The sequence below is a fragment of the Stappia albiluteola genome (assembly GCF_014050225.1).
In the GTDB taxonomy this organism is placed as follows: Bacteria; Pseudomonadota; Alphaproteobacteria; order Rhizobiales; family Stappiaceae; genus Hongsoonwoonella; species Hongsoonwoonella albiluteola.
In genome coordinates this window covers 7,501-65,171 of record NZ_JACFXV010000048.1, presented here as the reverse complement: position 1 = coordinate 65,171, position 57,671 = coordinate 7,501, and the positions used below count along the sequence as shown (strand labels likewise).

45 protein-coding genes (2 of these 45 only partly in view) are annotated in these 57,671 nt (G+C 64.0%); 16 read left to right on the top strand and 29 right to left on the bottom strand.

Annotated features, from left to right (window positions below; genetic code table 11):
* On the bottom strand, positions 1 to 618 hold the start of the coding sequence (locus H2509_RS08500) for an ABC transporter substrate-binding protein (protein WP_182164294.1). The gene continues 1,119 nt to the left of window position 1, outside the view; 618 of the gene's 1,737 nt are visible here — the first part of the coding sequence; its start codon is at positions 616 to 618; its stop codon lies beyond the left edge, outside the window.
* A gap of 246 nt (positions 619 to 864) precedes the next feature.
* Between H2509_RS08500 and H2509_RS08495 the strand changes: the two genes are divergently transcribed.
* The 3 genes from H2509_RS08495 (at position 865) to H2509_RS08485 (ending at position 4,615) form a co-directional block, all read left to right on the top strand.
* On the top strand, positions 865 to 1,650 hold the full coding sequence (locus H2509_RS08495; protein ID WP_182164292.1) for a DeoR/GlpR family DNA-binding transcription regulator: 786 nt from the start codon (positions 865 to 867) through the stop codon (positions 1,648 to 1,650).
* Positions 1,647 to 3,191, top strand: a complete 1,545-nt coding sequence (gene glpD / locus H2509_RS08490; RefSeq protein WP_182164290.1) for a glycerol-3-phosphate dehydrogenase — start codon at positions 1,647 to 1,649, stop codon at positions 3,189 to 3,191. Before H2509_RS08495 ends, glpD begins: the two co-directional genes overlap by 4 nt.
* A gap of 623 nt (positions 3,192 to 3,814) precedes the next feature.
* Complete coding sequence (locus H2509_RS08485) at positions 3,815 to 4,615, top strand: methyltransferase domain-containing protein (protein WP_328805023.1); 801 nt, start codon at positions 3,815 to 3,817, stop codon at positions 4,613 to 4,615.
* A 21-nt stretch (positions 4,616 to 4,636) separates the two neighbouring features.
* Here H2509_RS08485 and H2509_RS08480 read toward each other — a convergent pair whose 3' ends face one another.
* From H2509_RS08480 to H2509_RS08455, 6 genes are all read right to left on the bottom strand, one after another.
* A complete protein-coding gene (locus H2509_RS08480; protein WP_182164286.1) occupies positions 4,637 to 7,225 on the bottom strand; it encodes a hybrid sensor histidine kinase/response regulator in 2,589 nt (862 codons plus the stop codon).
* A gap of 53 nt (positions 7,226 to 7,278) precedes the next feature.
* The gene (locus tag H2509_RS08475) at positions 7,279 to 9,465 is read right to left on the bottom strand and encodes a GGDEF/EAL domain-containing response regulator (RefSeq protein ID WP_182164284.1); all 2,187 of its coding nucleotides are present in this window, start codon (positions 9,463 to 9,465) and stop codon (positions 7,279 to 7,281) included.
* A 683-nt stretch (positions 9,466 to 10,148) separates the two neighbouring features.
* On the bottom strand, positions 10,149 to 11,609 hold the full coding sequence (locus H2509_RS08470) for a methyl-accepting chemotaxis protein (RefSeq protein WP_182164282.1): 1,461 nt from the start codon (positions 11,607 to 11,609) through the stop codon (positions 10,149 to 10,151).
* A complete protein-coding gene (locus tag H2509_RS08465) occupies positions 11,596 to 11,913 on the bottom strand; it encodes a hypothetical protein (RefSeq protein WP_182164280.1) in 318 nt (105 codons plus the stop codon). The genes H2509_RS08470 and H2509_RS08465 overlap by 14 nt, the downstream gene beginning before the upstream one ends.
* Positions 11,914 to 12,357: 444 nt before the next feature.
* A complete protein-coding gene (locus H2509_RS08460; RefSeq protein WP_182164278.1) occupies positions 12,358 to 14,454 on the bottom strand; it encodes a 2Fe-2S iron-sulfur cluster-binding protein in 2,097 nt (698 codons plus the stop codon).
* Between the two features lie 111 nt (positions 14,455 to 14,565).
* Entirely contained in the window at positions 14,566 to 15,174 is a 609-nt protein-coding gene (locus H2509_RS08455; RefSeq protein ID WP_328805044.1) for a glutathione S-transferase family protein, read from the bottom strand.
* A gap of 189 nt (positions 15,175 to 15,363) precedes the next feature.
* Between H2509_RS08455 and H2509_RS08450 the strand changes: the two genes are divergently transcribed.
* Positions 15,364 to 16,281, top strand: coding sequence for a LysR family transcriptional regulator (locus tag H2509_RS08450; protein ID WP_182164274.1), 918 nt, complete (start codon positions 15,364 to 15,366; stop codon positions 16,279 to 16,281).
* 16 nt (positions 16,282 to 16,297) lie between these two features.
* Here H2509_RS08450 and H2509_RS08445 read toward each other — a convergent pair whose 3' ends face one another.
* The 10 genes from H2509_RS08445 to H2509_RS08400 form a co-directional block, all read right to left on the bottom strand.
* A complete protein-coding gene (locus H2509_RS08445; RefSeq protein ID WP_209001874.1) occupies positions 16,298 to 17,242 on the bottom strand; it encodes a crotonase/enoyl-CoA hydratase family protein in 945 nt (314 codons plus the stop codon).
* Positions 17,243 to 17,872: 630 nt separating this feature from the next.
* The gene (locus H2509_RS08440; protein ID WP_182164270.1) at positions 17,873 to 20,566 is read right to left on the bottom strand and encodes a nitrate reductase; all 2,694 of its coding nucleotides are present in this window, start codon (positions 20,564 to 20,566) and stop codon (positions 17,873 to 17,875) included.
* A gap of 30 nt (positions 20,567 to 20,596) precedes the next feature.
* Complete coding sequence (gene nirD / locus H2509_RS08435; protein ID WP_182164268.1) at positions 20,597 to 20,941, bottom strand: nitrite reductase small subunit NirD; 345 nt, start codon at positions 20,939 to 20,941, stop codon at positions 20,597 to 20,599.
* Positions 20,938 to 23,385 carry a nitrite reductase large subunit NirB gene (nirB, locus tag H2509_RS08430; RefSeq protein WP_182164266.1) on the bottom strand — a complete coding sequence of 816 codons (2,448 nt, stop codon included), beginning with the start codon at positions 23,383 to 23,385 and terminating at the stop codon, positions 20,938 to 20,940. The genes nirD and nirB overlap by 4 nt, the downstream gene beginning before the upstream one ends.
* A gap of 11 nt (positions 23,386 to 23,396) precedes the next feature.
* Positions 23,397 to 23,819 carry a globin family protein gene (locus tag H2509_RS08425; RefSeq protein WP_182164264.1) on the bottom strand — a complete coding sequence of 141 codons (423 nt, stop codon included), beginning with the start codon at positions 23,817 to 23,819 and terminating at the stop codon, positions 23,397 to 23,399.
* A gap of 9 nt (positions 23,820 to 23,828) precedes the next feature.
* The gene (locus H2509_RS08420) at positions 23,829 to 25,583 is read right to left on the bottom strand and encodes an ABC transporter ATP-binding protein (protein ID WP_182164262.1); all 1,755 of its coding nucleotides are present in this window, start codon (positions 25,581 to 25,583) and stop codon (positions 23,829 to 23,831) included.
* A 10-nt stretch (positions 25,584 to 25,593) separates the two neighbouring features.
* Positions 25,594 to 26,682 (bottom strand): ABC transporter permease, encoded by a 1,089-nt coding sequence (locus H2509_RS08415; protein ID WP_182164260.1) that lies wholly within the window; start codon positions 26,680 to 26,682, stop codon positions 25,594 to 25,596.
* 76 nt (positions 26,683 to 26,758) lie between these two features.
* Positions 26,759 to 28,162 carry a CmpA/NrtA family ABC transporter substrate-binding protein gene (locus H2509_RS08410; RefSeq protein WP_182164258.1) on the bottom strand — a complete coding sequence of 468 codons (1,404 nt, stop codon included), beginning with the start codon at positions 28,160 to 28,162 and terminating at the stop codon, positions 26,759 to 26,761.
* Between the two features lie 328 nt (positions 28,163 to 28,490).
* Positions 28,491 to 29,672, bottom strand: a complete 1,182-nt coding sequence (locus tag H2509_RS08405; protein ID WP_182164256.1) for a CmpA/NrtA family ABC transporter substrate-binding protein — start codon at positions 29,670 to 29,672, stop codon at positions 28,491 to 28,493.
* The gene (locus H2509_RS08400; RefSeq protein WP_182164254.1) at positions 29,669 to 30,265 is read right to left on the bottom strand and encodes an ANTAR domain-containing response regulator; all 597 of its coding nucleotides are present in this window, start codon (positions 30,263 to 30,265) and stop codon (positions 29,669 to 29,671) included. The genes H2509_RS08405 and H2509_RS08400 overlap by 4 nt, the downstream gene beginning before the upstream one ends.
* Positions 30,266 to 30,360: 95 nt before the next feature.
* Between H2509_RS08400 and H2509_RS08395 the strand changes: the two genes are divergently transcribed.
* From H2509_RS08395 to H2509_RS08375, 4 genes are all read left to right on the top strand, one after another.
* On the top strand, positions 30,361 to 30,567 hold the full coding sequence (locus tag H2509_RS08395; protein ID WP_182164252.1) for a hypothetical protein: 207 nt from the start codon (positions 30,361 to 30,363) through the stop codon (positions 30,565 to 30,567).
* 264 nt (positions 30,568 to 30,831) lie between these two features.
* Complete coding sequence (locus H2509_RS08390; protein ID WP_182164250.1) at positions 30,832 to 31,224, top strand: hypothetical protein; 393 nt, start codon at positions 30,832 to 30,834, stop codon at positions 31,222 to 31,224.
* Between the two features lie 510 nt (positions 31,225 to 31,734).
* Complete coding sequence (locus H2509_RS08380; RefSeq protein WP_182164246.1) at positions 31,735 to 32,556, top strand: sugar transferase; 822 nt, start codon at positions 31,735 to 31,737, stop codon at positions 32,554 to 32,556.
* A 30-nt stretch (positions 32,557 to 32,586) separates the two neighbouring features.
* Positions 32,587 to 34,107 carry a metallophosphoesterase gene (locus tag H2509_RS08375; protein WP_182164244.1) on the top strand — a complete coding sequence of 507 codons (1,521 nt, stop codon included), beginning with the start codon at positions 32,587 to 32,589 and terminating at the stop codon, positions 34,105 to 34,107.
* A 37-nt stretch (positions 34,108 to 34,144) separates the two neighbouring features.
* On the opposite strand, the gene H2509_RS08370 is transcribed toward H2509_RS08375, so the two are convergent.
* Positions 34,145 to 34,747: a transglutaminase-like cysteine peptidase gene (locus tag H2509_RS08370; RefSeq protein ID WP_182164242.1), complete on the bottom strand. Its 603-nt coding sequence runs from the start codon at positions 34,745 to 34,747 to the stop codon at positions 34,145 to 34,147.
* A gap of 382 nt (positions 34,748 to 35,129) precedes the next feature.
* On the opposite strand from H2509_RS08370, the gene H2509_RS21180 reads away from it, so the two are divergent.
* Entirely contained in the window at positions 35,130 to 37,268 is a 2,139-nt protein-coding gene (locus tag H2509_RS21180; protein ID WP_182164240.1) for a GumC family protein, read from the top strand.
* Between the two features lie 39 nt (positions 37,269 to 37,307).
* The gene (locus tag H2509_RS08360; RefSeq protein ID WP_182164238.1) at positions 37,308 to 38,882 is read left to right on the top strand and encodes an O-antigen ligase family protein; all 1,575 of its coding nucleotides are present in this window, start codon (positions 37,308 to 37,310) and stop codon (positions 38,880 to 38,882) included.
* On the opposite strand, the gene H2509_RS08355 is transcribed toward H2509_RS08360, so the two are convergent.
* On the bottom strand, positions 38,791 to 39,684 hold the full coding sequence (locus H2509_RS08355; RefSeq protein WP_182164236.1) for a glycosyltransferase: 894 nt from the start codon (positions 39,682 to 39,684) through the stop codon (positions 38,791 to 38,793). The two genes, H2509_RS08360 and H2509_RS08355, sit on opposite strands and share 92 nt — an antisense overlap.
* Positions 39,685 to 39,819: 135 nt before the next feature.
* Between H2509_RS08355 and H2509_RS08350 the strand changes: the two genes are divergently transcribed.
* Genes H2509_RS08350 through H2509_RS08340 form a run of 3 tightly spaced genes read left to right on the top strand, consistent with a single transcriptional unit; the run spans position 39,820 to position 43,680 of the window.
* Complete coding sequence (locus H2509_RS08350) at positions 39,820 to 41,160, top strand: lipopolysaccharide biosynthesis protein (protein WP_182164234.1); 1,341 nt, start codon at positions 39,820 to 39,822, stop codon at positions 41,158 to 41,160.
* Positions 41,153 to 42,589 carry an O-antigen ligase family protein gene (locus H2509_RS08345; RefSeq protein ID WP_182164232.1) on the top strand — a complete coding sequence of 479 codons (1,437 nt, stop codon included), beginning with the start codon at positions 41,153 to 41,155 and terminating at the stop codon, positions 42,587 to 42,589. Before H2509_RS08350 ends, H2509_RS08345 begins: the two co-directional genes overlap by 8 nt.
* On the top strand, positions 42,586 to 43,680 hold the full coding sequence (locus H2509_RS08340) for a glycosyltransferase (RefSeq protein ID WP_182164230.1): 1,095 nt from the start codon (positions 42,586 to 42,588) through the stop codon (positions 43,678 to 43,680). The genes H2509_RS08345 and H2509_RS08340 overlap by 4 nt, the downstream gene beginning before the upstream one ends.
* 12 nt (positions 43,681 to 43,692) lie before the next feature.
* On the opposite strand, the gene H2509_RS08335 is transcribed toward H2509_RS08340, so the two are convergent.
* From H2509_RS08335 to H2509_RS08325, 3 genes are all read right to left on the bottom strand, one after another.
* Complete coding sequence (locus tag H2509_RS08335; RefSeq protein WP_182164228.1) at positions 43,693 to 44,631, bottom strand: homocysteine S-methyltransferase family protein; 939 nt, start codon at positions 44,629 to 44,631, stop codon at positions 43,693 to 43,695.
* 92 nt (positions 44,632 to 44,723) lie between these two features.
* Entirely contained in the window at positions 44,724 to 46,682 is a 1,959-nt protein-coding gene (locus H2509_RS08330) for a CHASE2 domain-containing protein (protein WP_182164226.1), read from the bottom strand.
* Positions 46,679 to 47,290 carry a FecR family protein gene (locus tag H2509_RS08325; RefSeq protein WP_182164224.1) on the bottom strand — a complete coding sequence of 204 codons (612 nt, stop codon included), beginning with the start codon at positions 47,288 to 47,290 and terminating at the stop codon, positions 46,679 to 46,681. Before H2509_RS08325 ends, H2509_RS08330 begins: the two co-directional genes overlap by 4 nt.
* 133 nt (positions 47,291 to 47,423) lie before the next feature.
* On the opposite strand from H2509_RS08325, the gene H2509_RS08320 reads away from it, so the two are divergent.
* Positions 47,424 to 48,131, top strand: coding sequence for a Crp/Fnr family transcriptional regulator (locus tag H2509_RS08320; protein WP_182164222.1), 708 nt, complete (start codon positions 47,424 to 47,426; stop codon positions 48,129 to 48,131).
* Positions 48,132 to 48,639: 508 nt separating this feature from the next.
* Here the strand turns inward: H2509_RS08320 and H2509_RS08315 are convergent.
* From H2509_RS08315 to H2509_RS08285, 7 genes are all read right to left on the bottom strand, one after another.
* Positions 48,640 to 49,773, bottom strand: a complete 1,134-nt coding sequence (locus H2509_RS08315) for a Gfo/Idh/MocA family protein (RefSeq protein WP_182164220.1) — start codon at positions 49,771 to 49,773, stop codon at positions 48,640 to 48,642.
* An 11-nt stretch (positions 49,774 to 49,784) separates the two neighbouring features.
* Positions 49,785 to 50,555 carry a sugar phosphate isomerase/epimerase family protein gene (locus H2509_RS08310; RefSeq protein ID WP_235974817.1) on the bottom strand — a complete coding sequence of 257 codons (771 nt, stop codon included), beginning with the start codon at positions 50,553 to 50,555 and terminating at the stop codon, positions 49,785 to 49,787.
* Positions 50,556 to 50,586: 31 nt separating this feature from the next.
* A complete protein-coding gene (locus tag H2509_RS08305) occupies positions 50,587 to 51,666 on the bottom strand; it encodes an ABC transporter ATP-binding protein (RefSeq protein ID WP_182164218.1) in 1,080 nt (359 codons plus the stop codon).
* Positions 51,667 to 51,671: 5 nt separating this feature from the next.
* Positions 51,672 to 52,556, bottom strand: coding sequence for a carbohydrate ABC transporter permease (locus H2509_RS08300; protein ID WP_182164216.1), 885 nt, complete (start codon positions 52,554 to 52,556; stop codon positions 51,672 to 51,674).
* Entirely contained in the window at positions 52,553 to 53,473 is a 921-nt protein-coding gene (locus tag H2509_RS08295; RefSeq protein WP_182164214.1) for a carbohydrate ABC transporter permease, read from the bottom strand. The genes H2509_RS08300 and H2509_RS08295 overlap by 4 nt, the downstream gene beginning before the upstream one ends.
* Before the next feature lie 71 nt (positions 53,474 to 53,544).
* Positions 53,545 to 54,786, bottom strand: coding sequence for an ABC transporter substrate-binding protein (locus H2509_RS08290; protein WP_182164212.1), 1,242 nt, complete (start codon positions 54,784 to 54,786; stop codon positions 53,545 to 53,547).
* A gap of 266 nt (positions 54,787 to 55,052) precedes the next feature.
* Positions 55,053 to 56,093 carry a LacI family DNA-binding transcriptional regulator gene (locus tag H2509_RS08285; protein ID WP_182164210.1) on the bottom strand — a complete coding sequence of 347 codons (1,041 nt, stop codon included), beginning with the start codon at positions 56,091 to 56,093 and terminating at the stop codon, positions 55,053 to 55,055.
* 261 nt (positions 56,094 to 56,354) lie between these two features.
* Between H2509_RS08285 and H2509_RS08280 the strand changes: the two genes are divergently transcribed.
* Together H2509_RS08280 and H2509_RS08275 are read left to right on the top strand one after the other, a co-directional pair.
* Positions 56,355 to 57,413, top strand: a complete 1,059-nt coding sequence (locus H2509_RS08280) for a sugar phosphate isomerase/epimerase family protein (RefSeq protein ID WP_182164208.1) — start codon at positions 56,355 to 56,357, stop codon at positions 57,411 to 57,413.
* 2 nt (positions 57,414 to 57,415) lie between these two features.
* A protein-coding gene (locus H2509_RS08275) for a Gfo/Idh/MocA family protein (RefSeq protein ID WP_182164206.1) crosses the window boundary here: on the top strand, positions 57,416 to 57,671 show its 5' end (the start). Its footprint extends 923 nt past the window's final position; only the first 256 of its 1,179 coding nucleotides appear in the window; its start codon is at positions 57,416 to 57,418; its stop codon lies beyond the right edge, outside the window.

Here is a 57,671-nt window from a genome sequence, read left to right as displayed (position 1 = left end):
CTTCTCCTTGAAGGCGGTCTTCAGGTCTTCGCGGTCGAACCAGTCCTTGCGGAACCAGTAGAGGTTCGCGAACTGCTGGTCGGGCAGCTGGTAGAGCTTGCCGTCCGGGCCGGTCGTGAAGGACTTGCCGATGAAATCGTCGATGTCCAGGCCCGGGTTGGTGACGTCCTTGCCATCGCCCGCCATGAAGTCGGACAGGTTGACGGCCAGCTGCAGGCGGGAATGGGTGCCGATCAGGTCGGAGTCGTTGATATAGGCGTCGTACAGATTGCGGTTGGTCTGCATCTGCGTCTGGACGGCCTGCACCACTTCGCCTTCGCCAAGAAGCTGGTGGTTCACCTTGATGCCGGTGATTTCCTCGAAGGCCTTCGTCAGGGTCTTCGATTCATATTCGTGAGTGGGGATCGTTTCCGAAAGGACGTTGATCTCCATGCCGCGGAACGGTTCGGCTGCATTGACGAACCATTCCATCTCCTTGAGCTGCTCTTCCTGAGACAGCGCGGATGGCTGGAATTCGGTTTCGACCCATCTTCTCGCCTCTTCCATGCCGGCGAAAGCCGGCGCGGAAAGCGCGATCAGAGTCGTGGCTGCCACGGCAGCCATCAATTTCTGACGCATCGGTATTCCTCCCTAGTGAAACCGCAGGGCGACTATCAAACGAAAAAAAATGAACGTCAATACGAAAAATTTCTTGCGAAAATTCCCCAAAGACCTCAAGTTTCGGCAAAGAAAGGGCGTTTATTTTGCGCTGCGAAATGAAACGAAAGTAATCAGAAACGCAGCGATACGAAACGCCGAAGACGAAAACAAAACCAGAAAAGACGACGCCTGCCAGCGAAGCGCGGCCGGCAATAAGAGCAGCCCATGGAACCGGTTTCTCCCCGGCAGGCCGATATTCTCGATCTTGCGCGACGGGTCGGTCGTGTGGAGGTCGACAAGCTCGCCGCCGGATTCGACGTGACGCCGCAGACGATCAGGAAGGATCTCAACGATCTTTGCGATCGCGGTTTGCTGCAGCGCGTTCACGGCGGCGCCGTCAGTTCGTCGAGCGTTTCGAACTGGGCCTACGATTCTCGCCGGAACCTTGCCGAGGACGAGAAGCGGCGCATCGGCGCGGCGACCGCGGCACTAATTCCGGACAACAGTTCCATCATGCTGAACATCGGCACGACGACGGAGCAGGTTGCTTTGGCGCTGCGTCAGCATGATGGGGTGATGGCAATCACCAACAACATCAACGTCGCCAACATCCTGCGAGAAGCCCCGGGTGTGGAGGTGATCATTGCCGGCGGCGTCGTTCGCTCGTCGGATGGCGGCGTCGTCGGCGAGGCGACCGTCGATTTCATTCGCCAGTTCAAGGTCGATTACGCGGTCATCGGCGCATCGGCGATCGATGCCGACGGGACGCTTTTCGACTACGACTTCAGGGAAGTGCGCGTGGCGCGGGAAATCCTGGCTCATGCGCGCTTCACGATTCTTGCGGCCGACAAGATGAAATTCGAGCGCAATGCGCCGGTTCGGATCGGCCATCTATCGGAAATCCGGTTCTTTGTAACGGACGCACCACCGCCCGAGCCGATCCTGGCGATCTGCCGGGAACACGGCGTGCAGGTGGTCGTTTCCGGCGAAATCGAGGAGAGTGAATCTTGACGGCGCAATCGTCTTCGGCCGATTACGATCTGCTGATCATCGGCGGCGGCATCAACGGGGCGGGGATCGCCCGCGATGCCGTGGGACGCGGCTATTCGGTCTGCCTGGCCGAGATGAAGGACCTGGCGAGCGGCACTTCCTCGTGGTCGACGAAGCTCATCCATGGCGGGCTGCGCTATCTGGAGCACTACGAGTTTCGCCTCGTGCGCGAGGCGCTGACCGAGCGCGAGATCCTGTGGGCCAACGCGCCGCATATCATCCGTCCGCTGCGCTTCGTGCTGCCGCATCACAAGGGATTGCGGCCGCGCTGGCTGCTGCGCCTCGGCCTGTTCATCTACGATCACCTCGGCGGCCGCAAGCGCCTGCCGGCGACCCGCACTCTCAATCTGCGCACCGATCCGGCAGGAAAGCCCCTGAAGCCCGGCTTCGTGACGGGTTTCGAATATTCCGACTGCTGGGTGGACGATGCGCGCCTGGTGGCGCTGAACGCGCGCGACGCCGCCGACCGGGGAGCGGAGATCAACACCCGGGTCAGGGTCGTGTCGGCGCGGCGCGAGGACGGAATCTGGAAAGCCGAACTGAAAAACGAAAGGACGGGCGAGCTTCGCGAAGTCAGCGCCCGCATGATCATCAATGCCGCCGGCCCCTGGGTCGATCACGTGCTCAATGCCGCGCTCGGCAAGAACAAGGCCGCCAATGTACGGCTGGTAAAGGGGAGCCACATTGTGCTGCGGCGGCTCTTCGAACACGACCGCGCCTATATCTTCCAGAATGCCGACGGTCGCATCATCTTCGCCATTCCCTACGAGCGGGACTTCACGCTCGTGGGAACGACGGACGAGGATTTCAGCGGCGACCCGGCCGGTGCCGCGATTTCCCAGGCCGAGACCGACTACCTCATCGGCGCGGCGAGCGAATATTTCGAACGGCCGCTGAAGCACGAAGACATCGTCTGGACCTATTCGGGCGTCCGTCCCCTCTATGACGACGGGGCATCGAAGGCGCAGGAGGCGACGCGCGACTATGTGCTGAAGGTGGAGGGCGGCAAGGCGGGCGAGGGCGCGCCGGTGCTCAATATCTTCGGCGGCAAGATCACGACCTATCGCCGTCTTGCCTTGTCCGTCCTGGAGAAGATCGAGGCGGAGCTGGGTGCGCGCAAGCCGTCCTGGACGAGAAAAGCCCCGCTTCCGGGCGGCGATTTCGCTGTCGACGAGGTGCCCGCCCAGATCGAGATGCTGCGGCAGGCCCATCCCTTTCTTGCCATGCGCCATGCCGAGCGCCTCGTGCGTCTTTACGGGACGAAATGGCGGCAGGTCCTGGGGAGCGCGACGCGGGAGGCCGATCTCGGGCGGCGCTTCGGCTCCGACCTCTATGAGATCGAGTTGAAATACCTGATGGAGAACGAATGGGCGCGCACGGCCGAAGACGTCCTTTGGCGGCGCACCAAGCTTGGCCTCGAACTGAAGCCCGAGGAAGCGGCCGAGCTTGACCGGTTCATGGCCGAAGTGCTTGGCGGCAATGTGCCGTCGTCAGCAGGCTAATGGTCCTTTTGATTCCGACATCCGCTCAGGCGGCAGCTGCCAAGGGAGGCAAATGTCGGAATCGGACCGCTGGTCTTTCAATCCCGTGGGCTTTCAACTAGGGTCAGGACCCATTCATTTGGCTGAAATGGTCGGAGCGGATTTGTGCGGATACGAGGAGCAAGCCCACAGGAAGGCTGAAGCCTTGCAAGGGTTTGCGACAAAGTAGTCCGTGCGGATCCGCCCGATCCAAAGGACGATCGAGCCGACTTCGACCTGTCGCGTCAAAGCCCTCGACCGGGGGAATAACCCCGCTCTTCGAGCTTTTCCTTCCATCTCTCGTCATCTCGAACGCCATTCCAGTCAAATTAATGAGTCCTGACCCTAGAGCATATCCCGCCAAATCTGAATCCGACTTGGCGACAAGGATATGCTCAAAGCATTGATCCTGGAGCGACTTCTTGTCACGAAAGCGCTCCAGGTTCTGCGCTCTGCAACACGGAAGCCGAAAGCCGCAGATGACCGAAGTCGACGAAGACGCCATAGAGCATATCTCGCCAAATCCGATTCGGATTTGGCGACAAGGATATGCTCAAGACATTGATCCTGGAGCGATTTCTTGTCACGAAAGCGATCCCGCTTTCGTGGAAAGCGCTCTAGCGGAGGCCTATAACCGCGGCCTCGATCTGGAAAAGGCAGGCGACAGGGAAGGCGCTGCGGCCGCCTACCGCGAAGTGTTGCGGCTCGACCCGGAGGACCGCGGCGGGGCTTCGGTGCGCCTGGCAAGCCTTGGTCTCGGCGAGGCACCGGCGAAGGCGCCGGACGCCTATGTAGCGGCGCTCTTCGACCAGCATGCCGAGGTGTTCGAGACGATCCTCGTCGACCAGCTCGGCTATTGCGTGCCGATGATGATCCCGGATCTTCTGGCGCGCCACGGCGCCGGCCCCTTCGCGCGGCTCCTCGATCTCGGCTGCGGCACCGGCCTTTCGGGCGACGTCCTGTGCGAGGAGGCGGACGAACTCGTCGGCGTCGACATCTCCGAGAACATGATTGAGATGGCGCATGAAAAGGAAGTCTATGACAGCCTCTACGTCGCGGAAGGAGAACGCTTTCTTGCCGAGACGGAGGAAGCGTCGTTCGACCTGATCGTCGCGACGGATGTGCTGCCCTATGCGGGCGCGCTGGAGGGCCTGTTCACGGGACTTTCCGCGAAGACGGTTTCAGGCGGATTTCTCGCCTTTTCCACGGAGACGCTCGCCGACGAAACGCTTGCCGGCCGGGATTACATGGTGGGCCCCAGGCAACGTTTCGCGCATGCGGAGCGCTATATCCGTCGGCTTCTCGACGAGAACGGTTTCGATTGCCTCGAAATGTCGCCGATCGTGGTGCGCTACGACGAAGGCGAGGCCATCGACGGGCATCTGGTGCTTGCCCGCAAACGCTGATCCCCGGCCCGCCCGAGGGGCTCAGTGGCCGTGGCCGCCTTCCTCGTTGCGGCCGCTGGAAGCGCCGTTGGCAGCCTGGCGGCTGACATAGCCGCTGAGAGCCGAGCGAGCCCGGTCGAGTTCCAGCGAAAGCGTATCGATATGGCGCTGGCCATGGGTAAGCATTTCCCGGCCGCCGATCGATTGCCACGACGAGCAGAGCTTGAAGATCTCGCGGGCGCCGATATTGGCGGCGGCAGAGCGGAGCGCATGCGCATGCTCGCGGAAGCGAGCCGTGTCGGCATTCTCCACGGCGTGCGTCAGTTCGTTCAGAATGTCGGTCGCATCGGTCAGGAAATCGCCAACGAGCGATGCGACGAACTCCGTCCCGCCAAGGCGTTCCAGCTCGGCCAGGGTTTCCATGTCGACAGCGGTCGAGCGGGCCTCGGCCTTGAACCGCGGGTGGCTGGCGATATGGGTGACCTGCCTGACGGTTTCCTGCGCGGTGTTGCCGGCCGCGCCGGCACCGTGAACGGTGTCGAGGATCTTCAGCAGGCGCGCAGGTTCGATCGGCTTGGTGACGCAGGCATCGGCGCCCGCCTCCATGCAGCGTTTGGCCGCTTCCGGCGTGGCGTCGGCGGTCAGCGCGACGATCGGCAACCGTTTCTGGTCGCCTGTCGTGGAGAAGCGGTAGAGCTTCATCGCGTCCAGCCCGTTCATGACGGGCATGTTCACGTCCATGATGGCTATGTCGAAGCCGCCGTCGGCGAGGGCATCGAGCGCCTGCTCGCCATCGTCGACGATATGGCACTCGTGGCCGCCGCGTTCCAGGATCTTGGCGATGACACGCTGATTGGTGCGATTGTCCTCGGCGACGAGTACGCGCAGGCTCCGGCCGCTCGGCACGAAGGTCGACAGGCGTTCCTCGTCGCGTTCGACCGCGAGGTCCGTCGCGCCGGCCGCGCGCAGCGCCGCGATGTAATGATCGGTCTCCGCATCGGGCGAGAGAACCGCGCTGTAGAGCCTGCGGATCTCGCTCGAATCCTCCAGGTCTTCCGCGTTCCGCGACAGGAGAACAAGCGTCGGGATAATCGTCTGCCCCGGATTTTGCAGAGCATGGGCAAGCACATCCGGCTTGCCGGCCGCGACGTCCTGATCGACGAAGACGACCGCACGGCGGGAGCCCGACAGGCTGGTCTTGCGCAAATGCGTCGCAACCTCGCGGACGTCGGCTGCACGTTCCACCTTGATGTCCTGCTCCATCAGGTGCGCCATCACCTGGTCGAGCATGACAGGGTTCTTCGACAGGACGATCAGCCGCCCGCTGTCCAGGGTGAGCTGCGGCGCGCTTGCATCCAGGTCGCGCGCGAAATCGATTTCGAACCAGAAGATGCTGCCGACATTCTCCTCGCTCGTGACGCCGATCTCGCCGCCAAGCGCCAGGACGAGCTGCTTGACGATGGCAAGGCCGAGCCCCGTGCCGCCAAAGCGATCGATGATCGTCTCGTCGGCCTGCGTGAAGCGCTCGAAGATCCGGGCTTGCGCATCCGGGCGAATGCCGATGCCGGTATCCTCCACCTCGAAGCGGAGACGCGCGGAACCGGAGTTGGACCGCACCACCCCGACGCTGATGGTGACGCCGCCCGAATTGGTGAATTTCACCGCGTTTCCGGTGAGGTTGATCAGGATCTCCTGTAGGTGGCGCGTGTCGCCGACCAGCGCGTAGGGCGTTTCCGGCGTCACGTGAATGGAGAACCGCAGGCCCTTGGACCGCGCCTGGCCCGCCACGATACTGCGCACTTCGCCCAGCATCGCATGCAGATCGAAGGGGTCCTCCGACACGGTGACGGAATTGGACTCGATGCGCGAGAATTCGAGGATGCCGTCGATCAGGCTCAACAGCGAACGGGCCGAACTCTTGATCGTGCGCGTCATGTCGCGCTGTTCGGTGTCCAGATCGCTTTCCTGCAGCAATTCGCCCATGCCGATGATGGCATTGAGCGGCGTGCGGAGTTCGTGGCTCACGCCGGCTAGGAACAGGCTCTTGGCGCGGCTGGCCTCCTCGGCCTTCGCCTTGGCGGCCGAAAGGTCGCGGATGAGCTTGCTGGCATAGAGCGGCAGGATCACCAGGCTGATCAGCAGGCCGATGCTCAGGCTGACATGAGACATCCAGAAGGGCGTCGTCAGCACCGCCGCGAAGCCGATGATCGAGAAAGCCGCGGCCAGTACCAGATAACGGGAGCCGAAGCGGAAGCCGTTGCCGAAAATCACCCAAAGATAGATCGGAAAGAGGACGGCCGTCGTCTCGCCGCCGTCATACAGCCCGATCGTCAGGACGCCGAGGTCGCAAAGGATGGCGATGGCCCGGCGCGGGTGGTGGCGGGCGGGCCTCCACATCAGATGCGCGGCAAGGCCGATGGTGCAGGCGAAGAAGAGACCGACCTGGAGCAGCGGCCGTTCGACCTCGTGATAGTCGAAGAAGATCAGGAAATAGGCGAGGATCAGGCTGCTGATGACGATGCGGTTGAGCGCCATCTCGCCTTCGCCTTGCGACAAAGCGCGAAAACGCCTCACAGCGGCGATCAGGCGCTGCGAAAAGGTGCGGGGCTCGTCCTTGTTAGCCCAGGTCATGGGCCCCTCCGGTGTCAGGCCTTGCAGCGGTCGGGCAAGTCGCGTGCGTCATCTCAATCGCCAGCCCCCGGAACCGCCGCGCGACCTTTTCCGACAGGTTCGCTTGCCTCGCAGTCCGGCTTGGCGAAAGCCAGAAAGGCGTCTCCCGTCATCGGCTTGCCGAACAGGTAGCCCTGCGCTTCGTCGCAGCCGGCAGCCTTCAGCATCTTGACCTGCTGCTCCCTTTCGACGCCTTCGGCCAGCACATGAAGGTCCAGGCTCTTGCCGAGCCCGACGACCGCATTGACGATCGCGGCGTCGCGGGGGTCGGTTTCCATTGTCCTCACGAAGCAACGGTCAATCTTGAGGCGATCGACCTTGAAGTTCTTCAGATAGGCCAGCGACGAATAGCCCGTCCCGAAATCGTCGATGGCCACCTGTACGCCTTGCCGGTGCAGATCTCTCATATCTTTCAGGACGCGCTCTGCCCCTTGCATCAGGACGTTTTCCGTAATTTCGATCTCGAGCCGCTCGGCGCTGAGCCTGGAACTTGCGAGAGCCGATGCCGCAAGCGATGCAACACTTTGCTTGCGGAATTGAGTCGGCGAGATATTGACGGCAATACGAAGGTCCCCCAGCCCGCGCTCGGTCCAGCGCATCGCTTCCTGGCAGGCCTCGTTCAGCACCCATTCCCCAATGTCGTAGATCATGCCGCTTTCTTCGGCGAGCGGCAAGAATTCAGCCGGAGCAACCAGCCCGCGCTCGGGATGGCGCCAGCGCAGCAAGGCCTCGACGCCGACGACCTTGCAGTCGCTCAGCCGGATCTGCGGCTGGTAGTGCAGCTCCAGTTCGCCGCGTCCGAGCGCGCGGCGCAGATCGGCTTCAAGCGCGATCGCCTGGCGGGCATTCTGGTCCATGCCTTCGGCGAAGGAGGAATAGAGCCCGCCGCCTTCGGCCTTGGCGCGGTACATGGCGAGGTCGGCATTGCGCAGCAGGGCTTCCGAGGACGTGCCGTCTGCCGGATAGGTGGTGATGCCGATGCTGGCACCGATCTTCACTTCCTGCCCGTTGATATAGAACGGGTCATCCAGTTCCTCGATGATGCGCCGGGCAAGCGTCAGGGCATCTTCGGTTCCCGCGATTCCGACCTGCAGCACGGCGAACTCGTCGCCGCCAAGGCGCGCGACGATATCCTTGTCCCTTACGCAGCCCTTCAGCCTGTCGGCGACAAATTCCAGCAATCGGTCGCCGGCCGTATGACCCAGCGCGTCGTTGATCCCCTTGAAGCGGTCGAGATCTAGGAAATGCAGGGCGAATTCCTCTCCCGAGCCGAGGTTGCGGCCGATTTCCTCGTCGAGGCGTTCGGCAAGCAAGGTGCGGTTCGGCAGGGAAGTCAGCGCGTCGTGATGGGCGATATGGTAGAGATGCGCCTCCGCGCGCTTGTTTTCGGTGATGTCGAGCGACGTCGAGATGACGTTGACGACTTCGCCGCTATTGTCTTTCAGCGGCACTTTCCGGGTCAGGAAAATCCTGACGTTGCCGTCACCGTCGCCGATCTCCTCCTCATAGGGCGCGAGCGGCTCGCCGCTGTCAAAGACGCGCATATCGAGGACCCGGGCCTTGTCCGCCATTTCGGGCAGATACATGGCCTGATAGAGGGGAAGTCCCGTCAGTTCCGCCGCATCCTTGCCCAGGAACGCCGCGTGATAGGCGTTGACGAACACGCATCGCCCGGCGCGGTCGACGGCGCTGATCATCACCGGCACGGTATCGATGACCTGAAGCAGACGCTCGCGGGAATCGCGAAGGGCCTCGTCCCGGAGCCGCTCTGCGTTCTGCAGTTCCTGTTCGAGCACATTCGCCCGGCTCTTGACTGCGAGCTGACGCTTGCGCAGCGCGAGAAGATTGCGGGCCCGCGTCTGGAATTCGCTGTGGTCGACCGGACTTTGCAGGAAGTCGGTGGCGCCGGCTTCCAGGGCGCGCATGCGGAAGCGGCGGTCGGAAAAGGCCGTGATCACCATGACCGGAATATCGGCGCAGCCCGGCAGGTCGCGGAAGCGGCGGGTAAACTCCGCGCCGTCCATTTGCGGCATGCGATAGTCGGTGATCAGTAGGTCCGGAGTTTCACTTCTGAAATGCTCAAGCGCGTCGAACGGATTGGAGAAGCTGCGCGTCTCCACCCCATCCTCCGCCCAGCGGGCAAGCCGGGAAAAGAAGTTGCGATTGATAATCCGGTCGTCGACAACCGCGATTACGGACATGCTCTCGTCTCACTTCACACTCTGCTTGAGCAGCCCCACGCTCAGGCAACGCACACACTGTCGTGACAGACCGGAAGGAAATTCGGCGCATCACGCCGGTTATCGCATTCCGAAACCGTCGAACTCCTGGTTCTTGCCGCAGCACAGCTTTCCTTGCCGGAAACCGGTGCGGTCCATTCTTTCGGTACCTCGCGTCCCGCCAACCTTCCGCAGCCTGCATTTTGCGAAGGCCGGCGTGGGACGCCAATGGTAGTCATGGATTATCAATACCTCTTGTTTTGTTAATTTAATGCTAATCACAAGAATACGTAGGAATACGTCGCATATTTTAAATAAAACAAGTCAACTAATAAGTTATTTCAAAGCAATGAAAATAGGAATGGAATTGCGTAAGGGTAAATATTCTGTCGTGAGCAAAAAGGATGTTTTGCCGTTGCAATCTTTGGATTATTAAAAATTCCAATATAGATTTTTGGTTGTTCTTGCCGAGGGCCTGTCCGTGCGCCTTACCAGATTGTCCGGCAGCGCAAGGGCTTCCGCACAGGGTGCAAGACCCGTTGCAGTGCGATGGCTTGTGCGTGAAGCGCCGCCGCCCTTTGCCGCCCCGGGGTCCGGACGCTTAAAACAAAAGGCCCGCTTCCGGCGGGAAGCGGGCCTTCCGATTTCGGGGTGGCGGGCGCGGATCAGGCCTGGCGTACCATGCGTATGAACTCCGCCATTTCCGTTTGCAGCTGCGCCGTGTGTTCGGATAGGGAGCTTGCGGCGGAGATCACGGTTCTCGATTGCGTTGCAGTGTCGTTGATCTCGCCGTGGATCGCGCCGACAGAGCCGTCGAGGTTCAGCGTCTCCTCAACAGTCCTCGACACCGTGTGAGAGATCTCCGACGTGGCGTGGAGCTGTTCCTCGATGCTCTGGCCGAGGCTGACGAGGATCTGCATCGATGCCTCGATCGTCTCGACAACCGAGTTCATCGAGCCCTGCGCGGTGGCGGAGACCTGCTGGATCGAGGCGATCTGGGCGGAAATCTCCTCGGTCGCCGTCGCCGTCTGGGTGGCGAGTTGCTTCACTTCCTGGGCGACCACGGCAAAGCCCTTGCCCGCTTCCCCGGCGCGCGCGGACTCGATGGTGGCGTTGAGGGCCAGCAGGTTGGTCTTTTCGGCGATCGAGCGGATCAGGTCGACGACCTGGCTGATCGTTTCGGCGCCGGCAACCATTTCCGACACGGTCCTTGCGGCGTCGCCGGCTTTCTGCGAGGCGGATTCGGCTTCGTTTTGCGACCTCGATGCCTGTTCGCGGATGGTCGCGATCGATTGCCGCAGCCCATCCGCCGCACTGGCGATAGCCTGAATGTTGGACCGTGCCTTGCCGCTTGTCGTAACCACGTCCTCGAAGCGGGCGCCGGTGCCGGTTGCCGTTCCCAGCATCGTCTCTGCCGCCGATTGCAGGCCTGCCACCGCCGGCGCTATCTGCTCCGTCACCGAAGCGACCTTGGCCTCGAAGGAGTTGGAGATTTCGCAAATCGTCTTGCGGCGGTCGGCTTCCGCTTCCTGGGTCAGGCTGGCGATCCGGTTTTGCGACTGCTCGGCTTGCTGCCGCGCGGCGTCGGCCTCGTGGCGCTCCGTCTCGGCCCTCAGCATGGCCGTGCGCAATGTCTCCACCATCCAGATCAGCGTCCCGGTTTCAATGATGACGATCGTCGCGTGCAGCATGACGCGGGCGAAGTTCGCGCCGTTGGGGAACACCGCCGAGGCGTAGAGGAAATTAAGCCCCAGATGATGGAAAATCGTCGCAAGGGCCGCCGCCAGCACGGCCCGCCAGTCCAGCCAGCCGGCCACGATGGCCAGCGTGGCGAAGAAATACATGTGAACGTCGATCTGGTACGGACTGTTGGAGAAGGCCAGTACAAGAAGCATCACATGCCCGATTGCCACGACCGACGTCACCTGGCGCGTGAGCCAGGACGTTCGCTGCATCAGCCACAGGGCGGTCGATCCGGCCGTCGAAAGCAATCCGAGCGCGAGGACCGGCAGTCCCACGCGGCTGGCATGGGTTGCGGCGATGACGCCCATGATCGTGGTGTTCAACCAGAGCAGTGAAATTACAATCACGGCGAACTTGCCGCGGATCGCGTCAATTCCAAGCATAGGAAGCACCTTCCTGGCTGTGCGTGATGCAAAGGCCGAGGGCCGTGGCATCGCCAACGAATAAAGCGCCGGCCTGATAGAGCCGGTCGATGAATTGCGTACCGCGGCCAAGCGTCACGACCACCGGGAACTGGCTCAGAAGAACGCCATCGGCGGCAACTACCGCTTGCAGGGCGTCTTCCGTGGGCCTGCCGGGTGCCATGAAAACGGCAACCGGGAGGTCCGGCCGGGGTTGGACGGCCAAGGCTGCCGCGCCAAGCGCGACCAGGGCAGCGAATACGAGACCGAAAGCAATTTCTTTCATGAACGGGAATTCAACTCTGAATTCGTAAAAAAATTGCTATACACCCGAGTGAATTGCCGCTGCTAGCGGCTTTGTGCTGACGGGACTCTCCCCGTTAGCTGGCATTTTTAGCTATTCAATTTGCTGAATAGGTCGGGAGCTTTGATCATTATTTAGAAATTTTGATTATTTCTTGTCGCTACTACGCATTTCTACGGATGAAAATACTTACCAATGATAACGTTGAGGAAATTGAGCTTGCCATCGACTGTAGGCAATTAACGTTGCCGATTCATCTGAAACAGGGGCTGAATGCGTGCGCGGTCTAGTTGTCGGGCGCTATTGGTGCCGTGCGGACGGGCGAGGCGGCCAACAATCAAGCGCCGCCGCCCCGATATATATGCGGTCATCTTCCCGTTGATGCTAGGAAAACAGGCCGCTTCCGCGGAAGATGTCGCCGTATGACTAAATCTCCAGCACGACCCGCGCTTCGCCCGATCCCGGCGCGGTCTCGGGGCGCGCGCAGCAGGTCAGCACGGTGCCGGCTTCCGGCGTGAAGGACGGCTCGTCGATGTAGTGCACATTGCCTTCCTTGAGGCGTGCCGCGCAGGTGCCGCAGGAACCGGACCGGCAGCTGTAGAGAGGCGAAAGCCCGGCTGCTTCGGCAGCTTCAAGCAGGGTGCCGCTCGCCTGCGTCCAGCGAATTTCCTTGCCGCTCTTTTCGAACAGCACGGTTGCGCTCTCTCCCGAGGCTTCGGCCGCGACCGCCTCGTGCCTGTCCGGGCGCCTTTTCAGCGATGCCGGGCCGAAGGCTTCGGTATGGATACGGTTGTCGGCGATATTGATGTCGCGCAGCCCGTCGTAAAGCGACTGCATCATGGGCGCCGGCCCGCAGATGTAGAAGTCGTAGTCGTCAAGCGGCAGGACAGCCTTCAGGAGGTCGATGCTGATGCGGCCGCGGCTGTGGATATCCTTGCCCGGCTCGTCGCCCTCAAGCTGCTGTTCCAGCGTGAAGTGCAGATGCACGGCCTCGGCCGACATTGCGATGCGCCGGACCTCCTCATGGAAGGCGCGCTCCTTCGACGTGCGCGCCGCGTGGATGAAGTGGATCCGCCTCTGCCTGCGCAGCCGGAAATCCTCGATGACCAGATGTTTCAGCATCGAGATCATCGGCGTGACGCCGATACCGCCGGCAATCAGCGCCACGGGCCGGCCATGCGCGGTGTCGATCGTGAACTGGCCGCGCGGTGCCAGCGCTTCGATGATGTCGCCTTCGCGCACATGATCGTGCAGATGGCGGCTGACAAGGCCGTTTTCCTCGCGCTTCACGCTGATGCGCAGCATCTTGTCGCCCGGAACGCCCGATAGCGTGTAGGTTCGTGTGACCGCTTCCTGCGCGCCCTCCGGCGTCACCCGGATGGGGAGGAACTGGCCGGCCTTGAAGGCGGGCAACCCGCCATCGTCCGCGGCTTCCAGGTAGAAGGAGCGCACGATGGTGCTTTCCTGCACGATCTTGCGCACCACGAAGGGACGATAGCGGTTGCGCGACTGTTCGGCCGCCAGCGCCGCGGAGGCTTCCTTCCAGTCGCCGGTGATCAGGGAATTCGGCGAATAGGAGCCGAATTCGAAGCGGAAGGGCAGCGCCCGGCGCAGCCGGATCGCGTGGTCGAGGCGGAACCGCAGCAGCCGCTCGGCGCCCCGGAAGGCAGCGATTTCCCGGTCCTCGAAGATCACTTCTGCGTCGCCCGCCAGAATGAGGACGTCGCCGGTCGCGAAATCGGGGAACAGCAGTCCCGTCCTCGGGTTGAGCAGAATGTTGCCGAAGGTGTTGAAGAAGAGATTGCCCGCGAAATCGGGGATGGTGAGCGTCCGGCTGTCGTCGATACGCACGAAACCGGGCTTGCCGCCGCGATGGGAAATGTCGGCGCCGAGCACGCCTGTTTCGTCACTGCCTTCCTCGCCGTCGTTCGGTGCGACGCTCGCGATGAAGAAGGTATCCGCCGTCGAGATATGGCGCAGCGCCTCCTCGTCGAATTCGGACATGCGCGCGTGCTCGGGCGTGAAGCCGTGATCCTTCGGATCGCGGACAAAGGCCAGGTTCCGCGTCTGGATATATTGCGGGCAGTTTCCGAAGGACTGATCGAGCGCAAGCTCCAGCGTGTCGCCATAGGACGAAACCGTGGCGGCGAAGCGGTTGCGCCGCCTCGTCGGCAGTTCGATCCCGAGGCCGCCGATCTTCGAGCCGGGGACGAGGGCGTCTTCGAACGGGTCGCCCTTCACGGGACGGGACGCGATCGAGACGCTCTGGCGGTCGGGCGTGGCGACGAAGCCCGGAGGCCCGCTCAGGATGGCAGGCCTCGGCCAGCCGTCCCTGTCGAGACCGGACAGCACGATGAACGGCAGCTGATTGAAGAAACTGCGGTGCTGATCGGGCATGAACTTGCGGATCGCCATGCGGCCGAAGGTCTCGATCTGCTCGGAAACGCCGACACGCTCCTGTATCGCCTTCTCGCCGCGATGGAAGGGCGAGGGCTTGCCTGCATCGTTCGAAGTCGTGGCCATTTTTCCGATCCCTTCAGAAACCAGCGGATGCCCGCCTTCACGGGAGGGCGGGCATCGCGGTCAGCGTAAAGCCGCACGCAGCGGCAAGTTCAATCCGTATTCAGGCCGGCCTCAGGCGGCGAGACCGACGGCGGTCTTCGGCATCGGTACGAAGCCGTCCAGCGCTTCCACGCGCTTCAGCCAGGCACGGATGTTCGCGTAAGGCTCGAGCGAGACTTCGCCTTCCGGCGCATGGGCCGTGTAGGCGTAGAAGGCGATGTCGGCGATTGTGGCCTCGTCGCCGGTCAGGAACGCGCGGCCGGCCAGCTCCTTGTCCAAGCCCTCGAAGAGGCGGTGGGCGATCGTCTTGGCCCGCTCGTGGTCGACGTTGGCGCCGAATACCGTGACGAGGCGGGCGGCCGCAGGCCCGTTTGCCAGCAGATGCGAGGCAATCGACAGCCACTGCTGGATTTCGACCGCCTTTTCTTCCGGCATCCAGCGGCCGCTTTTGTCGTATTTGCGGGCGAGATAGACGAGAATTGCGGTGCTGTCCCAAACGGCAGTGCCGTTGTCATCGATCGCCGGCACCTGGCCGAAAGGATGCAGTGCCAGATAGTCCGGCTTCAGATGCGCGCCGTTGCCCATGTCGAGATCAATGAATTCGACCGGCTGGCCGAGGATGGAGAGAAACAGTTCCACCCGGTGGCAGTGGCCGGAAAGCGGATTGCGGTAAAGCTTGATCGGCGCGGTCATGGGTCGTCCTTTCAACAGTGAAGCGGAGGAAGGCGGCGCGTGGCTACAGGGCCCGCGACCTTGAATAGTTGGATGCGGCTGCTCGGCGCCCGCCGCATGGCTATAAGATGCATGATTGCGTGTCGCGCAGGAATAGACGATTATCGCAAAATATTATTCCGAAATCAGGAATGATAGATGGATCGGCTGCACATGATGAGCGTCTTCGTGGCAGTTGCCGAGGCGGGCAGCTTTGCGAAAGGTGCAAAGAGGCTCTCCCTGTCGCCGCCGGCGGTGACACGGGCGGTGTCGGCTCTGGAGGAACGGCTTGGAGCCCGCCTGATCAACCGCACGACGCGACGCCTTTCGCTCACCGAGGCGGGCGAGGGCTATCTCGGCGAATGCAGGCGCATCCTTTCGGATATCGAGAGCGTGGAGCAGGGCATTGCCGGCCGGGCGGAGGCGCCGAGCGGGCATTTGCGGATAACGTCGTCGGTCACCTTCGGCCGGATCTGCGTGATGCCGATCCTTTCCACCTTTCTCGATGAGCATCCCCGCATTTCGGCAAGTCTCCTCTGCCTCGACCGTGTCGTGGACATTGTCGAGGAGGGCATCGACGTTGCGGTTCGGATTGCCCATCTGCCCGACAGCACCCTGGTGGCGCGCAAGGTGGGCTCTGTGAGAAGGGTGCTTGCCGCAAGCCCCGAATATCTGGCGAGCGCGCCGCCTCTTGAAAAGCCCGCGGACATCCGTGACCACGTCACGATCGGCGCGCGCGCCCTGGCGCATTCCGACGACTGGCGCTTCGTGGATGGCGCGCGCGAACTGACCGTCACAGCCCGCCCGCGGCTCGACGTCAACGATGCCGCCGCCGCGATCGCCGAGGCCGAGCGCGGCGGCGGTGTCTTCATGGCGCTGTCCTACATGGTGAAGGATGCGGTCGAGGCGGGGCGGTTACGCCTCGTGCTCGACCGCTTCATGCCCGGCCCGGTTCCCGTGAGCCTGGTCTATCCGCAGGGGCGTTCGCTTGCGGGCAAGGTCCGAGCCTTCATCGACCACGCGGCCCCGATCCTCGAAACGCGGCTGAAAGAACTGGAAATCAAGCGGGAAGCCTGACACCAGGCTACGGACCCTAGATCTGATTGAAGATCCCCGTCGTACCGAGCGAGCCGGTTCCGAGTCGCCTGCGATCCTGCGCCGTCGTCAGGCGAAGCATCTTGCGCATATCGGCTTCGCTGAGCTGCATGGCGGCGTCCACCCAGAGCTCGACCACCTGCTCCAGCTCTTCGAAGGGGAGCGGCTGCACCCGTCGCCTGGCGTGATAGATCGCCTGATGGGCGTTGTGCCGGCGGCTGTTGCGCGCAATGTAGTCCAGAGCCGCGACTTGGCCCTGGTCCTCTTCGCACAGGATATCGATCAGGCCCATCTCATAGAGTTCCTCGGCCGTGTGGATACGCCCGCTGAGGATCATCCGCTCGGCCCGGCTTCCGTCGAGGCGGCGCGACAGGAAACTGTAGGCGCCCATCCCGGGGAACAGGTTGAAGAGCACTTCCGGGAAGCCGAACTTCGCCTGCCGCTCGGCGATGATGACGTCGAAGGACAAGGCGCATTCGAAACCGCCGCCGAGCGCGTCGCCCTGCACCACCGCCATGGTGACGACGGGAAGGTCCATGGCCATCGCATTGGTGTGAATGACGCCGATACAGGCCTTGCCGTAACGCAGCAGTCCCTCCCGGTCGCCGGCGCGGATCAGGTCGACGAACAGGTTGAGGTCGCCGCCGAAATTGTAGACGCCCCGCAGCCCGGAACGCAGGGCGAAATACCGCATTTCATGCGCCTCTCCCGGCCGGTCATAGGCCTGGTGGAGACGCCTGATGGACGCCTGCATGGCGGCGAAATCGCTCAGCAACTGGTGGGTGAAGCACAAGTGCCCTTCCGGGCGCATCGTGCACCAGTAGGTTCCAAGCGAAGGGTCGAAATCGACGTCGATCGCCTGATATCGCTCAGCCGCTACGCGCTGCTCCATGCTGAGCGCTGATATGTCGGTCGGCGCGCGCACGAACGCATGTTCGGTCATGGCCGTGCTGCCGGGTGATGGGAGCGAGGTCCCGGCTTGTTGACCATTGATCTTGTTCATCCTGGCCTCTGCATATGCCTTGAGGACCCATCGGTCCCGGTTGCGCGCAATGCGGTTGCCAGCCTGGGAGGGTCGCAGGATGCGGTGGCGGGGCGACCGATTGGCGCTTAACTGGTCGTTAGGATTTTAAATAAATCGTAATAAGTCAAGAAATGATTTATTAACCATAATTGCAAATATCGGTGCAAACCTATTGACCAGGAAATAAAGCTTGATGCTCAAAGGTGTCTCGATGAGGCTTTTATTGGTTTCGCGTGTCAGTGTTTCTACTAATTCGAACAAAATTTAGCTTACACATTCTGAAGTTGTAGGAGTAGCACTGATTATTGTTTGATATAAATTTTGAAATATTAAGGTTAATTTTGATATTCTTGTGATGACTTGAGGTGGTTGCCGCAGCGGAATTGATATTGAGGTGTATTGGGGGAAATCACAAGTAATCGGACAATGCGCTTGCGTGTCATGATTTCGCAAGCCGTGTCGCCGTGCGACGCAGGAATGGCAGGTTGATCGCGGAAATGTGTACCCGTGCGCCGGCCGCGGGTTCGGCTCTAAAAGCTCCCGCTGGCGCTATTCGGCGGCGACGGGAAGACTGCGGTCGAGCAGGACCTTGATTTCCGACCGGCAGGAGCCGCAATTCGTACCCGCCTTCACCTGCTGACCGATGGCTTCGATGCTGTGGCAGCCGCCGGCAATCGCGCCGAGAATATCGTTCGCGCCGACGCCGAAGCAGGAGCAGACGAGGGCGCCGGGATCGGGCTTTCGGCTGCCGGACCTGCCGGCGACGACCAAGGCGCGGCGGGCGCCGTTCCCGTGATCTGCAATCAGTTGCGAGGCCGCCCAGGCCCTTGAAACGGCAACGGGTTCTCGGGCGGTGAAGAGCGCGCCGAGGAGACGACCGCCTTCAAAGACGGCCGCGCGGAAGCCATCGGTTGCAGCGTCGCGATAGGCGGCAATCTCGCCGGTTCCGCCGCACCAGCGCCGGAGCAGCGCTTCCCGGTCGTCAAAGGGGTGGGCGCTGGCGAATTCCAGCCGATAGCCGCCCTTGCAACGGGCAAGCGCCCAATAGTCGGCGTCGATTGCCGCCGGCTTTCTGGAAAGCACAGCGAATCCATAAGCTTGCGCCGCGAAGCGCGACACGTGGACGGCAATGTTCTTGGAGGCGGGCTGGCCGGAATGCGGATCGGTGCGCGGGGGGACAAGCGTGTCGACCCGCGCACGTGCCGCAAACTGCCCGGTCCAGTGCATGGGAACGAAGACGGAGCCCTGTTGCTGGCGGCCCGTGACCAGCGCACGGACGATGACGGAGCCATAAGGGCTTGCGATCTCGACGAGATCGGCGTCGGCGACGCCGAGGTCCAGGGCATCGGCGGGATGAAGCTCGGCGAAGGGCTCGCCGAGATGCGAGGACAGCCGGGGGGACAGGCCGGTCCGGGTCATCGTGTGCCAGTGGTCGCGCACACGCCCGGTATTCAGGGTGAAGGGGAAGTCCCTGCAAGCCTCCGGCCCGGAACGGGACGTGACAGGGACAAGCCGTGCGCGGCCATCCGGGTGAAAAAAGCCGCCCCTGGCGAAAAATCGCGTCGTTTTCTCAAGCTTGCCAACCGGTTGCGGCCACTGGAAGGGCGCAAGTCCGTCATAGGCGGACCGGTCGACGGCGGCATGGGCGCCGATGTCGAAGGCGCGCGACCCGTCGTTGCGATACGAGGATATGGCAGCATGCTCGGCGAAGATTTCGTGCGGGCCGGCATAGGCGAAGGCGTCGGCAAAGCCCATGCGTCTCGCCACCTCGCAGACGATCCACCAGTCGTGCCTCGCCTTGCCCGGCAGCGATAACACCTTGCGTTGTCTGGAGATCCTGCGCTCCGAATTGGTGACCGTGCCGTCCTTTTCCGCCCAGGCGGCGGCGGGCAGGCGCACATGCGCGAAGGGCAGCGTGTCGTTTTCGGCGACGACATCCGAGACGACGACGAGGGGACAGGCGGCAAGCGCGCGGGCGACGCCGTCCGCATCCGGCATGCTGTCGACCGGATTGGTCGCCATTACCCAGACCGCCTTGATATCCCCGGCCTCGATGGCGGTGAAGAGATCGACCGCCTTCTTGCCCGGCGTTGTCGCGACCGTCGGGGAGCCCCAGAATTCCTGAACGATCTGGCGATGTTGCGGGTTTTCGATTGCCATGTGCGCGGCGAGCATGTTGGCAAGGCCACCGACTTCGCGTCCGCCCATGGCGTTGGGTTGCCCCGTCAGCGAGAAGGGGCCAGACCCCGCCTTGCCGATGCGTCCCGTCGCCAGATGGCAATTCAGGATCGCGTTGACCTTGTCGGTGCCGACGACGGATTGGTTGACGCCCTGGCTATAAAGGGTGACGACTTTCTCCGTCCCCGCGAAAAGTTCATAGAATTCGGCCAGTTGAGCTTCGTCCAAGCCCGTTTCGCGGCTGACCCGCGCCATATCGTAGGCAAGGGCGGCTTCGAGCGCCTCGTCGAAGCCCTCGGTATGGCTTGCCACATAATCGGCGTCGACAGGTGCTGGGCGTCCCGCCGTGTCGCTCTTGCTCCCCTCCGGTGCCGCGAGAAAGCGCAGCAGTCCATTGAAGAGGGCGATGTCGCTGTCCGGCTTCAGGGGAAGGTGAAGATCGGCGATATCGGCGGTCATGGTCCGGCGCGGATCGACCAGCACGACCCTTGTCCCCGGCCTTGCCTGTTTCGCGGCCGCCAGGCGCTGGTAGAGGACAGGATGGCACCAGGCCATGTTGGAGCCGACGATGACGACGAGGTCGGCAAGCTCCAGATCCTCGTAGGTTCCCGGCACCGTATCGGAGCCGAAGGCTCGGCGGTGGCCGGCGACCGAGGAGGCCATGCACAGGCGGGAATTGGTGTCGATATTCGCGGAGCCGATGAAGCCCTTCATCAGCTTGTTGGCGACGTAATAATCCTCGGTGAGAAGCTGGCCGCTAACATAGAAGGCGACCGAGTCGGGCCCGTGCTCGGCAATGGTCTCGGAAAAACGGTCGGCAACGAAGGAAAGCGCGGTGTCCCAGTCTGTCCGTTCGCCCATCACTTCGGGTTCCAGCAGTCGGCCCTCCGGCCCTATCGTTTCGGCAAGGGCCGAGCCCTTGGAACAGAGGCGGCCGAAATTCGCCGGGTGGTCGGGATCGCCGCGCACGGAAAACGCGCCGTCTTCGCCGACGGTGGCGATGACACCGCAGCCGACGCCGCAATAGGGACAGGTGGTCTTGACCTCTTTCCTTGCGTCGTTCATCGCGTCTTTCATCCCCTGGCGCAGCCTCCCTTACGCAACCAGTCGCCGCAGGGCGTCGGCATGCAGGAAAAGCCGGCCGTCCTCGACCCTGACGGCAAAGGTCGCCACCGATCCCTCGTCGGCGCCCTGCGCCTCGCCGGTCTCCAGCGAGATGACGAAGTTGTGCAGCGGACAGGTCACCGCATTGCCGTGGACGATGCCCTGGCTCAGGGGGCCGCCGCGATGCGGGCAGCGGTCCTCGATGGCGAAGACGCGGTCGTCGGCGGCGCGGAAGACGGCGACCCGGCCATGCGGCGTCTTCACGCAGCGCGCGCCGAGCGGCGGGATATCGGCAAGCTGTCCGATCTCGATCCAGGTCTGAACGGCCATGTTCATTCCGCCGCCTCCATGGTCAGTGTCGCCATTGGCTTGAATTCGTGCTTGTCCTTGCCGGAGACGCGCTCCGACCAGGGGTCGACCTGGGCAAATTTCTGGGAATGGACGAAGCGGTCGAAATAGTCCCGCCGCCGGTCGGCATCGTTCAGGATCTGCTCCCGGATCTCCTCAATGCCGACGCGCTTCGCCCACTTGTAGATGCGTTCGAGATAGTGGCCCTGCTCGCGATACATCTGGACGAGCGCCACGATATGTTCGAGCGCCTCGTCCTCCGTCTTCACCAGTCCGAGCACTTCCGTGCCCTTGATGTCGAGACCGGCAGCACCGGCGAAATGGATCTCGAAACCGGAATCGACGCAGATGACGCCGACATCCTTGCAGGTCGCCTCGGCGCAGTTTCGCGGGCAGCCGGACACGGCCAGCTTGACCTTGGCCGGCGTCCATGAGCCCCACATGAACTTCTCGAGGCGGATGCCAAGGCCGGTGGAATCCTGCGTGCCGAAGCGGCACCATTCGGAGCCGACGCAGGTCTTCACGGTGCGCAGGCCCTTGGCATAGGCATGACCGGAGACGAAGCCGGCCTTGCCGAGATCGGCCCAGACGGCGGGCAGGTCTTCCTTTTTCACGCCCAGCATGTCGATGCGCTGGCCGCCGGTGACCTTGACCGTCGGGATGTCGAACTTCTCGACCACGTCGGCAATGGCGCGCAGCTCCTTGGCCGAGGTCACGCCGCCCCACATGCGCGGTACGACGGAATAGGTGCCGTCCTTCTGGATGTTGGCGTGGACGCGCTCGTTGATGAAGCGCGACTGGTAGTCGTCGGCATAGTCCTGCGGCCAGTCGCAGACGAGGTAGTAGTTGAGCGCCGGCCGGCACTTGGCGCAGCCGTGCGAGGTCTTCCACTCCAGTTCCTGCATGACGGCGGGAATGGATTTCAGCGTCTTCGCCCTGATCAGGCGGCGCACGTCGCCATGGCCGAGATCGGTGCAGCCGCACATCGGCTTGACGGCCTGCGGGTTGAAGGCATCGCCGAGGGTCAGTGCCATCAGCTGCTCGACGAGGCCGGAGCAGGTGCCGCAGGAAGCGGACGCCTTGGTATGGGCGCGCACGTCGTCAAGCGATGTCAGGCCCTTGTCCTTGATCGCGCCAACGATCTTGCCCTTGCAGACGCCGTTGCAGCCGCAGATTTCCGCCTCATCCGGCAAGGCTGCAACGGCCGCCATAGGGTCCAGGGGGGCGCCCCCTTGATAGGCCTGGCCGAAGATCAGGGTTTCGCGCATCGCGGAAATGTCGGTGCGGTTGCGGATCTGGTCGAAGAACCACGGACCGTCCGCCGCCTCGCCGTAAAGCACTGCGCCGATGATGCGGTCATCCTTCAGCACGAGGCGCTTGTAGACGCCGGCGGACGCGTCGCGCAGCACGATCTCCTCGCGGTCGTCCCCTTCCGCGAAATCGCCGGCCGAATAGAGGTCGACGCCGGTGACCTTGAGCCGTGTCGCCATCGCCTGGTCGGAAAAGACCGGGCCGATCTCGCCGGCAAGGTGACGGGCGGCGACGTTGGCCATCTGGTAGAGGGGGGCGACGAGGCCGTAGGTAAGGCCGCCGACCTCGGCGCATTCGCCAAGCGCCAGGATATCCGGATCGGAGGTCTGCATGCGAGCATCGACGACGATACCGCGATTGACCTCAAGCCCGGCCTCCTTGCCGAGGAAGGCGTTGGGCCGGATGCCGACCGCCATGACCACGAGATCGGCGGGGATCACGGTGCCGTCCTCAAGCTCCACCGATTGCACACGGCCCTCGCCGTGGATCGCCCTGGTGCTTGCCTTGGTCAGGACCTCGATGCCGCGGCTTTCGAGTTCCTTCTGCAGCAGGTAGCCGGCGGCAGGGTCGAGCTGGCGTTCCATCAGGGTCGGCATCAGATGGATGACGGTAACCTCCATCCCCTGTGCCTGCAGGCCGGCGGCGGCCTCGAGACCCAGCAACCCGCCGCCGATGACGACGGCCCGGCCGCGCGACTTCGCCGCCAGCATCATCGCCTGGACGTCGTCGAGGTCGCGATAGGTCAGCACGCCGGGCAGGGTGTGGCCCGGCACGGGGATGATGAAGGGCACGGAGCCGGTGGCGATCACCAGCTTGTCGTAGGGCGCGACCTCGCCGTGTTCGGAGCGCACGGTCTTTGCGGCGCGGTCGATCCCGACGATCTTGTGCCCCTTGTAGAGGGTAATGCCGTTGTCGATGTACCAGCCGTCGCCGTGGATGACGATCTCTTCGAAGCTCTTTTCGCCGGACAGGACCGGCGACAGCAGGATGCGGTCGTAATTGACGCGCGGTTCGGCATTGAAAATGGTGACGTCGAAGCGGCCGGGAGCGCATTCGAAGAGATGCTCCAGCATCCGCCCCGGCGCCATGCCATTGCCGACGATGACGAGTTTCTCGGTCATGGCTTTAACCTCTATTCGGCGGCCCGTCGGCCGTAGGCCTCGGCGATCATCGCGCCCGAAAGGGCGCCATAGGCGGCGAGCCAGGCCTGTTTGGTTTCTTCGGTGAACTTCTCGCCCAGGCCGGTCTGCAGCGTGTAGATCAGCGCCTCGCCGACCGGCTGGTAGTGTTCCGGCCGCACGCCGTAGTCGACGTGACGGGCGGCGAGGCCGCGGGCGATCGGCAGCAACTGCTCGAGATTGCCCAGGCCCCGCACCACGGTGCCGAGCGTCGCCATCAGCTTGCGGCCCTGCTCTGAAAGGTCGCTTTTGAACAGCGGCCGGACTTCCGGCGCGATGTCGAAGAGGCGGGTGTAGAAAATGCCGGCGGCGGTGTCGGCGATTGGGGCGACTTCGGCGAAGGACGCCTGAACGAGTTCGATCTGTCTGGCTTCCATGGAGGCCTCCTATTCGGCTGCCGCGGTGGGCGGGATTGCTTGACGGCTGCCGACGCGCGCGGCGCGCTTCGCGGAAATGGCGGCAAGCGTCTCGGGCGCCGGATTGGCGCCGCCCTCGTAGGCTTCGAGGAAGTCGAGAAGTTCCTCGCGATAGGCGTAGTAGTCGGGGTGGGACAGCAGCGCCTTGCGCGAGCGGGGACGTGGCAGGTCGACTTCCATGATGTTGCCGATCTTCGCGTTCGGCCCGTTCGACATCATCACCACCCGGTCGGCGAGCAGGATCGCCTCGTCCACGTCGTGGGTGACGCAGATCGCGGTGACGCTGGTGCGAGCCCACACGTCCATCAGCACGTCCTGCAACTCCCAGCGGGTCAGGCTGTCGAGCATGCCGAAGGGCTCGTCGAGCAACAGCAGCTTGGGCGAGAGGGCGAAGGCGCGGGCGATGCCGACGCGCTGCTTCATGCCGTTGGACAGATCGGCGGCGAGCCGGTCCATCGCGTCCCCCAGGCCGACGCGCTGGAGATAATATTCCACCACGTCCTTGCGCTCGGCGGGCATCGCCTTCGGATAGACGCGGTCGACGCCGAGCGCGACGTTTTCCTTCGCCGTCAGCCAGGGCATCAGCGAGGGCGCCTGGAAGACCACCGCGCGGTCGGGCCCCGCGCCCGCGACCTCCTTGCCGTCAAGGACGATGCCGCCCGACGAGATCGGGTTGAGGCCGGCGGCCATGGAAAGCACGGTCGACTTGCCGCAGCCGGAATGGCCGATCAGCGTGATGAATTCGCCCTTCCTGATCTTCAGGTCGAAGCCGTCGACAACGGTGAGCGGACCCTTGGGCGTGGGATAGACCTTGCGGACCGCCGAAAACTCCGCATAGCGCTCCTCGATCGGCGAGGCGGCGGCCTTCTCGTAGGCGGGGGGAAGCTTCCCGGTCCGGGTGATCGGCACGACATTGGGGAGGACGATCTCCCGCTCGCTGGCCGTCTCGCGCTCGGCGCCGACCGAAATGAGGTAATTCGTAACCTCGCTTCTCAACCGGATGAATTCCGGATCGGAGTTCATGGCGGACCGGTCGCGCGGGCGCGGCAGGTCGACGCGGAAGGAGGGGCCGAGCGTCGCCTTCGGCCCCGGCTTCAGCGGCACGATGCGGTCGGCCAGGAAGATCGCCTCGTCCACGTCGTTGGTGATGAGGATGATCGTCTTCTTTTCCTGCTCGGAGATCGCCGCGAATTCGTCCTGCAGCTTGGAGCGCGTTAGCGCGTCGAGCGCCGAAAGCGGCTCGTCCATCAGCAGGATGTCGGGCCGCATGGCAAGCGCCCGGGCAACCGCCACGCGCTGGCGCATGCCGCCGGAAAGTTCCGACGGCTTGCGGTCGACGGCATGGGAAAGGCCGACCATGTCGATATAGCGGCGGCAGATCTCGCCGCGTTCCTTCCGGCTCTTGCCTTTCGCCACGCTGTCGACGGCCAGCGCCACGTTGCCGTGGACCGTCAGCCAGGGCATCAGCGAATAGGACTGGAAGACGACGCCGCGGTCCGGGCCGGGGCCCGTCACCTGCCTGCCGCGCAGGATGACGCCGCCTTCGTCCGGGTCGATCAGTCCGGCCAGCAGCGAGATCAGCGTCGTCTTGCCGGAGCCGGAGAAGCCGACGATGGCGATGAATTCGCCCTCGGCGACCTTCAGGTTGATGTCTGAAAGCACTTGCGTGCGGGCAGCGCCCTCGCCGTAGCTTTTCGACAGGCCGGAGATTTCCAGGAAGCTCATCTGGCGCTCCTCAGCGGCTGGCGGAGAAGGTGAAGGCGGACTGGAGCGCGTACATGATGCGGTCCAGCATGAAGCCGATGAGGCCGATGGCGATGACGGCCACCATGATGCGGGCGAGCGACTGGGAGGAGCCGTTCTGGAACTCGTCCCAGACGAATTTGCCGAGGCCCGGGTTCTGGGCGAGCATTTCGGCCGCGATCAGCACCATCCAGCCCACGCCGAGCGACAGGCGCAGCCCGGTGAAGATGAGGGGCAGGGCCGACGGCAGCACCAGCTTGCGGATCGTGACCGGCGTGGAAAGCTGAAGCACGCGGCCGACATTGACGAGGTCCTTGTCGATGGAGGCGACGCCGAGGGCTGTGTTGATCAGCGTCGGCCACAGCGAGCAGAGCGTGACGGTGACGGCGGAAATCACCAGCGACTTCGGCAATTCCTCGCTCGGGTCGAGATAGAGCGCGGAGACGATCATCGTCACGATCGGCAGCCAGGCGAGCGGCGAGACCGGCTTGAAGATCTGGATCAGCGGATTGACGGCGCCGTTGACCGTCTTCGACAGCCCGCAGGCGATGCCGACAGGAACGGCGACGAGGGTCGCGATGAGAAAGCCGAGGCCGACCGTCAGCAGCGACGTGGCGATCTGGTCGAGGAAGGTGGGCTTGCCGGTATAGCTGCGCCACTTGATGCGGTCCGACTTGCCTTCCGCTTCCAGCTTGGCGTTGCGCGCCTCCTGGCGTTCGTAGAAGGCGGCCGCACTTGCGCGCTCCGCCTTGTGGTCGTCCCACAGGTTGACGGCCTGCTCGAAGACCTGGACGGGGCCGGGAATGGCGCCGAGCGAGGTCTCGACCTTGGGCGCAAGCCAGGCCCAGGCGGTAAGAAACAGCGCAATGCCGATGAGAGGGATCACCAGAACGCGTTTCAGTTCGCCCAGCTGTTCTCGCGGATTGTCGCCGGCGGCCATCTTCAGGAGCGGCGTGACGAAGGCGAGGCCCAGGGCATCGAACCAGCGGGCGGAACGGTGGATGCGGGCGAAAAGGCGTTCGCGGCGCTCGGCGCGGGCGAAGTCCTTTTCGAAGCCGGCATGCTCGGTGGCGTTGGTCATGGGTCGCGTGTTCCCTATCGGGTGAGAAAAGGGCGCGCCGGATGTCCGCAATCCGGCGCGCAAGGCTTTCGGGAAATCAGCCGCCGACCACGTCGCTGCCTTCGATCGTCTGGCCGGATTTCAGGCCGATCGGCAGGGAGTCGATGTACTGGTTGGGCTTGCGGCCGTCATAGGGGACGCCGTCGATGAAGGCGTCGGTCGGCTCGCGGTAGCCGTCGGTGCCGAAGGGAAAGTCGGTTTCCTCGGCAAGGCCCTCTTCGACGAGCAGCTTCGCCGCCTGAAGATAGATGTCGGGGCGGTAGACCGACTTCGCCGTTTCCGCGTACCAGCCGTCGTCCTTCGTCTCCGCGATCTGGCCCCAGCGGCGCATCTGGGTCAGGTACCAGACGGCGTCGGAATAGTAGGGATAGGTGGCGTAGTAGCGGTAGAAGACGTTGAAGTCGGGAACGTCGCGTTTGTCGCCCTTCTCGTATTCGAAGGTGCCGGTCATCGAATTGGCGATGACCTCGGCGTCGGCGCCGACATATTCGGACTTCGACAGGATCTCGACGGCCTCGGCGCGGTTGGCGTTGTCGTTCTCGTCAAGCCACTTGGCCGCGCGGATCAGCGCCTTGGTGACGGCCAGCGTGGTGTTGGGATTTTCTTGCGCGAATTCCTTCGTCAGGCCGAAGACCTTCTCCGGATTGTTCTTCCAGATCTCGTAGTCGGTGATGACGGGAACGCCGATGCCCTTGAACACCGCCTGCTGGTTCCACGGCTCGCCGACGCAGTAGCCATGGATCGTGCCGGCCTCCAGCGTCGCCGGCATCTGCGGCGGCGGGGTGACGGACAGGAGCGCGTCGGCCTTGATCTGGCCGGAAATGTCGCTGGTCGAATAGAAGCCGGGGTGAATGCCGCCCGACGCCAGCCAGTAGCGAAGCTCGTAATTGTGGGTGGAGACCGGGAAGACCATGCCCATGTTGAACGGCTTGCCGTCCGCCTTGAACTTCTCGACCACGGGCTTCAGCGCATCCGCCTTGATCGGGTGGACCGGCTTGCCGTCCTCGCCGGCGGGAATATGCGGCTTCATCATCTCCCAGACCTCGTTGGAAACGGTGATGCCGTTGCCGTTCAGGTCCATGGAGAAGGGGGTGACGATATGCGCCTTGGTGCCGAAGCCGATGGTGGCGGCAAGCGGCTGGCCGGCCAGCATGTGCGCGCCGTCGAGCTCGCCGGTGATCACCCGGTCGAGCAGCACCTTCCAGTTGGCCTGCGCCTCCAGCGTGACGAACAGGCCCTCGTCCTCGAAGAAGCCCTTCTCGTAGGCGATGGCGAGCGGTGCCATGTCGGTGAGCTTGATGAAGCCGAATTTCAGCTCGTCTTTCTCAAGGTCGAGGATCTCGGCAAGCGCGGGCCCGGCAAGGGTCGCGGAAACGCCGAAGGCGGCGGCAAATAGGGCGGCGATCCGAAGACGCCGGGCTTTGGCCGTGTAATCCTGCATATTGCGCTCCTCATGTCGGCCGGGAGGCGGCCGGTTGGCGGTGCAGAAACGAAAAAAGCCGCCAGAGTCGGATGAGGGCGCTGTATTGCAGCGCATCATCGCTCTGGCGGCTTTGCCTGGGCGCCCGTCCTTGGGCGCGATATCGTGATCCCGTACGTGAGATCTGGAATTCATCAAAGCAGGATGCGTGCCAGTTGAGCCGGGACGGGATTCCTGCTTGAGATTCAACGATCGGCGTCTGGAAGAGGCGGCACCTTCATTTGGGCGGATGGCGCTCCTCTGTTCATTTTCCTCTGCGGAATGCTGAAATTTTGTGCGCTGCGCAAAATCAGGCAGTTGCTTCGAGGCTCGCCTTCTGCGCGGCGAGATAGGCCTCGATGTCGGCCGGATCGAAGGCCTTTTTGTCGAAGAAGCCGTGCTCGATCTTCCAGTCGCGGTCCGGCAGCGCAACGCCGATGGGCGAGAGCGCCGCGCGGTAGAGGTCCGGCCGGTACGATGCGATGACCTTCTCGAGATCGTGACGCCTGAAATCCGCGTCTTTCCAGCGCGCCATCTGGCTGTAGAACCACAGGGCGTGGCTTTGCCAGGGGAAGGTCGCGAAATCCGCGAAGGGTGAGAAGAAGCCCCCGACTTCCGCCTGGCTGCCCGTTCCAAGATCGAGACGCCCGCTCAAGGCGGGAAGCAAGGCCGCCGGACTGCCGCCGAGATAGATGCTGAGGCTCAGGATTTCCGCCAGCTCCTCGTGATTGGCCGGATCGCCAGCCCATTGCGCGGCGCGATAAAGGGCGCGGATCAGGGCGGCGAGCGCCTCGCCGTTCTCCGCCGCCCAGCCGGCATGGACGGCCAGCACCTTTTCCGGGCTTGCCCGCCAGATCGCCTGCTTGACGGTGGCGATGCGCCCGAAACCCGCACGCACGGCAACCGTATTCCAGGGCTCGCCGACGCAGTAGCCGTCGATGGCGCCGGTGGCGAGCGCATCGGGAAGAAGCGGCGGCGGGGCGATGACGATCTCGACGTCGCGGTCCGGATCGATGCCGCTGGCCGCCAGCCAGTAGCGCAGTTCGTAATTGTGTCCCGAATGCGGATGGACGACGGCAAGGCGCAGGGCGCTCGCGCCCTCCAGGCGTCTTTCGGCAATGACCGCCTTCATGGCGGCGCCCGTCGAGGCAGGATCGAGGTTGCCTGCCGCTCCGCGATCGGCAAGTGCGCGCCACAGGGCGGCGGAGACGGTGATCGCATTGCCGCCGAGGCCGAGCGCCATCGGCGCGATCAGCGGCACGGCAAGGGCCGTGAGCCCGAGATTGGCGGCAATCGGCATCGGCGCCAGCATCTGGGCGGCATGGAAATGCCCGACCGCCATGCGGTCGCGGATATTGGCCCAGGAGATCTCGCGGGTGAGCGACAGGTCCACGCCCTCGCGCCCGGCAAAGCCCTTTTCGCGGGCGGCAACGAGAACGGCGCTGTCGAGAAGCGGCAGGAAGCCGGCAATGACCTGGAAAGGCGCGGTCATAGCGAGCCTCCCAGGAGGTCGGCGGCGGTGATCAGGCTTTGCGCGATCTCGCCGATCTTCCTGTTCTGGTTCATCGCCGTCTTGCGGATGAGGGTATAGGCTTCGCTCTCGCTCAGGCCGCGCGAGGCCATCAGGATGCCCTTGGCCCGGTCGACGAGCTTGCGCTCCTGCAATTCGCTGCGGGCGGCCTCCAGGTCGCGTTCCAGCCGGGAAAAGGCATTGAATCGCATGATCGCCATATCGAGGATCGGCTTGACGCGCTCGCGCTTCAGCCCGTCGATGACATAGGCCGACACGCCGGCCTCGATCGCCGCCTCGATGGAACTGGTGTCCGACTGGTCGACGAACATGGCGATCGGGCGGCGGATGGACCGCGACAGCTGGAACATCGCCTCCAGCATGTCGCGATTGGGGTTTTCCAGGTCGATGACGATGACGTCCGGATCGATATCGGCAATCTTGCGCGCCGCGCCCTGAAGCGCATGCAGCACGAAGACGGCGTCATGCCCCGCTTCCCGCAGCCCCGTCTCGATGATCGATGCGCGGATGCGGTTTTCGTCGATGACCAGGATTTTCAGGGCAGCGTCAGGCATGCCTCAATTTTGCGCATGCCGACAAACAAGGCAAAGCTAAATTTTGTGCAATGCAGAATCAGCCTCTTTTGGAGGTAGGGAGGAATGCGTTGGCAATGACGCGAATCAACGCGATCGCCGCCCTGTGTCCTGGATGTGCGGCGCGGGATAAATTGGCGGGCCGCCCCGCAGCGGGAAATTGCGACCAGGTTTGGGCGCAGCCGGAAATCTGCGCATTCGCTACGTCGTTCGTCACGATGTGCGTGTGGTTTTTTGTGGCTTTGAGTGCCGCCAGAGTGAAATTTCCCAAAAAATACCTCTAAAATAGAACTAACTTCCTTGTTCTTGTCAGAATTGCGGACCTGAAACTGCGTGGATATATTCCTTCAAATTCTTGAATTTTCAGTTCGCGCTCAGTTGATCTTACATAATATATAGCAACGCGGCTGATATGTTTCACTACAACTTACGTAATAAACGAAATTTACCCTATGTATAGAATGCGACATTTCGTACTCATGCTAAATGATAGTTTAACTTGACCATAAGTTAATTAAATATTAATTTAGTCAAAAATGGGGGATCAAATGAGTAATGCGTTTAAGTCCCTTGCGGCTGCTGCCGCAATACTGATGAGTGGTGCTGCGGCTTTCGCCCAGGGTGCCGGAGGTGCCGAGAGGTTGCAGGTCGCGGCGAATACAAGCGGTCAGGAAGCCGCCCGCGTGGCGCGTCAACTGGCCGATGCCGCAAACGGCCTCAGCGAGAACGAGCTGAGGCGGGAATGCCGGCAGATCTATCAGATCGTGCAGAATGCCGATCCGGCAATCGCCGACGCAATCAACCAGGCAATCCTCGAATCGGAAAATCGCCGGCTGGCGATTTGTCTTGAGGAATTCGCCCAGATCGCGCCTGCGGCAATCGACGACCTGCCCAATCAGGACGACGAAGGCCGCTTCAACGACACCGGCAGTTCTGGCTGATCAAGGAACAACGACAACAGCATTCGCGCAAGCGCGGATGCAAGCCCCATCTGACCAAGAAGGCAAAAGCCTCTCAAAGGAAAAAATAGAAAGCGGTGACCCAGAAGGCTCCGCAAAAAACCACAAGGGTTGCGTAGACGAGACCGTGGCGTACCTGCCCCCGCCATCTGGCGCGGGGCACCTCTACGATCGCATGATCGGTGGTTCGTTCGAGATTTGGCGCAGCCGCTTCGGCAAGAGCTGCTCTGTCTTGAGCCATCGCCGCATCCTGTTTTCGGGGTGTCTGCCGACAGAGTTTCTGCCGGAAGACGGGTGCGTGGCCGGGAACTTAATTCAAAATTGCACGGCGGTAAGAAAGCTACCACTGGTTTGCGATCTTGAAAATGCGCGCAATGTGAATTTTCCACCGAGAAGCTTACTTGGTTAATGGGGAGGGAAAGCGGCGGAAACGAGACAATAGTCGGGAAGCGGACGCGATCGATGCACGTTCCCCATCGTGAGGTGTAAGTAATGCGTAACCTCGCCGAATATCCGGTGCTCGCCGGTCTGATACCGGCGGCAAAGCAGGCCGAGAAAGACGTTGCCGCCCTGCCTTCCGGCGTCATCAAGGAGCGCCGCGTTGGCGAAAGACGCAAGGCCGGCTATCGCCCGATCGAGGGGCGCATGGGGCGGCGGGCCAGCGACAGGCGGGCCGGCGTCGTCATCCCTCTCACGTTCCCGCGCTGGAAACGCGCTTTCGATATCCTCGGATCCTCGCTGCTTCTGCTGTTTTTCGCGCCGGCCCTGCTGGTGATCGCCGGGCTGATCGCGCTGGAAGGCGGCCCCGTCTTCTACAGCTGCGCCAGGCCGGGCCAGTTCAACCGCCGCATCCGCATGCACAAGTTCCGTTCCATGAAGCCGGATGCCGACAGGCTGCTTGCCGAATATCTTGCCGGGCATCCGCAGGAGAAGGCGGAATACGAAGCCTGCTTCAAGTTGAAGAACGATCCGCGGATTACGAGGGTCGGCAGCTTCCTGCGCAGGTATAGCCTGGACGAACTGCCGCAGCTCTTCAATGTGCTGAAGGGCGAGATGAGCCTCGTCGGCCCGCGTCCGCGCGGCTATGACGAACTGGCCCAGGCGAGCCGTCACGATCAGGCCGAGTTCAACGCCTATTTCCGTACCCGTCCGGGCATGACCGGATTGTGGCAGGTGTCGGGTCGCTCCGATACCGACTATGATACCCGCGTGAAGCTCGACGCCGCCTATGTGCGCAACATGAGCCTTTTTCGCGATATCGCCATCCTGCTGCGCACGATCCCGGCGATGGTGACGGGCCGAGGCGCCTATTGAGGGCGTTTCCGGCAGAATGAGGGTGCGCCCATGAGCCGCGACCCGAACGACAGGGGCCCGCTTCTTCCCGACGGCACCCTCGTCTATGCGATCGGCGACATGCACGGCATGGCAGGTCTGCTGGAGGACGCCATAGCCGCGATTGCCGCCGACCGCGAAAGACGAAAGGCCGACCGCGTCATCGTCGTCACCCTTGGCGACTATGTCGATCGCGGCCCGCAGACTTCGAAGGTCCTCGACAGACTGAGCGGCAATCCTTTCGGCGACGCGGAGCACGTGGCGCTTCAGGGCAATCACGAGCAGGCGATGCTCGGCTTCATCGCCGATCCGATGGCCTGCGCGTACTGGCTGCGGATCGGCGGGCTGGAGACGCTGCGCGCCTATGGCATCCGTGCCTCGCTGCCGCAGGACGATGCGGCGCTGTTTCGCCTGGCGGCGGCGCTGGCGAGGCGGGTGCCGGCCCGTCAGCGCGCCTTTCTCGATAGCCTGCGGCCAAGCTTCGAACTAGGAGGCTATTTCTTCGTCCATGCCGGCATCAGGCCGGGCGTGGCGCTGGAAGCGCAGAATATCAACGACCTGCTGTGGATCCGCGATCCGTTCCTGGAAACGACGATCCCGCTGCCGAAAACCGTGGTGCACGGACACACGCCGGTCGATGCGGTCGACATCCGCGAGGATCGCATCAATATCGATACGGGCGCCTGTTTTACCGGCCTCCTCTCCGTCCTGATGCTGTCCAACGAGGAAAAGGGCGTCATCAGCGTCCGGGAGGGCTTGCCGAGCGTCTTCACCGGGATCGAAGACGCCGGCGAGCGGAAGCGCGACGCGGCACCCCGCGCCATTGCCCCGGTGCCGGATCGCCGGCGTCGCACGGAGCGAAGCGGCGGCTGGGCAATCCCGGTTGCCGTCGGCGCGCTGGCGGTCGGCCTGTTTCTGACGGTCGCCGGGGCGGTGAGGGCGCTTTCGGCCTACGAGGCGCTGCAGCCGGTGGGGCTGACCGCAATGACCGGCCGGGCCGCTACGGCCGACGGTTCGAGGCGCATCGTCTTCGCCGAGCGGCTCGAAGCATGCCGGCGCGACTATTTCAGCGGCCTCGGCAAGGTGCCTTTCGCGCAATCGGAAGAGGCCTACCGCGCCTGCGGGGAGCTGATTGCCGATTACAATTCCGTCGCGCCTGCCGACCCCTATGGGTGGCTGGCGGCGGCCGAGTTCGCCTATGAGGCGGACGGGGTGGGCGAGAGGCCGGTGGCGCTTCTGCGCATGGCCTACAGGACGGGAACGGCGGAAGGCTCCAGCATCGCCAACAGGATCGTGCTCGGTTTCAAGCTCGATGCCCTTCTCGACGAGGAATTGCGGCAACTGAGGCGGGGAGACCTGGAATCGGCGGTGCGCTACCGCATCGACCTGCGCGCCCTGACGCGCGACTACATCGCCTTCGACCGCGACAGGGAACTCATCAACGAGGAAATCGCAAGGCTCTCGTCCGATGCGCAGGATTATCTGGTCGTCGCACTAGACCGGGCAGTGGCCAGGACCCGGTCCGCGCAATGAGGGGCTTGCGCGGACCTAGCCCGTATCCGGGAACCGGTCAGAAGGAGCGCCAGATGCGCGGGTTATCGGGCGACTGCACCTGGGAGATCGAGATATGAGCGCGCCGGATCGGCAGCACCTCGCCCGTCAGGTTGTCGAGCACGTAGTCGCCTTCGCTGGTGCGGGCGATCAGCACGGCATGCTGCTGGCCACGGGCGCGGCCGAGCGCGATCAGCACCGCACTGGAGGGCCAGCCTCGCGCGATCAGGCGTCGGCGCTTTTCCAGCACGTAATCCTCGCAGTCGCCGCGCGCCACGCCGACGCGCCAGCGGTCCTTGACGCCGTATTGGGTGGCGTCGGAGACCGGACGGATCGCCTGGTTGACGCTGCGGTTGATCGCCTGCAGCTCGCCAAAGCGGCCGGCATTGGCCTTCACGGCGCCGGACCGCGTCACCTCGCCGGCGCGGCCGCGTGTCGGCGCGCAGTGGGACGCATAGCGGATGCAGAATTCGAGAAACGCCATCGGGGCCGCCTTGCGCGCGCCGTTATAGGCGCGCGGCACCGACGGCTCCAGGCCGATCGGCGAAGCAGCGAAAGACGGAGTGGCGCCTGCGATGAAGATTGCAAGTATAGCAGAGCTGACTGCACGTATAAGCCGCATTTCTTTGCCCTCGTTCGATGAGGAATTCTTGAGGGCAAGGACTTAAGACGAGGTTACCCTGCGAATGGCAATTGAAGCCAAGTTCACTTTTTGCTGAGCTTGAAGTGAAACTGGAATGATTCTCCCTTAAGGTAAATTTTGAGATTTTTACCTAAAGTGAATCTGACGATAGTATTTGGCCGTATTTCCGGGCATTTTTGATGAAGTGATCCGGGAAATGACGCAGGAATAATGAAAATTTTCGTCGGTGGCGCGGGTGCGATTTGTGGAACTGGGCAGGATTTTCTGAGAGTATGAATGCGGCGTATCGAGGTCACAGGCGATGAATGAAAAGTTTTCGCGTCCTTTCACCCTTCATCCGATACAGCCGGCGGGCGGTTCCGTGACCCATGAACCGGAAGGCCTGCTCAAATGGGCGGTCGAGATCTTGAAGCGGCAATTTCTGGTTGCCGTCTCCGTTTTTCTTTCCCTTGTCATTGTATGCGTGCTGATCGTGGCACTGCTGACGCGCTTTTATTCGGCAACCGCGCTCGTGGTCTTCGATCCGAGCGAAGCCGAACTGCTCGGCATCACGGAGGCGGGCCAGCAGGGCGGCGCCACGCTTGGCGTGATCGAGACGGAAGTGGAGATCGCCCGCTCCGCCGACGTGCTGAGCGCCGTGATCGAGCGGCTGAACCTTTCCACCGACGACGAGTTCCGCTACCGGCCCTCCTCGGTCAACCGGGTGCTGGGCTGGATCGGCCTGAGCCCGGTCGCCGATCCGCTTCTCGACGGCGAGGACGGCGAGTTGCGGCGCGAAGCTGAGCGCACGGCGGTGGTGCAGAACCTTTCCCGCGCGCTGAACATTCGCCGGCAGGGCATCACCAGCATCCTGTCGATCTCGGCGGAAAGCCGCTCGCCGGAAAAGGCGGCGACGATCGCCAATGCGGTGGCGGAGGAATACATCGCCTTCCAGGCGCGCAACAAGGCAACGACGGCGGCCAAGGCGGCCCGCCTGCTTTCGGCGCGCGTGGAAGCCATGTCGGCGGGTATCCGACAGGTCGAGGACCGGCTGGATCTTTTCATAGCCTCCGCGGCCGAACGCTACGGCTCCGGCGAGGTGGTGGCCCGCGTGAAGAGCCTGAAGGCGGAGCTGGAGCGCGCGGGAACGGGCGCCGAGCGGCTGCGCGCCGAGGCCGCTAGCCTGGCGGGCCTCAGCCGCAGCGGGCTGAAGGGCGTCAATCCGGAGCTGCTGCGCAGCGACGGCGATATCGCGAAGCTGATGGCAGAACGCCAGGAGCAGGAAGCGACGCTCGGCAAGCTGCAGCCGAACGAGAAATCGAAGCTCACGGCGACCCGCAAGCGCCTTGCCGAACTGGACCGCGATCTCGATGCCGCGGCCGGGCGCTTCGCCGGCCGGCTGGCGGAGGAGCGCGACGCGGCCGACCGCCGGGTCGACGAATTGCGCGGTGCGCTGCAGGCGAGCCTCGCCGATATCACCATTCCCAACGAGGGCATGGTGGAATTCTACACGCTGCAGCAGGAAGCCAAGTCGAGCCGCGATCTCTACGACGCGACGCTGTCCAGGCTGCGCCAGCTGGAATTACAGGCGAATTTCGCCATTGCCAATTCGCGTCTCGTCGCCCGCGCGCTGCTGCCCGAACGCATCAGCTTCCCGCCGGTGAAGATCATGCTGGGCCTCGCCTTCGTGCTGGCGCTGGCCGGCGCGGGAGCGGCGGCGGTACTGCGCGAGCAATATATCGGCGGCTTCCGCTCCACCGAGCAGGTGGAGGCGCTGACCGGCCATACGGTGCTGGCGTCGGTGCCGCGTTACCGCCCGCCCTCGGGCAGGCTGGCCAACGCGCTGATCGAAACGCCGCTCAGCCACTATGCGGAGACGATCCGCCGCGCCCGCCTCAATATCGAGGTCTCGCTCGACTTCCCGGAGAAATTCTCGCTCATGGTCACCTCGACGACGATGGGAGAGGGCAAGTCGACCCTGTCGCTGGCGCTGGCGGAGACCTTCGCGGAGGCCGGCCGCAAGACCATCCTCGTCGATGCCGACCTGCGCCGGCCGTCGATCGCCGGCATGGTGGACGGGGAGGTCGATGCGGGCCTCTTCGACGTGCTGACGCGCACCGACGTGCCGCTGGAGCATGTCATCGTCCGCGACCGGCGCATGCCCAACGGCAACCTGTCCTTCCTGTTCGGGGCGGATAATCCCGGCCTGCCGACCGACCGGCTCGTCGCCTCCGACCGCTTCACGGAACTGCTGGCGGGCCTGACCGGCTATTTCGACGTGGTGATCATCGATACGCCGCCGATCGGCCATGTGGTCGATGCCGGCATCATCGCCCAGAAGGTCGATCTCAGCCTCTATGTCGTGCAGTGGGGGATGACCAGCCAGATCGAGGTGCGTACCGGCATCCGCGAACTGGAAAAGGCGCGGGCGCGCTCCCTGTCGCTCGTCGTCAACCAGTCCGGCGAGAAATCGACCTCCAGTTCCGCACAGGGCGGCTATTATTACTACACCAAGGGGTAATGCCTCATGTGAGCGCCCCGGTTCAGGAAAGCCCGGACCTTGCCGCGTGAAAGCCGGTTTGCCGCTTTGGCCTTTCTTCTCGCGCTTGCCACGGTCATGCTCGCGCCGCTGCCGCTCGGCGCCAACCGTCCGCTGTTCTGGGCCTTCGATGCGGTGTTGTGCGGAACGGCCCTGGCATTGGCGGGGACCGCGCAACTGCGGGGTGCGGCCGGCCCGATCGGGACGACCCGCGAATTGAGGATCGCCGCCGCGATCTTCGCCGCGCTGATCGCATGGATGGCGGTGCAGGCGCTGCTGCCGCTGCCGGGAGGCCTGCGCCACCCGCAATGGGTCGCGGCCGAAGCGCTGACGGGCCGCGAGCTTCCGGCAACCGTCAGCATTTACCCGACAGGCACGTTCGATGCGATCCTGCGCTGGCTGAGCGCGGGCGCGCTGTTTGCCGTCCTGCTGATGACGGTCAGGACTTTCCGGCGCAGCGAAGCCGCCCTTGCGGCGCTCGCCGGTGCGGGCACGGCGTATGCGCTTTGCGGCCTCGTCCTGCATCTCAACGCGCCGTATCTGCTGTCGGGCGTGCAGAAATGGGCCTTCTTCGATTTCGTCACCGGCCCCTTCGTCAATCCGAACAATTTCGCCACCTATCTCGGCATGGTGCTGATGATCCTGCTGGCGCTGGTGCTGGCAAGGATCGATGCGTTCCAGCGGCGGTCGGTCACGAGATACCGGGGCGGCTTCGTGTTGCTGTCGGCGCTGCTGCAGCCGGCCACACTTGCCTTCACGGTGATGGCGGTCGTCGTCTTCCTGGCGCTGCTGGCCACCGGATCGCGCGCCGGCATCGCCTCGTCGGCGGCCGGAGCGGTGGTGGTGCTGGTCGTCTTCTCTTTCCGTTCGCGCGAGCGTTCCGGCCTTGCCACGGTGACTGCCGCCGTGCTGCTGGCGACGCTCGTGCTTGGCATCCTTGTCTTCATCGGCGGTGCCATGACCGGGGGGAGCAGCCAAGAGGCGAGCGATTTCGGCAACCGGGCGGGGCTGTGGCGGGATTCCGTGACGGCGATGCTGGATCGTCCGATCCTCGGCCACGGAGCCGGCGCCTTCGGCGAGGTCTTCGCCACCTATCTCGGCACCGACATCCATGCGGGCCGCACATTCCGCGACGCCCACAACACATACCTGGAGCTTGCCGTCGAACTCGGCCTGCCGGCGGCCCTTGCCGCCGCCGCAATGTTTGCCGCGCTTTTCCTGCCGGTGGTCCGCTCCACCTTCCGCCGTGGCCGCCCCTATGCCGCGCCGCTGGCGGCAACCGGCGCGATGACCGTCGTCGCCGTGCACGCCTTTTTCGATTTTTCTATCCAGCTTGAGGCGATCGCCTTCACCTTTTTCGCGATCGTGGCGATTGCCGAAGCGCAGGACGGGATTGCTGGAAACGAAGAGGGGGATGGCGCAAGCCGGCCGTTCCGCAAGCGTCGGCAGCGGATGAGGCATGGCCCTTCGGCGACAGCAGAGCGGGCATCAACGCCCGAGGCGGCTACTTCGCGGCCGATTGCCGCTCTCGAAGCCGCAACAGGCGATGGCGCAGCGACGACCGATAGAGGCGGTCCGCCCAGGAGCGCGGAATGAGACGCATCACGAAACGGGCGAAGGCCAGGCCATGAGCGGGCGACAGCAGGCCGCGCGTCTTGCGGATGTAACCCGAATAGAGCTGAAGCTCGACGAGGCCGCGTTTCAGCGAGGTGCGCCTGGCGAAAAAGGCGCCTGCCGTGCGGAAGCGGACGAGGCGCTCGGGCACGTTTCCAAGGCGGTGGCCGGCAAGCGCCAGCCGCATGACGAAGTCGAGATCCTCGGAAAGATAGTAGGGCCGGTAGCGGACCATCGGGTCGGCAAGGATGGCGCGTCGCATGGCGTAGCTGGGATGCAGGACCGGGTTCACGTAGGCCATCGCCTGCACGATCGTCTCGTGCCGGAGCGGGAAATTGCGGTCACCCTGTGGCGTGCCGGCGAGGTCGATGTCGATCGCCTGCGCGCCGATCAGCGACAGATCCGGGTGGGCGTCGAGATAGTCGATCTGCAGGCGGAAGCGCGACGGTTCGCTGATGTCGTCGGCATCGGCCCGGAAGACGAACTCCTCATCCTCGAGCTGGTCGATCAGGCTGTTGAGGGTAAGGGCGAGGCCGATATTGCGCCGGTTGCGCTGAACCTTGTGGATCAGGCCCGGGAAAGCGGAAATCACGGCCTCGATCCTGGGAGGTACCACGCCATCGACGCCGAGATAGACGCGGATGTCGTGGGAGGCGATGTCCTGCCCGGCGATGGATTGAAGTGCGGCGGCAAAGTGAACCGAGTTGTCATTGCGGTAGACGCACAAGAGAACGGCGGCAGCGGGCCGGGCACTCGTGCCCATATTCCTGATCGTATTGGACATTGCTTTAAACCGCCGCAGGGTTATTCGGGTATCTCATCTATTATTAAACAAGCAAACATAGATTGATATTCGATAAAGACCGAAGGAAATCCGAGGGGGTTATTTGGCGTTGCGTATCGAGGGGCCTCATACCACATGCTGATGAAGGTCATTGCGGCCAGGAATGCGCCGGTGATGCGGTTCCTCGCATCCGGCATCTGGATTTCCGGGCTGCGCGTTGCGGGACGGGGAGCGCTGTTCCTGGCGACGATGCTGATGGCGCGCGCCCTTTCGGCGGACGAGTTCGGCGCCGTCGCCTTCGTCCTTGCCTATCTGATGGTGGCAAGCCTGGTCGGCTCCTTCGGGCTGGAGCAGATGGCGCTGGTGCTGATCGCGCGGCTGCGCGGCGCGGGCCGGCGCGGCGAATTGCCCATGCGCTGCCGGAGCATGCTGGCGCGGCGCGCCTGGACGCTGCTGATCGTACCGGCCGGCGTGACGGGCCTTGCCGTCAATGTCCTGCACTCGCCCGCCGACCTTCTCGCAATGTTCCTCATCAGCCTCGGCCTGTCGCTGCTTGCGGTGCTGTCCGGCGCGCTGCGCGGCACCGACCGCCCGCTTGCCAGCACCATCGTGCAGGAACTGCCACGCGGCGCCGCATTGCTGATTGCCGCCTTGATGATCCACGCGGGACTTCCGCATGCGCTGTTCTGGTGGGCCGTGCTGGGATTTCTTGCCCTGTTCCTGATCGCTTCCCTTGCCGTGACGGCCGCCGCCGTGCGGCATGAGGCGAAGGACGCACAGCAGGACACGGCCGATGGTGGCGGGCAGGCGGGCGAGGCGGTCGACATGCCGGCGCAGACGCCCTTCATGCTGATCCTCTTTGCCACCAATCTCTATGTCTGGCTCGTGCCGCTGCTGCTGGAGCGGCTGACGGATATCGCCGAGGTCGGCGCCTTCAACGTGGCGATGCAGTATCCGGCGCTCGTCTCCTTCGCCTCGACCTCGCTTTCGATCCTCTACATGTCGCGCATTCCCTTTCTGCAGCAGAGCGGGACGCTGTCGAAGATGCGGGCGGAACTCAAGGCCGGCTCCGGGCTCGTCCTGGCGATGGCGCTGCCGATGATCGCCGCGCTCGTCTTCCTTGGCGAGCCGCTGCTTGGCCTGTTCGGCGAGGAATACCGGCGCACCTATGCGGCGATGCTGGTGATTACCGCGGCGCAGGCCGTCGCGATCTCCTGCGGGCCGGCCGGCTACATGCTGCTTCTGACCGGGCGCGAGAAGCTGAACCTCGCCGTCATGGCCTCGACCAATGCCGCCGGCGTCGTCGTGGCCGCGCTGCTTGCGCCGTCATTCGGCCACATGGCGGCGGCGATCGGCTTTCTTGTCGCAAACGTTTCGGCCAACCTGTTCATGGCGTTCTACTGCGTGCGCGCGCTTGCCATGAACACGACGGTAAGTTGCCTCGTCTGGTGGCCGAAGGAAGCCCGCCATGGCTGACGCGCAAACCATGGATACGGGACGGGAACAGGCCGGGCAGGCGGCGCGAGCCGGGTGGCGGCCGGGACCGGCGAGCCGGTGGCTTGCCGTGCTCTTCATCCTGCTCCTGCCGTTCTCGGCTGTGGATATCGGCCTGCCGCTCGGCGATTTCGCCCATAATGCGGCATTGCCTTTCTTCCTGGCGCTGGCTCTCGCCTGCCTGTCGGTGCTGCGGAGCGGAGACCTGCGCTGCTTGGCAGGACGGGACGAGGCCTATTTCTTCGCGCTCGTCTTCCTCGCCTATTTCGGCTGGTGCGCTGTAACCACGCTGATCACCGGCGTGATCTTCGAGTATCAGGCGCTCGACGCGTTCGGCTTCAGCCCTTTCACCCATTCGGTTGCCCGTTTTCCGATCCCCGTCTTTCTCGGTTTCGTCATCCTCGTTTCCTTCCTCGTCGCGCGTTTCGTGCTGTCGGCAAGGGCGCTGGACCGGGTGCTGTTCGTCGCGGCGGGGATCGTGACCGTCTACGGCTGGATGCAGTTCTACGCGCTGGAATTCCACCCCGGCTGGTACACGAGGCTGGCCCTGATGCTGGAAGGCGCGCGCACCGGTCAGGATTTTCTCAACATCGACTACGTGGCGCTGAAGGGTCGCATCAACCTCACCACCTACGAGGCGGCGGAAGGGGCGCGGCTGGTGCTGATCCTGTTCCTGCCGGCGCTCTTCACCATGCCGCTTACCGGCCGGCTGGCCCGCCTCTGCCGGGCGCTTGCCGTCGGTTCGATGTTCCTGTTCATACTCGCGGCGGAAACGCTGGTCGGGCTTGCCGGCCTCGGCGCGCTGATGGCGATGCTGCTGCTCATGGCGCCAAGGCGGCTGCAGATGCTGCTGGCGCTGCTGATCCTGATTACGGGTGTTGCGGGCTACCTGCTGCTGCCGCCGGAATTCGCCGACCGGCTTCACCTGATCCTGACCAATCCGGGGCTGGCGCAGGCCGATGAATCGGCCATTACCCGGGCGGCCTTCGCCTATGCCTCGCTGAAGATCGTGCTTGTCCATCCGCTCTTCGGCATCGGCTGGTCGAAGGACATTTTCTTCATGAGCGAGGCGATCCCCGAATGGGGCAATACCTGGGAGGTGATGCGCTCCGTCACCACGGGCGAGGCGGTGGCGGCAAAGAGCCTTGCCGTGCGCATCCTGCTCTATGGCGGCGTCCCCGCCTTCCTGCTGCTTGCCTGGTTCTATCTGCGCCTGACCGTCATCGGCGTGACGCGCTTCGCCCGAACCGCCGACCAAAGGTGGAAGCGGCTGGTGCTGGTGCTCGTGACCTTCGGCGTCTGCGGCATCATCGACGGCGGCATCCTGTCGACGCTCTATCCCTGGGCCGCGCTTGGCCTGGCGTTGGGCGGCGCGGCCGGCGGGAAGCGGGCCGCCGGAGCGCGGTCATGAACGGGAACGCTCCAAAGGTGCTGTTGCTGAGCGGCTTCCACCCGTCGGCGGAGGCGGTCTCGTCGGGGCCGAAGATCGTCGCCCGGGTGATCCGCGATTTGGAAGCGAAGGGAAGGGAGGTCGTCACCGTCTCCTTCGAGAACGAGCTGGACCGGGTGCATCACGCCGAAGGCTTTCGGCCGGCCGGAGCGGAAGGAAGCCGCGTCTTCCGCCTGACGACGGCAAGGCGGATCCTGGCCGCGCTGCGCCATCCTCTGCTTCCCTTCGCCGCCTCGGCCCGGCCCTTCGTCGCCAGACGCTACGTGGAAGCCTTGCTGAACGGGGACGCGTTCGAGGCGATCGAGGTGGAGTTCATCCAGGCGATCGAGGCCTTGCCGGAAAGCGCCTGGAAGGATGCGCGCCTCGTCAGCCATGACGTGCTGACGCAGCTCTACGCCCGCAGGCTCGCCCACGCCCATGGGCTGAAGCGCATTGCCGCGTGGCTCGAATATCAAAGGGTGAAGCGCTGGGAGCGGCGTGTTTTCCGCAAGGTCGGGCGGATCGTCGCGCTGAACGCCAAGGACAAGGCGCTGATCGAGGAGATCTCCGGGCGGAGCGACGTTGCGGTCCGCTATCCGGAAATCCGGGCCTATATCAACCCGAAGGAGCGAACGGCGGAAACGGTCGAGCCCGGCACCCTGCTCTATTGGGGCCATATGGGCCGGGCGGAAAATGCCGATGCGGTACTTTATTTCGTCGCCGAGATCCTGCCGCTGATCCGCAGGCAAAGGCCGGATACGAGGCTGATCGTCGCCGGGATCGATCCGCCGGAGGAAATCCGCAGGCTGCAGGGACCCGGCATCGAGGTGACGGGTTTCGTTGCCGATCCCGCGCCGCTGTTTCGGCGTGCGGAGATCGGCATCGTGCCCTTGCGCCTGGGCGCCGGCATCAAGATCAAGACGCTGGAGCTTCTTGCCAGCGGCCTGCCGGTGGTGGCGACGACGGTCGGCGCGGAAGGCGTGGAAGCCTCGCCGTTGCTTCGCGTCGCCGACCGTCCGGCGGACTTTGCGGGAGCAGTACTCGGCCTCATGGCCGCGAAGGCGGAAATGTGAGGCGTTACCTCCTCACGTACAGGCCAGCGAGATCTGCTCGACATGGCGGCAATCGGTGCCGCAGCAGCCGCCCAGCACGCTGATGCGCGGCATGCGGCGGCGGATTTGCGCATATTGCCGGCCAAGCTCCACCGGATCGCCGTCGTCGAGGTCGGTCGCCTGATCGAGCTCGGCGTGGCTGCGGCTGGAGGCATTGGCGCGCAGACCGCGAAGACGGTTCGTCCACTCGCCGCCCTCGGCAAGCACGCTCATGAAATGCGTCGGGTGAGCGCAGTTGATCATGTAATAGGCGGGTGCCCCGCCGGTCGCCGCATCGACCGCGCCAATAGCGCGCGGCAGGCTCTCGCCGGTCGGCAAGTTGCCGTCCGTTTCCAGCGTGAAGGAGATGGCGACCGGTAGCCCGGCGGCAACCGCCGCCCGCGTGACGCCGATCGCCTCCGGCGTGTTCGTCATCGTGATCGCCGTCACCATGTCGGCCGCCGTATCCCGGAAGCACCCGATCTGCGCGGCGTGATAGTTCTGTGCTTCCAGCGGGCTCATCACCTCGCCCGGATCGTAGCCGTCGCCGCGCGGACCGACGCAGCCACTGATGACGATCGGCCGCCCGTTCGGCCTGTCCTCCGCCCGAAGCTCTTCCAGGAGTTCGATGGAGGTGCGGTTCGCCTCTGCCAGATCCTCCGCCGAATAGCCGAGCTTTTCGCCCCAGTCGGGACTCGCCCGCCAGGTGGCGCTTTCCAGCACGAAGCCGGTGTTTTGCGCCCGGGCGATGTCGAGATACGGACGATAGTAGCGCTTCAGCGTTTCGCGCCCTTCCGCGCTGCGCAGCAGGTCGAAGGCGGCGAAATGAGGCAGATCCCGCCCGTCGTGAAAGATGAGGCAGGTCTCCAGTCCGCCATCCGTCAGGAACAGGCGGCCGGAAAGCTGCGGCAGCGCATTTCGATATCTTGCCATTTCTGGTTCTCCCGTCGAACCCGTCTTCATGCCCCTCCGGCCCATGTAGGTGATCGAGAGCGTTTCGCGATGTGACGGCTTTCACACCATGGTCAGGATGCGGCGCCGGCGACCCAAACGTCGATGCGGCCCTCCCGGCCGCGGATCGGCAGGCCGGAAAGCCGCGCCATGCCCTCCAGCAGGTCGGTGCGCCCGGCGGCGGCGACCGCGTCATGCGCGGCCTCGGAAACGACGAGGGCCGAGTTGGTTTCCTTGGCGATTTCCTGCAACCGGCTGGAGACGTTGACCACGTCTCCGGCGACGGTCGCATGACCCTGCGTCTGACCGCCGAGGACGGCCGCGACGACTTCGCCGTAATGGACGCTGACGCGGATGCGGACGGGCTCCGGGATCGCTTCGTCGGTGCCGGAATTGAGCTTTCCGATCGCCGCGATCAGCCGCCGGCCGCAATCGAGGGCCGCAGCGCTGTCGGCGGCGCCGGGCTCCGGCAGGCCGAAGACGATCATGGCGCCGTCGCCCATGAACTGCTCGATGACGCCGCCGCAGGCAAGGGCGGCTTCCTCGAAGACTTCGTGCAGGCGGCGCAGGAAGGCCACGGTGCCTTGCGGGCCGAGCCGCTCGCTCAAGGTGGTGAAGCCCGCGACATCGACGAACACGACTGCGGCAAGCTGCGGCCTGTCGTCGAAGCTCGGCCGCGCTGCCGTCGCCAGTGTCTCGGCCAGGAACGGCGAATGATAGCGGGCGAGGTTCTGCCGCTCGTTCATCAGCCGCGACGAGATGCGCTTCTGCAGGAAGATGCGGGCCGCGAAGGTGCCGAAGCTCGCCACGCCCATGGCGAGAAGCAGCGTGGTGGCATCGAGCCAGACCCGGTATTCGGCGAAGGCGAGGTAAAGAAGGACCAGCGCCGCCAGCCAGACGGCGAGCGTCAGACCGGCAGCCAGCCAGAGATTGGCGCGGTTGGCAGCCAGGAACGCGGCAAGGGCGGCAAGCAGCGCAAGGCCGAGATCGAGCCGTGCCGTGCCCGCTCCCCGGATCAGCTCGGTTCCGCCCAGGATGTTGTCGGCGGCCGTCGCCAGCACCTCGACGCCGGGCAGGGTATCGGAAAAGGGCGTGGCGAAGGTGTCCCCGGTCCCGAGCCCGGTCACGCCGATGAAGACGAGGCGGCCGCGAAAGGCATCGGCCGGCACGTCGCCGTTCACTGCATCGATGAAGGAATAAGTCGGGATGGTGCCGGGCGGACCGTGGAACCCGATCGCCATCGTGGCGAGGTCGTCGGAGGCGATCCGGCGTTCGGCCAGGGTGACGCCGCCGGGCCGCTGCAATTGCATCTCTCCGCGTGGCAGGTTCAGGTGAAGGCGGGCGGCGGTAAGTGGCAGCGCCGGCAGGACCAGCATGTCGGAAAGCTGAAGGTCGAGCGGCAGGCGGCGCAGCGATCCGTCGCTCTCGCCGACGATGTTCACATGGCCAAGCAGGGCGTCGCGCGCAAACGGGGAGACAGGCAGGTGCAGCCGGCTGGGGGCGGGGCCCGGGACGCCGCCACGGGCGCTGACCACGTCGAAGGCGCTGCGCGACAAGGCGGACAGGAGCACGTCGTCGAGGTCGTCGAGGCGGGCCTCGCCGCTGTCGTCCTCGCTGAACGCGCCGGTCATGGCGATGACGGCGGGCGGACCTTCGGCCAGCATCCGCTCAAGCGCCATGTCCTCGACGGCCGACTCGCCCGGCTGCAGCAGCAGGAGATCGAGGGCGATGGCAGTGGCTCCGCCCTTTGCCGCCGCATCGACCGCTTCGGCGATGTCGGCGCGCGACAGGGGAAAGCGCTCAAGCCGATCGATCGTCCTGTCGTCGATGGCGACGATGGTAACGTTTCCGGTGGGCTCGGTTTCGCCACGCAGGTGATAGCGCATGTCGAGGAGGCGCCCCTCGACACCGCTGAGGACCTTCTGCCCTTCGCCCGGGTGCCACAGGCCGATGAGGCCGGCGGCCAGGAGAATGAGGATACCGGCAAGCCAGGGAAGCTTGCCAAGGCTTTCCTCGGTGGAATTGCGTGTCATCTCCAGTTCAGTCCAAGCCGGCGTTCGGCTTCCGCGATACGGGCCGCGCCCCAGCTGCGCTTGCCGGGGGTCGCCCCGCTCCCGTCGGCATCGATGCCTTCGCCGGGTTGCAGGGTCGCCGCCGCGCCCGAGGACGTGCGGACGTCGACGCTGCCCGCGCGCACGAAAACGCTGCTTCTTTCCCTCGACGCCTCGACCAGCCAGGTCGTCGACCGCACGGAGGCGATCAGCGTCGGAGCCTTGACGCGAAAGCTCTGCCAGGAGCGGCTGGGTGCCACGATGCCGACGATGCCGTTGGTGATGCGCAAGAGCACGTTCTCCTCGCCGCGCCCGGTCAGCGAGCCGATATCGACGAGCGTGGAGGGGCCGACGGTGACGACGGTGCCGTCGTCGCAGCGGAGCTGGACCCGCGAACTGGCGCCGGTGCGAATGCGGGAGGAGGCGGAAAGAGCATCGCCCGGACGCACGCCATGCCAGCCGCCGCCCGAAGACACCTGGAGGTCACGCCCCGTCATCCGCTCGACCGTGCAGTCGCGTGCCTGTGCGATCCCCGACATCGCGACGAGCAGGACGATTGGCAGGGCGAGCCGTCGCCAAAGCGCAAGCATTACGTCACCTTGATAATTGCGGCAGTCGTGCCGAGGGAAATTTTTGTTGTCGGACAAGAACATTGTATATCATCGCAGTTGCGAAAGACACGCATGGCCGGAAAGCGTCGGTAGGACGGACGAGGGAGTCGTCATGACATTTGTCAGCGGTCACGAGACAAGAGCCTCTCTTTTAAGGAATTGCTTTCTGTTCGCCGATCTCGAGCCGGATATCCTCATCAAGGTGGCTTCGGTTACTACGCCGCAATCCTTCGGCAAGGGGCAACTCCTGTTCGAGCGCGGTGACGAGCCGAACGGGCTTTTCGTCGTCGTGGACGGGTTGATCAGGGTCTGGATCAACAGCGAGGATGGCCGCGAACTGACGCTGAACCTCATCGAGCCGGGCGATGCGCTGGGCGAGATCGCGCTGCTGGACGGCCTGCCGAGGACCGCCAACGCGACGGCGATCGAAGCCTCGCAGACACTCTGCGTGCCGCAATCGCAATTCTCCGCGCTGCTCGACAGCGAGCCGGGCCTCGCCAGGCACATCATCGAACTGCTGTGCGAGAGACTGCGGCGAAATACGGAAGACCTGAGCAATTTCGCCTTTCTCGACCTGCGCCAGCGCCTTGCGGCGAAGCTTGTCGACCTTGCCTTCGCCCATGCCACGATCACCGACAACAGCGCCCGGTTTCATCGCCGCTTTTCCCAGACCGCGCTCGCCCAGATGCTCGCCGTCAGCCGCGAAGCGGTGAACAAGGCGCTTTCGGCGCTCAGCCAGCAGGACCTGGTGGCAATCGAAGGCGGGATGATCTCGATTCCGGACATCGAGAAGTTGAAGAACCTCGTCCGGGCGCCCTGAGGCTGCGGCCAACCTTCCCTATGGTTAATTTCTGCATGCCTGCCATGCATTGCTGTGACCTGTGTCACAGCAGAACTAAAGTCGCATACCTATATGCCTTTCGTCGCGTCGGCGGAGGGTTAGCCGACATATGTGGTGGGCTGACGCATGGAATGCATGAAGGCCTGAGAAGTTTGACCGGTGGCGATAGATGAAAAGCTAGGGCTCGCGCCGCCCGGTCGAGGAGGAATTTCGAAATGCGGCGTATCATGGGGGGAACGTCCCCCGTCGCGAGGGTCCTGCGCAGCTTGAGCCGCGCCTCGCTGGTAGAAATCACCGATCAGAGAATCCTGGAAGAAATTCAGTCCCGCCTGGAAACGGACGGTTACCGGGACGTCAGGCGCTCGCCGTTCTTCACATGGAAGAGGTGAGATGGCGAGTATCGGGTTCGAGAAAGTCCGGATGCCGGACCGGCCGGGAGCCGGTCCGGCATGACGGGCACGATGCAGCTATCCGCATAATGCTGTTGTCAGAGGAATACTTCCTCGCCATCGCCGGGAAGCACGGGCGCGGGGCGCTCGCAGGTGCTTTCGATCGGGATGCGACGGTCCTCCGCCGACGCCCGTTCGAGGCCTTCCATGATTTCCAGGACGTGCAGAGCCATCTCGCCGCTGGCGCGGTGGGGTCGTCCGGCGCGGATTGCCGCCGCCATGTCGAAGACGCCGGCCATGCGATAGTCGGCGACGCGGTTGCCGTTGCGAAGCTCCCTGTTGGGCGCGCCGAAGGGCCGTCCGGAGATCGATACTTCCTGCCAGTCGCCGGATTTGGCTGACACCTTCACCGTGCCGCCGAAGAAATTCGGGTCCGGATTGAGGATGCTGCCCTCCGTGCCGTAAAGCTCGATCGGCTGGCGGGTGTGTTTCCACACGTCCCAGGAAGCCGTGAAGGCGATATTGGCGCCATTGCGGAAGGCCAGCGCGCCATTGACCGTGGTCGGCACCTCGACCCTGATCTCCCTGCCGTTATGCGGTTCGGTGGTGACCACGCGCGTCTCGCGACCCTTGGAGGCGTGGGCGACGACACTTTCCACCGGACCGAGGCAATTGACGAGCTGGGTGATCGGATAGCAGCCGATGTCGAGTACGGGTCCGCCGCCGCGCTGGAAGAAGAAGAACGGATTGGTGTGCCACATTTCCATGCCGGGGGTGGCGAAGGTGACGGCGCCCGCGACCACCTTGCCGATGCGCCCCTCGTCGACGAGAGTGCGGACCGTCTGATGGCCGGCGCCAAGAAACGTGTCCGGCGCCGAGCCGATGCGCAGCCCCCTTGCGGTAGCCGCCTGCACCATTTCGCGAGCCTCGGCATAGGTGACCGCGAAAGGCTTTTCCGAATAGACATGCTTGCCGGCGGCGAGCGCCCGGTGGCTGATTTCGGCGTGAGCCTGCGGTACGGTGAGATTGACGACGATGTCGATTTCCCGATCGGCCAACATCTCCTCGAACCCGACCGCCGCGACGCCGAAGGCTTCTGCGCGCGCCTTGGCGGCGTCGGGATTGATATCGGTGACGGACTTCACAGCCACGATGCGGGAGCGCGCGGCACCGAGGAGATAGGCCTCGCTGATGATGCCGCAGCCGACAATCCCGAGCTTCATTTCCTGCATGGGCGTGCTCCTCAGCCGAAATGCCGCAGCAGATAGGCGCGGCTGTTATGGGCGAAGCCGATCGGGTCCTTCGGCTTGTCGTGTTCAAGCACCATCCAGCGTGCACCGCGCGCCCGCGCCTCGCCGATGAGATTCGGCCAGTCGAGGGTGCCGCCGCCGATATCGGCCCAGCCGTCCTGGTCGATATTGCTGCCGGTCGGTGCGATATCCTTGATGTGGATGGCGGTCAGCCGGGTCTTTTCCCGCTCCATCCAGGCGATCGGGTCGCCGTCGCCGCGCACCAGCCAGGCAAGATCGGCCTCGAAGGTCAGCTTCGAGCCACCCGCCCCGGCGAAGAGATGCTGTAGCGGCGTGCTGCCGTCGTCGAAGGGGTTCAGTTCCCAGTGGTGATTGTGATAGCCGAGCGCGAGGTCGTATCCGGCCATGCGTTCGGCCATTTCGCCAAGCTCGGCGCCGACCGCATGCCAGCGTTCGGCGGAAAGGCCGCGCTCCTCCACGGGCACTGCCGGCATGTAAAGCTCCTCGATGCCGACGATCTTCGCCTGCTCGGCCACCCAGTCGAGACGGCTGCGCAGATCCGTCATCGCCACATGCCCCGTCGGCGCGCCAATGCCATAGCGGTCGAGCAGGGCGCGGGTGCCCTTCGCGTCCGCAAGATGGCTGCCGATGGTCTCCACCCGCCTGAAGCCGGCTTCGGCAAGGGCGGCAAGCTGGCGTTCCAGATCGCCATACTCGCGCAGGGAATAGAGCTGGATGGAAAGCTCTTCGCTGAGGTTCATCATCTGCTGCCTTTCGGGTGAAGGAAGGTCGGGATCACAGGCGCTCGCCGCTTTCGCTGTCGAAGAGGGAGACGCGGGCGGGGTCCGGAGCAAGGGTCAGCATCTCGCCGCGCTTCAGGCTGACATCGCCCGGCAGGCGAAGCTGAAGCGAGACCTGCCCGTTGCCGCACCACACCAGATTGTCGGCGCCGTGGGTTTCCAGAAGCTCGGCCTGGAAGCCGTCCCAGGGGCCGGCCGGATCGAGGGCAAGATGCTCGGGGCGGATGCCGAGGGTGACGAGCCGGCCGGTCTCCAGGGCGCGGGGTGCGTGTTCGGCGGCCAGGGGCAGGGCGAGGGCGCCGGAGCGGAAGATCGGACCTTCGCCGCCCTGGTCGATGCGGCCCTCGATGAAGTTCATCCGCGGGCTGCCGACGAAGCCGGCAACGAAGAGATTGGCGGGACGATGATAAATCTCATGCGGCGTGCCGAGTTGCTGGATACGGCGATCCTTCATGACCGCGATGCGGTCAGCCAGCGTCATGGCCTCGATCTGGTCGTGGGTGACGTAGATCATCGTCGTGCCGTTCATCTGCTGGTGCAGGCGCTTGATCTCCACCCGCAATTCGTTGCGAAGCTGGGCGTCGAGATTCGACAGCGGTTCGTCGAACAGGAACACCGCCGCATCGCGCACCAGCGCCCGCCCGATCGCCACACGCTGGCGCTGGCCGCCGGACAGCTGGTCGGGGCGGCGGTCGAGCAGGTGGGCGATCTGCAGCAGTTCGGCCGCCCGCTCGACGCGCCGGGCGATTTCCGCCTTCGGCGTCTTCGCCATGCGCAGGCCGAAGGACATGTTTTCCCGCACGCTCATGCGCGGGTAAAGCGCATAGGACTGGAACACCATGGCGATGCCCCGGTCCTTCGGCTCCTCCCAGGTGACGTTGTTGCCGCCGATCCAGATCTGGCCTTCCTCGACCTCGATCAGGCCGGCGACGGCGTTGAGCAGCGTGGACTTGCCGCAGCCCGAAGGCCCCAGCAGGACGACGAATTCGCCTTCCTCGATATCGAGCGAAATGCCGTCGAAGACCTTCAGGCTGCCGAAGGCGACGGAGACATCATTGACGGAAACAGCGGACATGAGCGTCACCCCTTCACGGCGCCGGAGGCGATGCCGCGGACGAACCAGCGGCCGGAGACGAAATAGACGGCAAGCGGCACGATCGCCGTCAGCATGGTCGCCGCCATGTCGACGTTGTATGTGCGCTCGCCCTGGGTGGAATTGACGATGTTGTTGAGCTGCACGGTCATCGGCAGGTTTTCCCGCCCGGCAAAGGTCAGGCCGAAGAGGAAGTCGTTCCAGATGCCGGTCACCTGCAGGATCGTCGCCACGATCAGGATCGGCGTCGACATCGGCAGGATGACGAGCAGGAAGATCGACCAGAAGCCGCCGCCGTCGACGCGCGCCGCCTTGAAGAGCTCGATCGGCAGGCCGGCGTAGAAGTTGCGAAAGAGCAGGGTCATCACCGGCAGGCCGAAGATGACGTGGACGATGACGATGCAGGCCAGCGAGTTGTAGAGCCCGGTCGTGGCGAAGATGCGCACCAGCGGATAGAGGAAGACCTGATAGGGGATGAAGGCGCCGAGCAGCAGGATGCCGAACATCATGTTCGCTCCCTTTACCCGCCAGAAGGACAGCGCGTAGCCGGTGACGCAGCCAAGCGCGATGGACAGCGCGACCGAGGGAATGAGGATCTTCACCGAGTTCCAGAAACCGACGCGGATGCCGTTGCAGTCGAGCCCGGTGCAGGCCGACGCCCAGGCCTTGAGCCAGGGCTCGAAGGTCAGCTCCGAGGGGAAGGCGATGATGCTGCCGAGACGGATTTCCTCCATCGTCTTCAGCGAGGTCATCAGCATGATCCACAGCGGCAGCAGGAAGAACACGGCCGCAATCGCCAGGAAGGCATAGACGCCGATGCGATCGACGGTGAGATGACGCGGCTTGCGTCCGGAAGGCGCCGAGGTTGTCATGCACGCCTCCCTTGCGGGCGGATGTAACGGGCATAGACCCAGGGTGCGAGCACGGCGGCGACGGAGATCAGCATCATCGTGGCGGCCGCGGTCGCCAGGCCGATGTTGTTGCGCTCGAAAAAGTGGTCCATGACGAATTTCGCCGGCACTTCCGAGGCAATGCCAGGCCCGCCATGGGTCATCGCGACGACGAGGTCGTAGAGCTTGACCACGCTGGTCGCCAGCAGCACGACGGCGGTGACGATCATCGGCCCGAGCAACGGCAGGACGATGGACAGATAGACCCGCCACGTGGGGATGCCGTCGATGCGCGCGGCCTTCCAGAGATCTTCGTCGACACCGCGCAGGCCGGCGAGAAGGATGCACATCACGAGGCCGGAACCATGCCAGACGCCGGCGATGACCAGCGTATAGACCACCATGTCCTGGTTCACGAGCCAGTCGAAGGTGAAGCTTTCGAAGCCGAGATCGCGGACGATCTTCTGCAGGCCGAGCGTGGGGTTGAGGAACCATTGCCAGGCAAGGCCGGTCACCACGAAGGACATGGCGTAGGGGTAGAGGAAGATGGTGCGGAAGGCGGCTTCGCTCCTGACCTTCTGGTCGATGAAGACGGCAAGCAGGAAGCCGAGCACCAGGCAGCCGGCGATGAACAGCACGCCGAAGAGAACGATATTCTCCACCGAGATGAGGAAGCGCTCGTTGGCGAAGAGGCGCGAATATTGCCTGACGCCTACCCAGTCGAGCACCGGCAGGAGCTTGGAGCTGGAAAAGGAGAGGCGCACCGTCCAGACCATGCAGCCGAGATAGACGACGAGCACGATGACGGCGGCCGGCAGAAGGGCGAGGCTGGCCGCCGCGTTCCAGCGGCGACGCGTGCGCGGGACGGCCGCCTCGGCGGCCATGGAAACCGATGCCATGAGAAGAACTCCGGGTTCGGGCCGACCTGCCCCCGGACGGGGGCCGGGGGCAGGCCGGGATCGGGATCAGCTCAGCTTGCGGAGTCCATTGCGCTCACGAATTTTTCGACGAATTCCTCCGGCGTCATCGACGGGGTGCTCCAGAACTGGGTGATCACGTCACGCGTGGCGCCGACAAGGTCGGGGCTTGCGATATAGTTGATGCTCGCGACCTGGTTATTCGGGTCCTTCAGGGTCTGGACACCCGTCTGGGCGCAGGCGTCCATCGCGGAGACGTCGATATCGAGACGCACCGGCACCGAACCTTTCTTCAGGTTGAAGGCGATCTGCGTCTCCGGCGACAGCATGAGGCCGGCAAGCTTCTCCTGCGCGGTCTTCTGCGCCGCATCGTCGATCTTCGGGAAGACGAAGACGTCGCCGCCCATCACATAGCCGCCCGGCATGACCGTGCAGCCGTATTCCTTGTCCGGCGTCAGGCCGGCGGCGATGAATTCGCCCTTGGCCCAGTCGCCCATCAGCTGCATCGCGGCCTTGCCGGTGATCACCAGCGCCGTGGCGTCGTTCCAGTTGCGGCCGGGGCTGCCTTCATCCGTCATGCCGCGAAGGGCCGCGAAGGTTTCGACGGCTTTCAGGAATTCCGGGCTTTTGGCCGCGTCCGTGTCGACCTCGCCGTAGACCTTGGCGAAGATTTCCTGGCCGGCTTCGGCAACGACGATCGCGTCGAACAGCAGATGGTCCTGCCAGTTCTGGCCGCCATGGGCGAGGGGGATGAAGCCGGATTCACGTAGCTTCGGCCCGGCGGCGATCATGTCCTGAAAGGTCTTCGGCGGTTGCAGGCCGGCCTTGCTGAAGACGTCGGTATTGTACCAGAGCCAGTTCTGGCCATGGATGTTGACGGGGACGGCGTAGAACTGGCCGTCGCGGTTCGTCGCCTTGACGATGGCGGGAGGCAGGGCGTCGCGCCAGTTGTTGGCAGCGGCCACGTCCTCGACGGACCGCAGGAAGCCGTTGGCGACGAGTTCGTCGAACTGCTTGCCGGTGTTGAACTGCATCGCGGTTGGCGGATTGCCGCCGACGATCCGGTTGATGCCGGCGGTGCGGGCATTCTGGCCGCCGGCGATGGCGGTGTCGATCCATTCTCCTCCGGCATCGGTGAAGCCGTCGGCGAAGACTTTCACGGCTGCGGATTCACCGCCCGAAGTCCACCAATGCAGCACTTCCGCCTTGAGTTCCTCGGCACTGGCCGTGGCGGCAAATGCAGGCGCCGTGCAGGCGAATGCGGTTGCAAGCAGGATCTTGCGAATGGAATGCATGGCTCGTCTCCTCCCAGTTCCGGCCAGCGCGATGAACGCAATCGATTGATAATTCAGCGATTCCGCTAATCTGTAATCGATTACATTTCAGGATATGCTTGTTTGTAATCGATTACATCGATAGTGCTAGCACACAAGCCGGAGACTGAAAAGGGGGAGTGGCGACGAAAGCTGCAATCTGACCGCGAGATAGGGAAGCCTTCCTGACCGGTCTACGAGCGAAAAGCCTGGCGATCTCTGCGGAAGTCCGGGCCTAGCCGGATAGGTCAGCTTAGTGCACGCGTGCTTTCGCGAATGACGAGTTCCACCGGCAGCACCTCGTGACCGGACTTCAGCGACGCATCCTTGGCGGCAGCCCCGTCCTTGTCGATCAGCGCAAGCAGCATTTCCGCCGCAAGCCGGCCAATCGTGTCGCGAGGCTGATGCACCGTGGTCAGCGCCGGCACGAAGCGTTCGGCGATTGCGATATTGTCGAAGCCGACGACGGAGACGTCGTCGGGTACGGCAAGGCCGTGACGGTGAAGTTCCGAGATGAAGCCGAAGGCCATCTCGTCACTGGAACAGAACATCGCGGTGGGCCGTTCCTTCATGGAAAGCCAGCGCCGGGCGGCGGCGGCACCCGATGCCATGCTGAAATCGCCGGAGAAGAACCAGTCGTCCCGCCGTTCGAGCCCTTGCGCCGTGATTTCTTCCGCCGCTCCCTTTGCCCGCGCCGAGGTGAGCACGTTTTCGAGCGGGCCAAGGATATGGCCGATGCGTCGGTGTCCCAGCCCGGCCAGATGCCGGATCGCCAGCCGCGCGCCCTCCTCGTTGTCCACCCGCACCGACGGCAGGTCGGTGTCGTCGATCCATTCGCAGGCGAAAACCAGCGGGGGCAGTGCCTTGGCCTGCTCGCGGCTCAGCCGGATCTCGTCGGCAAGACAGCCGTCGAGCAGGATCAGCCCGTCGGCGCGATTGTTGCTGAGATAGTCGAAGATCCGGCCTTCGTTTCCGCGCGCCTGGGCGGTATCGGCGATCAGCACATTGTAGCCGGCAGGCGAGATGGCACCGGCGATCGACGACAGGATGAGCGAAAAGAACGGATTGGCGAGGTTGGGCACCAGCACCACGATCGAACCGGTCTGGCGGCGGCGGAGGTTGCGGGCGGCGAGGTTGACGGTGTAGCCGGTCTTTTCGACGGCCGCGCGCACCCTGTCCCGCGTTTCCTGCGAAACCCGGTCCGGATGGGACAGCGCGCGGCTGACGGTCGCCGTCGAGACACCGGCGGCAAGCGCAACGTCGCGGATGCGCGGCAAGCTCCTGGACATGCTCTCCGGCTTCTCCTTCAAGGGCCCTGCCGACGAGGGCGCATGCGGTGTCCGAACTGGCGAATTTGCAATAACGATGGCAAATTCTCTCAGCCCCGGGGCCGGCATTATCAAGCGTGAGCCACGGGATATCCGGTTGTAATCGATTACACAACGGAATATACAACTATGTAAACGATTACAGGACGGCTCGGCCGGCCAGATTGCGTTTTGCTGGCGCTCCGTCCCGGAAAATGAACGACGTCTGGGAGGAACGTGGTCATGAAGACGATCAAGGGTCCGGCGCTGTTTCTTGCGCAATTCGCAGCCGACGAGGCGCCCTTCAATTCCTGGGATGCGATCACGCGCTGGGCGGCCGATTGCGGTTATGTCGGCGTGCAGGTACCGAGCTGGGACGGCCGTCTTTTCGATCTGGAAAAGGCCGCGGCGTCTCAGGACTATTGCGACGAGTTCAAGGGCAAGGCGCTAGAAAACGGCGTCGCGGTGACCGATCTTTCCACCCATCTGCAGGGACAGCTCGTGGCGGTTCATCCGGCCTATGACGAGGCTTTCGACGGATTTGCAGCACCCAAGGTGCGAGGCGATCCCAGGGCGCGCCAGCAATGGGCGGTCGAGCAGGTGAAGAACGCGATCACGGCGTCCCGGCGTCTCGGCCTTGGCACGCTCGCCTCCTTTTCCGGCGCGCTGGCCTGGCCCTTCGTCTATCCTTGGCCGCAGCGCCCGGCCGGCCTGATCGAAACGGCCTTCGACGAACTGGCGCGCCGCTGGAGGCCGATTCTCGACCATGCCGAGGAGAACGGGGTCGACATCTGCTACGAAATCCACCCCGGCGAAGACCTGCATGACGGGGTGACCTTCGAGATGTTCCTGGATCGCGTCGGCAACCATGCCCGCGCCAACATGCTCTACGATCCGTCGCACTACGTGCTGCAGTGCCTCGATTATCTCGACAATATCGACATCTACAAGGATCGCATCCGCATGTTCCACGTCAAGGATGCGGAGTTCAATCCGACCGGCCGGCAGGGTGTCTATTCCGGCTACCAGAGCTGGGTCGACAGGGCAGGGCGCTTCCGTTCGCTTGGCGACGGGCAGGTCGATTTCGGGGCGATCTTCTCCAAGATGGCGGCGAACGATTTCGGCGGCTGGGCGGTCGTGGAATGGGAATGCTGCCTCAAGCACCCGGAGGACGGCGCGCGCGAGGGGGCGGACTTCGTCAGAAGCCATATCATCCGCGTGACCGAACGCGCCTTCGACGACTTCGCCGACGGCGGCGCCGACATGGCCGCCAACCGGCGCATGCTCGGGCTGGAGGGCTGACCATGGCGATCGAAGCAGCGAACGAGGCCCGCCCGGCCCGTATCCGGCTGGGCATGGTCGGCGGCGGCAAGGACGCCTTCATCGGTGCCGTCCACCGCATTGCCGCAAGGCTCGACGATCAGTTCGAACTGGTGGCCGGCGCGCTTTCGTCCACGCCGGAGAAGGCGCGCGAGTCCGGCGAGATGCTGGGGCTTGCTCCGGACCGCATCTATGGCGACTTCCGCGAGATGGCGATCCGGGAAGCGCGCATCAGGAACG

What these genes read in the sequence shown, in the direction of transcription:
- H2509_RS08495 (WP_182164292.1), top strand. Translation starts at nt 865, where the DNA reads ATGGAACCGGTTTCTCCCCGGCAGGCCGATATTCTCGATCTTGCGCGA.
- H2509_RS08480 (WP_182164286.1), bottom strand. Translation starts at nt 7,225, where the DNA reads ATGACCTGGGCTAACAAGGACGAGCCCCGCACCTTTTCGCAGCGCCTG.
- H2509_RS08475 (WP_182164284.1), bottom strand. Translation starts at nt 9,465, where the DNA reads ATGTCCGTAATCGCGGTTGTCGACGACCGGATTATCAATCGCAACTTC.
- H2509_RS08470 (WP_182164282.1), bottom strand. Translation starts at nt 11,609, where the DNA reads ATGCTTGGAATTGACGCGATCCGCGGCAAGTTCGCCGTGATTGTAATT.
- H2509_RS08465 (WP_182164280.1), bottom strand. Translation starts at nt 11,913, where the DNA reads ATGAAAGAAATTGCTTTCGGTCTCGTATTCGCTGCCCTGGTCGCGCTT.
- H2509_RS08460 (WP_182164278.1), bottom strand. Translation starts at nt 14,454, where the DNA reads ATGGCCACGACTTCGAACGATGCAGGCAAGCCCTCGCCCTTCCATCGC.
- H2509_RS08450 (WP_182164274.1), top strand. Translation starts at nt 15,364, where the DNA reads ATGGATCGGCTGCACATGATGAGCGTCTTCGTGGCAGTTGCCGAGGCG.
- H2509_RS08445 (WP_209001874.1), bottom strand. Translation starts at nt 17,242, where the DNA reads ATGACCGAACATGCGTTCGTGCGCGCGCCGACCGACATATCAGCGCTC.
- H2509_RS08440 (WP_182164270.1), bottom strand. Translation starts at nt 20,566, where the DNA reads ATGAACGACGCAAGGAAAGAGGTCAAGACCACCTGTCCCTATTGCGGC.
- nirD (WP_182164268.1), bottom strand. Translation starts at nt 20,941, where the DNA reads ATGAACATGGCCGTTCAGACCTGGATCGAGATCGGACAGCTTGCCGAT.
- nirB (WP_182164266.1), bottom strand. Translation starts at nt 23,385, where the DNA reads ATGACCGAGAAACTCGTCATCGTCGGCAATGGCATGGCGCCGGGGCGG.
- H2509_RS08425 (WP_182164264.1), bottom strand. Translation starts at nt 23,819, where the DNA reads ATGGAAGCCAGACAGATCGAACTCGTTCAGGCGTCCTTCGCCGAAGTC.
- H2509_RS08420 (WP_182164262.1), bottom strand. Translation starts at nt 25,583, where the DNA reads ATGAGCTTCCTGGAAATCTCCGGCCTGTCGAAAAGCTACGGCGAGGGC.
- H2509_RS08415 (WP_182164260.1), bottom strand. Translation starts at nt 26,682, where the DNA reads ATGACCAACGCCACCGAGCATGCCGGCTTCGAAAAGGACTTCGCCCGC.
- H2509_RS08410 (WP_182164258.1), bottom strand. Translation starts at nt 28,162, where the DNA reads ATGCAGGATTACACGGCCAAAGCCCGGCGTCTTCGGATCGCCGCCCTA.
- H2509_RS08405 (WP_182164256.1), bottom strand. Translation starts at nt 29,672, where the DNA reads ATGACCGCGCCTTTCCAGGTCATTGCCGGCTTCCTGCCGCTTCTCGAC.
- H2509_RS08400 (WP_182164254.1), bottom strand. Translation starts at nt 30,265, where the DNA reads ATGCCTGACGCTGCCCTGAAAATCCTGGTCATCGACGAAAACCGCATC.
- H2509_RS08395 (WP_182164252.1), top strand. Translation starts at nt 30,361, where the DNA reads ATGACGCGAATCAACGCGATCGCCGCCCTGTGTCCTGGATGTGCGGCG.
- H2509_RS08390 (WP_182164250.1), top strand. Translation starts at nt 30,832, where the DNA reads ATGAGTAATGCGTTTAAGTCCCTTGCGGCTGCTGCCGCAATACTGATG.
- H2509_RS08380 (WP_182164246.1), top strand. Translation starts at nt 31,735, where the DNA reads ATGCGTAACCTCGCCGAATATCCGGTGCTCGCCGGTCTGATACCGGCG.
- H2509_RS08375 (WP_182164244.1), top strand. Translation starts at nt 32,587, where the DNA reads ATGAGCCGCGACCCGAACGACAGGGGCCCGCTTCTTCCCGACGGCACC.
- H2509_RS08370 (WP_182164242.1), bottom strand. Translation starts at nt 34,747, where the DNA reads ATGCGGCTTATACGTGCAGTCAGCTCTGCTATACTTGCAATCTTCATC.
- H2509_RS08355 (WP_182164236.1), bottom strand. Translation starts at nt 39,684, where the DNA reads ATGTCCAATACGATCAGGAATATGGGCACGAGTGCCCGGCCCGCTGCC.
- H2509_RS08350 (WP_182164234.1), top strand. Translation starts at nt 39,820, where the DNA reads ATGCTGATGAAGGTCATTGCGGCCAGGAATGCGCCGGTGATGCGGTTC.
- H2509_RS08345 (WP_182164232.1), top strand. Translation starts at nt 41,153, where the DNA reads ATGGCTGACGCGCAAACCATGGATACGGGACGGGAACAGGCCGGGCAG.
- H2509_RS08340 (WP_182164230.1), top strand. Translation starts at nt 42,586, where the DNA reads ATGAACGGGAACGCTCCAAAGGTGCTGTTGCTGAGCGGCTTCCACCCG.
- H2509_RS08335 (WP_182164228.1), bottom strand. Translation starts at nt 44,631, where the DNA reads ATGGCAAGATATCGAAATGCGCTGCCGCAGCTTTCCGGCCGCCTGTTC.
- H2509_RS08330 (WP_182164226.1), bottom strand. Translation starts at nt 46,682, where the DNA reads ATGACACGCAATTCCACCGAGGAAAGCCTTGGCAAGCTTCCCTGGCTT.
- H2509_RS08325 (WP_182164224.1), bottom strand. Translation starts at nt 47,290, where the DNA reads ATGCTTGCGCTTTGGCGACGGCTCGCCCTGCCAATCGTCCTGCTCGTC.
- H2509_RS08320 (WP_182164222.1), top strand. Translation starts at nt 47,424, where the DNA reads ATGACATTTGTCAGCGGTCACGAGACAAGAGCCTCTCTTTTAAGGAAT.
- H2509_RS08315 (WP_182164220.1), bottom strand. Translation starts at nt 49,773, where the DNA reads ATGCAGGAAATGAAGCTCGGGATTGTCGGCTGCGGCATCATCAGCGAG.
- H2509_RS08310 (WP_235974817.1), bottom strand. Translation starts at nt 50,555, where the DNA reads ATGATGAACCTCAGCGAAGAGCTTTCCATCCAGCTCTATTCCCTGCGC.
- H2509_RS08305 (WP_182164218.1), bottom strand. Translation starts at nt 51,666, where the DNA reads ATGTCCGCTGTTTCCGTCAATGATGTCTCCGTCGCCTTCGGCAGCCTG.
- H2509_RS08300 (WP_182164216.1), bottom strand. Translation starts at nt 52,556, where the DNA reads ATGACAACCTCGGCGCCTTCCGGACGCAAGCCGCGTCATCTCACCGTC.
- H2509_RS08295 (WP_182164214.1), bottom strand. Translation starts at nt 53,473, where the DNA reads ATGGCATCGGTTTCCATGGCCGCCGAGGCGGCCGTCCCGCGCACGCGT.
- H2509_RS08290 (WP_182164212.1), bottom strand. Translation starts at nt 54,786, where the DNA reads ATGCATTCCATTCGCAAGATCCTGCTTGCAACCGCATTCGCCTGCACG.
- H2509_RS08285 (WP_182164210.1), bottom strand. Translation starts at nt 56,093, where the DNA reads ATGTCCAGGAGCTTGCCGCGCATCCGCGACGTTGCGCTTGCCGCCGGT.
- H2509_RS08280 (WP_182164208.1), top strand. Translation starts at nt 56,355, where the DNA reads ATGAAGACGATCAAGGGTCCGGCGCTGTTTCTTGCGCAATTCGCAGCC.